57 protein-coding genes (2 of these 57 running past the window's edge) are annotated in these 55514 nt (G+C 66.5%); 35 read left to right on the top strand and 22 right to left on the bottom strand.

What is annotated here, in order from left to right; translation table 11 throughout:
- From AC3WLE_RS22385 to AC3WLE_RS22365, 5 genes are all read left to right on the top strand, one after another.
- A protein-coding gene (locus AC3WLE_RS22385) for a T6SS effector BTH_I2691 family protein (protein WP_492356430.1) crosses the window boundary here: on the top strand, positions 1-437 show its final stretch. 2170 nt of this gene lie to the left of the window's left edge; the window shows 437 of its 2607 coding nt (coding positions 2171-2607); its start codon lies off the left edge, out of view; the stop codon is at positions 435-437.
- A 9-nt stretch (positions 438-446) separates the two neighbouring features.
- On the top strand, positions 447-1562 hold the full coding sequence (locus tag AC3WLE_RS22380) for a DUF6708 domain-containing protein (RefSeq protein WP_492356429.1): 1116 nt from the start codon (positions 447-449) through the stop codon (positions 1560-1562).
- A gap of 142 nt (positions 1563-1704) precedes the next feature.
- On the top strand, positions 1705-2820 hold the full coding sequence (locus AC3WLE_RS22375) for a DUF6708 domain-containing protein (protein ID WP_492356428.1): 1116 nt from the start codon (positions 1705-1707) through the stop codon (positions 2818-2820).
- On the top strand, positions 2817-3479 hold the full coding sequence (locus AC3WLE_RS22370) for a hypothetical protein (RefSeq protein ID WP_492319146.1): 663 nt from the start codon (positions 2817-2819) through the stop codon (positions 3477-3479). The genes AC3WLE_RS22375 and AC3WLE_RS22370 overlap by 4 nt, the downstream gene beginning before the upstream one ends.
- Before the next feature lie 6 nt (positions 3480-3485).
- Positions 3486-3743 (top strand): PAAR domain-containing protein, encoded by a 258-nt coding sequence (locus AC3WLE_RS22365; protein WP_025581855.1) that lies wholly within the window; start codon positions 3486-3488, stop codon positions 3741-3743.
- 162 nt (positions 3744-3905) lie between these two features.
- Here the strand turns inward: AC3WLE_RS22365 and AC3WLE_RS22360 are convergent, their stop codons facing one another.
- From AC3WLE_RS22360 to sorA, 4 genes are all read right to left on the bottom strand, one after another.
- On the bottom strand, positions 3906-4391 hold the full coding sequence (locus AC3WLE_RS22360) for an SRPBCC family protein (protein WP_492356427.1): 486 nt from the start codon (positions 4389-4391) through the stop codon (positions 3906-3908).
- Positions 4381-4767 (bottom strand): ArsR/SmtB family transcription factor, encoded by a 387-nt coding sequence (locus AC3WLE_RS22355; protein ID WP_492319147.1) that lies wholly within the window; start codon positions 4765-4767, stop codon positions 4381-4383. Before AC3WLE_RS22355 ends, AC3WLE_RS22360 begins: the two co-directional genes overlap by 11 nt.
- Before the next feature lie 100 nt (positions 4768-4867).
- Positions 4868-5527 (bottom strand): SorB family sulfite dehydrogenase c-type cytochrome subunit, encoded by a 660-nt coding sequence (gene sorB / locus AC3WLE_RS22350; protein WP_492350945.1) that lies wholly within the window; start codon positions 5525-5527, stop codon positions 4868-4870.
- Between the two features lie 10 nt (positions 5528-5537).
- Positions 5538-6803 (bottom strand): SorA family sulfite dehydrogenase catalytic subunit, encoded by a 1266-nt coding sequence (sorA, locus tag AC3WLE_RS22345; protein ID WP_492319149.1) that lies wholly within the window; start codon positions 6801-6803, stop codon positions 5538-5540.
- A 301-nt stretch (positions 6804-7104) separates the two neighbouring features.
- Here sorA and AC3WLE_RS22340 point away from each other — a divergent pair, with 301 nt between their 5' ends.
- Genes AC3WLE_RS22340 through AC3WLE_RS22330 form a run of 3 tightly spaced genes read left to right on the top strand, consistent with a single transcriptional unit; the run spans position 7105 to position 10632 of the window.
- Positions 7105-8454, top strand: coding sequence for a uracil-xanthine permease family protein (locus AC3WLE_RS22340; protein WP_492319150.1), 1350 nt, complete (start codon positions 7105-7107; stop codon positions 8452-8454).
- 19 nt (positions 8455-8473) lie between these two features.
- On the top strand, positions 8474-9922 hold the full coding sequence (locus AC3WLE_RS22335) for an amidohydrolase family protein (protein WP_492319151.1): 1449 nt from the start codon (positions 8474-8476) through the stop codon (positions 9920-9922).
- Between the two features lie 2 nt (positions 9923-9924).
- Entirely contained in the window at positions 9925-10632 is a 708-nt protein-coding gene (locus AC3WLE_RS22330; protein WP_492319152.1) for a sulfite exporter TauE/SafE family protein, read from the top strand.
- Here AC3WLE_RS22330 and AC3WLE_RS22325 read toward each other — a convergent pair.
- On the bottom strand, positions 10629-11666 hold the full coding sequence (locus AC3WLE_RS22325) for a LacI family DNA-binding transcriptional regulator (RefSeq protein WP_492319153.1): 1038 nt from the start codon (positions 11664-11666) through the stop codon (positions 10629-10631). The genes AC3WLE_RS22330 and AC3WLE_RS22325 overlap by 4 nt on opposite strands.
- Before the next feature lie 59 nt (positions 11667-11725).
- Positions 11726-12661: a LysR family transcriptional regulator gene (locus AC3WLE_RS22320; protein ID WP_492319154.1), complete on the bottom strand. Its 936-nt coding sequence runs from the start codon at positions 12659-12661 to the stop codon at positions 11726-11728.
- 156 nt (positions 12662-12817) lie between these two features.
- Here AC3WLE_RS22320 and AC3WLE_RS22315 point away from each other — a divergent pair, with 156 nt between their 5' ends.
- From AC3WLE_RS22315 to AC3WLE_RS22300, 4 genes are read left to right on the top strand one after another with little or no spacing between them, the layout of a single operon-like run.
- On the top strand, positions 12818-13024 hold the full coding sequence (locus tag AC3WLE_RS22315) for a DUF3311 domain-containing protein (RefSeq protein ID WP_340523470.1): 207 nt from the start codon (positions 12818-12820) through the stop codon (positions 13022-13024).
- Positions 13025-13037: 13 nt separating this feature from the next.
- Complete coding sequence (locus AC3WLE_RS22310; protein WP_492356426.1) at positions 13038-14420, top strand: sodium:solute symporter family protein; 1383 nt, start codon at positions 13038-13040, stop codon at positions 14418-14420.
- A gap of 12 nt (positions 14421-14432) precedes the next feature.
- A complete protein-coding gene (locus AC3WLE_RS22305; protein ID WP_492356425.1) occupies positions 14433-16097 on the top strand; it encodes an amidohydrolase in 1665 nt (554 codons plus the stop codon).
- Positions 16094-17044 carry a CobW family GTP-binding protein gene (locus AC3WLE_RS22300; protein WP_492319157.1) on the top strand — a complete coding sequence of 317 codons (951 nt, stop codon included), beginning with the start codon at positions 16094-16096 and terminating at the stop codon, positions 17042-17044. Before AC3WLE_RS22305 ends, AC3WLE_RS22300 begins: the two co-directional genes overlap by 4 nt.
- A 33-nt stretch (positions 17045-17077) precedes the next feature.
- On the opposite strand, the gene AC3WLE_RS22295 is transcribed toward AC3WLE_RS22300, so the two are convergent.
- Positions 17078-17980: a YihY/virulence factor BrkB family protein gene (locus AC3WLE_RS22295; RefSeq protein ID WP_492356424.1), complete on the bottom strand. Its 903-nt coding sequence runs from the start codon at positions 17978-17980 to the stop codon at positions 17078-17080.
- 209 nt (positions 17981-18189) lie between these two features.
- On the opposite strand from AC3WLE_RS22295, the gene AC3WLE_RS22290 reads away from it, so the two are divergent.
- Positions 18190-19545 (top strand): serine hydrolase domain-containing protein, encoded by a 1356-nt coding sequence (locus tag AC3WLE_RS22290; RefSeq protein WP_492356423.1) that lies wholly within the window; start codon positions 18190-18192, stop codon positions 19543-19545.
- A 183-nt stretch (positions 19546-19728) separates the two neighbouring features.
- Here AC3WLE_RS22290 and AC3WLE_RS22285 read toward each other — a convergent pair whose 3' ends face one another.
- Positions 19729-20649: a LysR family transcriptional regulator gene (locus tag AC3WLE_RS22285; RefSeq protein WP_492319160.1), complete on the bottom strand. Its 921-nt coding sequence runs from the start codon at positions 20647-20649 to the stop codon at positions 19729-19731.
- Positions 20650-20801: 152 nt separating this feature from the next.
- On the opposite strand from AC3WLE_RS22285, the gene gtdA reads away from it, so the two are divergent.
- From gtdA to AC3WLE_RS22260, 5 genes are all read left to right on the top strand, one after another.
- Complete coding sequence (gene gtdA, locus AC3WLE_RS22280) at positions 20802-21848, top strand: gentisate 1,2-dioxygenase (protein WP_492319161.1); 1047 nt, start codon at positions 20802-20804, stop codon at positions 21846-21848.
- 95 nt (positions 21849-21943) lie between these two features.
- Positions 21944-22642 carry a fumarylacetoacetate hydrolase family protein gene (locus tag AC3WLE_RS22275; protein WP_492356422.1) on the top strand — a complete coding sequence of 233 codons (699 nt, stop codon included), beginning with the start codon at positions 21944-21946 and terminating at the stop codon, positions 22640-22642.
- Positions 22643-22676: 34 nt separating this feature from the next.
- A complete protein-coding gene (gene maiA / locus AC3WLE_RS22270) occupies positions 22677-23318 on the top strand; it encodes a maleylacetoacetate isomerase (protein WP_492319163.1) in 642 nt (213 codons plus the stop codon).
- A 27-nt stretch (positions 23319-23345) separates the two neighbouring features.
- Complete coding sequence (locus AC3WLE_RS22265; RefSeq protein WP_492350934.1) at positions 23346-24560, top strand: 3-hydroxybenzoate 6-monooxygenase; 1215 nt, start codon at positions 23346-23348, stop codon at positions 24558-24560.
- Positions 24561-24669: 109 nt separating this feature from the next.
- Positions 24670-26010, top strand: a complete 1341-nt coding sequence (locus tag AC3WLE_RS22260; protein WP_492356421.1) for an MFS transporter — start codon at positions 24670-24672, stop codon at positions 26008-26010.
- Between the two features lie 76 nt (positions 26011-26086).
- Here AC3WLE_RS22260 and AC3WLE_RS22255 read toward each other — a convergent pair whose 3' ends face one another.
- Entirely contained in the window at positions 26087-26695 is a 609-nt protein-coding gene (locus AC3WLE_RS22255) for a cysteine hydrolase family protein (RefSeq protein WP_492356420.1), read from the bottom strand.
- Positions 26696-26876: 181 nt separating this feature from the next.
- On the opposite strand from AC3WLE_RS22255, the gene AC3WLE_RS22250 reads away from it, so the two are divergent.
- From AC3WLE_RS22250 to AC3WLE_RS22220, 7 genes are all read left to right on the top strand, one after another.
- Positions 26877-27857: a GlxA family transcriptional regulator gene (locus AC3WLE_RS22250; RefSeq protein ID WP_492356419.1), complete on the top strand. Its 981-nt coding sequence runs from the start codon at positions 26877-26879 to the stop codon at positions 27855-27857.
- Positions 27858-28135: 278 nt separating this feature from the next.
- Entirely contained in the window at positions 28136-29083 is a 948-nt protein-coding gene (locus AC3WLE_RS22245; RefSeq protein WP_492356418.1) for an IclR family transcriptional regulator, read from the top strand.
- A gap of 102 nt (positions 29084-29185) precedes the next feature.
- Positions 29186-29845 (top strand): TRAP transporter small permease subunit, encoded by a 660-nt coding sequence (locus tag AC3WLE_RS22240; RefSeq protein ID WP_492319168.1) that lies wholly within the window; start codon positions 29186-29188, stop codon positions 29843-29845.
- On the top strand, positions 29842-31149 hold the full coding sequence (locus AC3WLE_RS22235) for a TRAP transporter large permease (RefSeq protein WP_011616863.1): 1308 nt from the start codon (positions 29842-29844) through the stop codon (positions 31147-31149). Before AC3WLE_RS22240 ends, AC3WLE_RS22235 begins: the two co-directional genes overlap by 4 nt.
- A 17-nt stretch (positions 31150-31166) precedes the next feature.
- Positions 31167-32249: a TRAP transporter substrate-binding protein gene (locus tag AC3WLE_RS22230; protein ID WP_492356417.1), complete on the top strand. Its 1083-nt coding sequence runs from the start codon at positions 31167-31169 to the stop codon at positions 32247-32249.
- Positions 32250-32273: 24 nt separating this feature from the next.
- Positions 32274-33704, top strand: a complete 1431-nt coding sequence (locus AC3WLE_RS22225) for an amidase (protein ID WP_492356416.1) — start codon at positions 32274-32276, stop codon at positions 33702-33704.
- Positions 33701-34465: a fumarylacetoacetate hydrolase family protein gene (locus tag AC3WLE_RS22220; RefSeq protein ID WP_492319171.1), complete on the top strand. Its 765-nt coding sequence runs from the start codon at positions 33701-33703 to the stop codon at positions 34463-34465. The genes AC3WLE_RS22225 and AC3WLE_RS22220 overlap by 4 nt, the downstream gene beginning before the upstream one ends.
- Before the next feature lie 10 nt (positions 34466-34475).
- On the opposite strand, the gene AC3WLE_RS22215 is transcribed toward AC3WLE_RS22220, so the two are convergent.
- A complete protein-coding gene (locus tag AC3WLE_RS22215) occupies positions 34476-34946 on the bottom strand; it encodes a DUF1801 domain-containing protein (RefSeq protein ID WP_492350927.1) in 471 nt (156 codons plus the stop codon).
- 220 nt (positions 34947-35166) lie between these two features.
- Between AC3WLE_RS22215 and AC3WLE_RS22210 the strand changes: the two genes are divergently transcribed.
- The 5 genes from AC3WLE_RS22210 (at position 35167) to AC3WLE_RS22190 (ending at position 39741) form a co-directional block, all read left to right on the top strand.
- Entirely contained in the window at positions 35167-35586 is a 420-nt protein-coding gene (locus tag AC3WLE_RS22210; protein ID WP_492319173.1) for a DUF1801 domain-containing protein, read from the top strand.
- A 156-nt stretch (positions 35587-35742) separates the two neighbouring features.
- Positions 35743-36723: an ABC transporter substrate-binding protein gene (locus AC3WLE_RS22205; RefSeq protein WP_492319174.1), complete on the top strand. Its 981-nt coding sequence runs from the start codon at positions 35743-35745 to the stop codon at positions 36721-36723.
- Positions 36724-36993: 270 nt separating this feature from the next.
- Positions 36994-37992 (top strand): taurine ABC transporter substrate-binding protein, encoded by a 999-nt coding sequence (gene tauA / locus AC3WLE_RS22200; protein ID WP_492319175.1) that lies wholly within the window; start codon positions 36994-36996, stop codon positions 37990-37992.
- Between the two features lie 86 nt (positions 37993-38078).
- Positions 38079-38855, top strand: a complete 777-nt coding sequence (locus AC3WLE_RS22195; protein WP_010813418.1) for a taurine ABC transporter ATP-binding protein — start codon at positions 38079-38081, stop codon at positions 38853-38855.
- Positions 38856-38865: 10 nt separating this feature from the next.
- Positions 38866-39741, top strand: coding sequence for an ABC transporter permease subunit (locus AC3WLE_RS22190; RefSeq protein WP_010813419.1), 876 nt, complete (start codon positions 38866-38868; stop codon positions 39739-39741).
- Positions 39742-39841: 100 nt separating this feature from the next.
- Here the strand turns inward: AC3WLE_RS22190 and AC3WLE_RS22185 are convergent, their stop codons facing one another.
- The 12 genes from AC3WLE_RS22185 to AC3WLE_RS22130 all read right to left on the bottom strand — a co-directional run bounded on the left by AC3WLE_RS22185 (position 39842) and on the right by AC3WLE_RS22130 (position 52337).
- Positions 39842-39976: an alpha/beta fold hydrolase gene (locus AC3WLE_RS22185; protein WP_492319176.1), complete on the bottom strand. Its 135-nt coding sequence runs from the start codon at positions 39974-39976 to the stop codon at positions 39842-39844.
- A 337-nt stretch (positions 39977-40313) separates the two neighbouring features.
- A complete protein-coding gene (dapA, locus tag AC3WLE_RS22180) occupies positions 40314-41282 on the bottom strand; it encodes a 4-hydroxy-tetrahydrodipicolinate synthase (RefSeq protein ID WP_492356415.1) in 969 nt (322 codons plus the stop codon).
- Complete coding sequence (locus AC3WLE_RS22175) at positions 41269-41625, bottom strand: hypothetical protein (protein WP_492319270.1); 357 nt, start codon at positions 41623-41625, stop codon at positions 41269-41271. The genes dapA and AC3WLE_RS22175 overlap by 14 nt, the downstream gene beginning before the upstream one ends.
- A gap of 142 nt (positions 41626-41767) precedes the next feature.
- A complete protein-coding gene (locus AC3WLE_RS22170) occupies positions 41768-42553 on the bottom strand; it encodes a TorF family putative porin (protein WP_492363594.1) in 786 nt (261 codons plus the stop codon).
- A 132-nt stretch (positions 42554-42685) separates the two neighbouring features.
- Complete coding sequence (gene kdpE / locus AC3WLE_RS22165) at positions 42686-43381, bottom strand: two-component system response regulator KdpE (protein ID WP_492319179.1); 696 nt, start codon at positions 43379-43381, stop codon at positions 42686-42688.
- Between the two features lie 27 nt (positions 43382-43408).
- Positions 43409-46258, bottom strand: coding sequence for a DUF4118 domain-containing protein (locus AC3WLE_RS22160; RefSeq protein WP_492356134.1), 2850 nt, complete (start codon positions 46256-46258; stop codon positions 43409-43411).
- Positions 46259-46327: 69 nt separating this feature from the next.
- Positions 46328-46951, bottom strand: coding sequence for a potassium-transporting ATPase subunit KdpC (gene kdpC / locus AC3WLE_RS22155; RefSeq protein WP_492319181.1), 624 nt, complete (start codon positions 46949-46951; stop codon positions 46328-46330).
- A 25-nt stretch (positions 46952-46976) separates the two neighbouring features.
- Complete coding sequence (kdpB, locus tag AC3WLE_RS22150) at positions 46977-49202, bottom strand: potassium-transporting ATPase subunit KdpB (RefSeq protein ID WP_492319182.1); 2226 nt, start codon at positions 49200-49202, stop codon at positions 46977-46979.
- A gap of 103 nt (positions 49203-49305) precedes the next feature.
- Positions 49306-51126, bottom strand: a complete 1821-nt coding sequence (gene kdpA / locus AC3WLE_RS22145) for a potassium-transporting ATPase subunit KdpA (RefSeq protein WP_492356135.1) — start codon at positions 51124-51126, stop codon at positions 49306-49308.
- Positions 51126-51215, bottom strand: coding sequence for a K(+)-transporting ATPase subunit F (gene kdpF, locus AC3WLE_RS22140; RefSeq protein ID WP_035878527.1), 90 nt, complete (start codon positions 51213-51215; stop codon positions 51126-51128). Before kdpF ends, kdpA begins: the two co-directional genes overlap by 1 nt.
- Positions 51215-51472: a hypothetical protein gene (locus tag AC3WLE_RS22135; RefSeq protein ID WP_492356136.1), complete on the bottom strand. Its 258-nt coding sequence runs from the start codon at positions 51470-51472 to the stop codon at positions 51215-51217. The genes kdpF and AC3WLE_RS22135 overlap by 1 nt, the downstream gene beginning before the upstream one ends.
- A 406-nt stretch (positions 51473-51878) precedes the next feature.
- Positions 51879-52337, bottom strand: a complete 459-nt coding sequence (locus AC3WLE_RS22130; protein ID WP_492319185.1) for a MerR family transcriptional regulator — start codon at positions 52335-52337, stop codon at positions 51879-51881.
- 151 nt (positions 52338-52488) lie between these two features.
- On the opposite strand from AC3WLE_RS22130, the gene AC3WLE_RS22125 reads away from it, so the two are divergent.
- The 5 genes from AC3WLE_RS22125 to AC3WLE_RS22105 form a co-directional block, all read left to right on the top strand.
- Positions 52489-52704, top strand: a complete 216-nt coding sequence (locus AC3WLE_RS22125; RefSeq protein ID WP_492319271.1) for a GDCCVxC domain-containing (seleno)protein — start codon at positions 52489-52491, stop codon at positions 52702-52704.
- A gap of 152 nt (positions 52705-52856) precedes the next feature.
- Positions 52857-53081 (top strand): DUF2188 domain-containing protein, encoded by a 225-nt coding sequence (locus tag AC3WLE_RS22120; protein ID WP_492319186.1) that lies wholly within the window; start codon positions 52857-52859, stop codon positions 53079-53081.
- 86 nt (positions 53082-53167) lie between these two features.
- A complete protein-coding gene (locus tag AC3WLE_RS22115) occupies positions 53168-54130 on the top strand; it encodes a chromate resistance protein ChrB domain-containing protein (protein WP_492356137.1) in 963 nt (320 codons plus the stop codon).
- Between the two features lie 27 nt (positions 54131-54157).
- Positions 54158-55351, top strand: a complete 1194-nt coding sequence (locus AC3WLE_RS22110) for a chromate transporter (protein ID WP_492356195.1) — start codon at positions 54158-54160, stop codon at positions 55349-55351.
- Between the two features lie 32 nt (positions 55352-55383).
- Positions 55384-55514, top strand: partial view of an MFS transporter gene (locus AC3WLE_RS22105; RefSeq protein ID WP_492319188.1) — the 5' end (the start) only. The gene runs 1132 nt beyond the window's last position; 131 of the gene's 1263 nt are visible here — the first part of the coding sequence; the start codon lies at positions 55384-55386; its stop codon lies off the right edge, out of view.

Here is a 55514-nt window from a genome sequence, read left to right as displayed (position 1 = left end):
GGCGCATCATGCGCTCACCGCCGAAGGCGGAATGGCTGGAAATGGGTAGGAAGCTGGTTGTCAGAGGGCGTTGGATTGGTTTTGCGGGGGCAGCAGTAGGAATCGGTTGGGATGGCTACCACGGGGTAGATGAATATCAGAAGGGGAACTACCTTATTTCCGGCCTTTATTTCACTTCGAGCCTCACCGGAGTGGCGATATCGGGCCTCTCGGTAGCAAGCGAAGAATTCTTGGCCGTCCTCGTTGGCGTACCGAGCTGGCCGTTCCTCGTCGTGCTGCTTGCCGTCAACGTCGGCATCCTCATGCTGGACGATCCGGCGACGGTCAAGTGGATCAAGCGCTGCCGTTTCAGCAAGGGGGCGGCCAGCGAGCACTACGGTAGCCTGGAGGCGGAATCGTTTGAATTCGTGCAACTGGGCCTCAAGGACGTCAAGTAGGAAGAATCGATGAGATTCCCGACCAAAGATGAGCGAACGCCGTTCTATTTTCGGCAACAGGGCAAAACGCTGGGAGCGTGGGAGTTGGAACACAGGCTGTCCATTGTCCGCCGCGCCAGCGAGCACGTGCTGGAGAGCGGCAACGTCTACCGCGTCAATTCGACCTGCCTGGAAATCACTGACGAGTCGCAGAGTCGGCTACAACTGGTGGGAATGGCATGCATTATCTTTTCCGTTGGAACAATTCTAGCCCTAGTAGGAGCGCTATTCTTTGCTTCGGTGCCATTCCGAGAGACAGCGGAAGTCATGGCCCGGAAGGGTAATTGGGCCGGCGTGATTCTCGGTACAACCGTCGGGATCGCCGGGACATGCTTATTCGGCCTGCTTGCCTTCGATCCGGTGCGACGCAACATGTTCACGCTGAAGCGCCGCCCCATCCGCCTGAACCGAAAGACCCGTCGCATCTATGCCATTCGCACCAAGGACCCGGATGGCATCTGGGAAGTGCCCTGGAGCCATGACGAATTCTTCTGTGTGGGCCATCGGCGCATGGGCGGCTTGTCACGCGCCTACGACATGTACGATATCCGCCACTATCAACTCGATGGCAACGGGAACGTTATCCGGGCGTTCGTGCTCGGCCAGTTCGTCTTCACTCTGGAAGAAGCCTACGCGCAGTGGGAGTACTACCGCCGCTACATGCAGGATGGGCCAGCTGAACTGCCCGAGCCTTATCGCTTCTGGGCGCCGCGGGAAACGTTTTGGGAAGGCTACAAGATCTGCAGAGGGGGTAAATTCTCTGGAGCCTTCTTCACCTTGACCGACGTCATTTTTGCACCGTTCGCATTGCTGGATGCGATCGCCCGCTGGCTCGTGCTCGTCACGTGCAGTGATCCCATGTGGCCGCAGGACATCGAGGCGGCGTGCAAGCCCTTGCCCAATGACCCGTACGCCCGCCCGTATGCCGACGACTACATCGGCGTGCCGAGCGGCCCTGATGCCAGGCCTTCCCACGAGGATCTAGCGCGAATGTTGGACCAGCAGCATGAGCGACGCAACGCTGGCGCGCTGACCCGCGAGGAAGCGAATGCCCTGCTTCGAAGCACTACAGAACAGACCACATGACCATCCACTTCGAGACATCAACATCGGCATTCTGCTCTTGGATGGTCCCGCCACTCTACCGTGGACCAAGCGCTGCCGCTTCAGAAAAGTGCCTGCCAGCGAGCGCTACAGCAGCCTGGAGGCGGAATCGTGGGGAGGATCAATGAAGTTCCCGACCAAAGATGAGCGTACGCCGTTCTATTTTCGCCAACAGGGCAAACCGCTAGGCAAGTGGGAGCAAGAACACCGGCTCTATGTCGACCAGCCTGCCAGCGAGCATGTGCTGGAGAGCGGCAATGTCTACCGCATTGATTCGACCTGCCTGGAGATCACCGATGAGTCGCAGACTCGGATGCAGAACGTTGGGCTGCTTTGGATTATCTGTTTAGCATTTGCGTCGTTTTCTCTCTTTTACGGATTATTGCTTGCAACAAGCCCATTCAGAGACCCTGAGGAAATGATGGCGAAGAACGGGTATTGGTTCGGTACGATCGTTGGGATAGTACTTGGCTTTAGTTCTGCAGGCTTCTTCGGCCTGCTTGCCTTCGATCCGATGCGACGCAACATGTTCACCCTGAAGCGCCGCCCCATCCGTCTGAACCGGAGGACACGCCGCATCTATGCCATACGCACCAAAGAGCCGGACGGCATCTGGGAAGTGCCCTGGAGCCATGACGAATTCTTCTGCGTTGGCCATCGGCGCATGGGCGGCTTGTCACGCGCCTACGACATGTACGACATCCGCCATTACCAGCTCGACGCGAGTGGCAACGTCGTCCGCGCATTCGTGCTCGGCCAGTTCGTCTTCACTCTGGAAGAAGCCTACGCGCAGTGGGAATACTACCGCCGCTACATGCAGGACGGGCCGGCTGGGCTGCCCGAGCCTTACCGCTTCTGGGCGCCGCGGGAGACGTTTTGGGAAGGCTACAAGATCTGCAGAGGGGGTAAATTCTCCGGAGCCTTCTTCACCTTGACCGACGTCATTTTTGCACCGTTCGCACTGCTGGATGCGATCGCCCGCTGGCTCGTGCTCGTCACGTGCAGTGATCCCGTGTGGCCGCCGGAGATCGAGGCGGCGTGCAGGCCCATGCCCAATGACCCGTACGCCCGCCCGTATGCCGACGACTACATCGGCGTGCCGAGCGGCCCGGATGCCAGGCCTTCCCGCGAGGATCTGGCGCGAATGCTCGACCGGCAGCAGGAGCGACGCAAGGCTGGCGCGCTGACCCGCGCGGAAGCGGAAGCCCTGCTTCGAAACACCACAGGACAGGCCACATGACAACCACTTCGCCGCTACCAGCGCCTCATGTCATCTTGATCGAGCAACCTTCCAATGTACCGGGCAAGCGCGGAATGGAAGGCTTCTGGGGCATGTGCTACGGGAACAAGACGGTCCTGACTGCCTACCTGTCGCCGATTGACCTGCTGTTGGACTCAATGCGGGGCAGTGCTCCCAATCAAGCCTTCAAGTTTCCATCCCTTGACCGGCTGCCCGCAACCCGCGTGAAGCAAACCTTCCCGACCGGCGTGGAGTTGGACATTGCCTGCGGCTTTCTCGCCCGCGACGGACAGCTCCTGCTCAGTCCAAGCGGCAAGTGGCGGCGCAACGTCTTGGTGCATGACGTGCGCGCGCCATTGCGGATGGGAAATCTTTTGCCTGAATACACCACCGATGCGCGACGCGCGATCAGCCGTCTCTTTGAGAGCGCAGGTCTCTTTGCCTGGCAGGACACACTGCTGTCGCTAGCCAGGATCTGGAAGGGCGACCGCATGAAGCACGCGATAGACAGTGCCCTGGCAACCGCAAGTACGGTAGTGCACTCAGCTGGTCAGGTCGTGAACCAGGTCGCCGTATTCGATCCGGAGGCGGAATTATGGCATTTTGTCCCTTGCCAGACGATGGACGATGTGCCGGAGAACAATCACCCACATGGATAAGCACAAATGGACAAGAGCATGATCAAGGTCGGCGATATGCATTCGCATGGCGGCCCTGTCAAATCCGGGTCGCCCGGGAGCCTGCTCGACGGCAAGCCCATTGCCCGACTCGGGGACCTCGTGGACTGCCCCCTGCACGGTGTCAACGAAATCGTAGAGGCCAGCTCGGGCATGGATGTCGATGGGCAACCCGCGGCGTTACACGGGGATCGCACGCGATGCGGGGCCACGCTGATTGGCGGCGACAGCGCCACGGTAGGGTGACGTTGATTCGGAGCGTCTCCGCCAGACGACACGTTGTTCAAATCAGCCTTTCCTTGAGGCCATTTTATTTGAGACCTTCACCTCACCACGCAGACCGGCGAAATATCAAGGAAGTCGCGCCGGCACGGTGTCCCGTGCCGGCGCCATTCACTTGCCGCAGCCTTACTTCAACTGCTGCGCAAACGCATCCAGCTGCGTAATGCAGATGTCCCAGCCCTCATAGAACCCCAGCTCCTCATGCTGCTTGCGAGTGGCTTCGTCCGGATGCATCACGCGCGCAATGTAGCGGGTGCCGTCACCCTCGTCGGCCATGGTGATGACCGCGGTCATCGACAGCCACGGCTTGTTGGGCCGGTACCCGGCCACCAGGGCCGAGGTGGAGACGATCTTCTCCATCGGCACGATCTCGAGGAAGCATCCCGGGTTGTCGCTGACGCCGCCGTCCGGGCCTTTCATGAGCGTATGGAAGGCGCCGCCGGGGCGCATGTCGAAGGCCAGGACCTCGGTGGTCCAGGGTTTGGGGCACCACCATTCCTTGAGCAGCTTGGGATCGCTCCATGCACGCCAGACCTTGGCACGCGGGGCCTTGAGCAGGCGCGAGATGACCAGGTCCTGGCTTTCAGGGCTGGCGGCGTTTTCATTCGGCATCTGACTGTTCCTCCTGATGAAGGGCTTCGACAAAGGCGGCCAGGCGGTCGGTACGGGCCTCCCACATGGCGCGCTGGTCGGCCAGCCATTGCTGCGCGTCTGACAGCGGTTGCGGTACCAGTTCGCAAGTGCGCACGCGCCCCGTCTTGCGCGAGCGGATCAGGCCGCTGCGCTCCAGCACCTGCAGGTGCTTCATGAACGAGGGCAGTGCCATCGTGAACGGTGCCGCCAGCGCCGAGACCGTTTCCGGCCCGCGGCCGAGCACGCTGACGATGGCGCGGCGGGTCGGGTCCGCCAGCGCGTAGAACACGTCGGAAAGCGGGGAAATATCGACAGCCTGGGACACGTCAGCAAACTCGGTACAATGGTTAGCCATACGGCTAAGTATAAAGAGGTAACCGGAAACTGCAAGCGCAAAATGCAAGACGCCCCGGCATCAGCCGGGGCGTCTTGTGGTCGGCGAAGCGGGGCGGAGGCTATTGCTGCCGCACGTACGCCGCCAACGCCTTGACCTCATCCGCCTTCAAGCCGGCAAACGGCGGCATCGGCACCGACCCCCATTTGCCGCTGCTGCCGCCGCGAATGCTGGCTTCCAGCTTGGCCTGTGCCTGCGCATCGCCCTTATAGCGGGTGGCGACTTCGTGATAAGCCGGGCCGACCACCTTCTGCGTCACGCTGTGGCAGCTCAGGCAGGCGTTCCTGGCCAGCAGGCCCTGCACGTCTACCGCGGCGGCAGGCGCCGAGGCGGCCGCGGGTGCGGCCGGCGCGGGCTTGCCTGCCTTCTGCGCGATCGCCACGATCTCCGGGTCCTTGATCTTGGCGGAGCCGTAGGCCACCGCGAGGTAGGCGCCGAGCTGCTCGACCTCGCCATCGTCGATCGGCGCACCATAGGCCTGCTGCATTTTCTTCATCTCGGCGGTCCACTGCGTCAGGCTCAGGCCGGGCGGCTGGTAGGAGACGTAGTCGGCCGAATGGCAGATCGCGCATTTCTGCATGGCGATGCCGTAGCCGGGCAACTTGGCGGGTTTGAGCTTGACGTTCTCCGCCGGCAGCTTGATGTCCTGGGGTGCCGCGGACGCGCTGCCCGCGCCCAGCAGGGCGAGCGCGAGCAGCACTGGGGTGATGGATCGATGCATGGTGCGCTCCTCAGGCAATGGTGACCGGCGTGGATTCAATGACGTTGCGGCGATAGCCGGCCGGGTTCCAGTTGGCCTTGGCCGGCTGCACCTCGCCCTGGACGCTGGTGGCGCGCACCATCAGCACCGCCGGGCCCTTGCGCGCGAACTTCACCGGCAGTTGCCAGGCGCGGAACGAGAAGCGCCCCAGGTCCTGGCCCAGCGTCGCGGCCTGCCAGCTCTGCCCGCCGTCCACCGAGACCTCGACGCCGCGGATGCCGGAGCCGCCATCGAAGGCAATGCCTTTCAGCTCCACCGTGCGCCCGGCGGGCAGCACGCCGCCCGTGCCCACGCTGGTGATGAAGCTGCGCACCGCCAGCGTCGAGATCGGTCGCGTCTTGCTGGCGGGGGTGCCCGGCGCCACGCATTGGCAGTCGTTATCCGGTACGCGATAGCCCTTGGTCATGAAGAACGCATCATGGCCTTCGAACGGGTGGTCCAGCACCTCGATCTCGGACAGGTGCTTGATCCAGTAGGTGCCGAAGTAACCCGGCACCACCAGCTTGACGGGATAGCCGTTGAGCAGCGGCAGGTCTTCGCCGTTCATGCCCCAGGCCAGCATCGGCTCGCCGTTCATCGCATGGGCGATATCGAGCGACTTGCGGAAATCCGGGGTGCTCGGCAGCACCGGCGTATCCATCCCGTTGAACGTGACCACCTTGGCGCCGGCCTTGACGCCCGCGTGCTCCAGCACCTTGCGCAGCGGCACGCCGGTCCAGCGCGCATTGCCCATCGCGCCGTTGGCCAGTTGCGCGCCGAACACACGTGGCTCGGAGAAGCCGCGGCTGTTGCCTGAACACTGGTTCACGGCGACGATGTCCACCGGACCGGCCAGCCGCTTCAGTTCATCGAGCGACAGCTTCAGCGGCCTGTTGACATGCCCGCCAACGGTCAGGCGGAAGGTGGCGAGATCCACCGACAGCGGAATGTTGGCCAGGTGGTAGCGCACGAAGAAGGCGTCGTTGGCGGTGATCGGCCCCTCGTTGAACGCGGAGAAGGGCGTCTCAAGGTGTGGCGGCCGGGTGCTGACGCGCACCAGCGGGCGCTTGCCCGGATAGCGCACCAGCGGGCGAGGGCCGTCGGCCAGCGTGACGCCGTCGCTGATGCGCGCGGCCTGGGCGGCCAGCGCGCCGAGCGGCGAGGCGCCGAGGGCGAGCAGGCCCGCGCCCTGGACGATGCGGCGCCGGGCCGGCACCGGCTGGGCGGCAGATTCCGCCGGACTGTTCTTGTCTCGCATGGGGCGTCTCCTTCAGGGGCTTGTTGTGTCGCGCAAGGCGCTATGGCGGGTACTTTGAGGCCGCGGCATCAACTTGTGAAACGTGTTTTGCTGCTAGCACTTATCGATTGAATCGATATAAGGGAAGACCACGGGCGCTCCGCCGAGAAACCGCTTGCATCGCGAATTCCATTTCCCTACACTTACCAAAACGTTTTTGTTAGCGGAAATCGATAATATCTGAGGCGAATTGCGCACAGACGCAGCAAGTGGCTTGCGAGCCACCGGCACAAACGCCCACACACCAAACGAGGAGCAAAGCATGTCCCACCCCGCCCCCGCGCCGGTGGATGAACGGCTGCCATGTCGGCGCCTGTTTGTCTTCGGGCTTCAACACGTACTGGTCATGGCAGCGTCGCCGATCGCGTCCGTCTTCCTGATGAGCAAGGCGCTGAACTTCCCGCCCGCGCTGGCGGTGCAGCTGCTGAGCGCCACCTTTGTGATCTGCGGCCTCGGCACGCTGTTGCAGTCGCTGGGCAAGCGCGGCATCGGTGCCCGGCTGCCGTTCGTGATGCTGCCCGGCGGCGCCCCGATCGTGCTGTTTATCCTGATCGCGCAGCAGACCGACGTGCAGACCGCTGCCGGCGCGGTGATCCTGACCGGCGTGTTCTACTTCTGCGTGCTGCCGGTGTTCCGGCGCTGTCTGCGCTATTTCCCGCCGGTGGTGGTGGGGACGATGCTGCTGCTGGTGGCGATCAACCTGGCGCAGGTATCGGGCAAGCTGGTTGCCGGCCACCCGGCCGCGGGCAGCACGGTGGACCCGCTCAACCTGCTGCTGGCGTTCGCCACCATTGCCTGCACCGTGGCGGCATCGCGCCTGCTGTCGGGCATGCTGGCGCAACTGGCGATCCTGCTCGGCCTGCTAGGCGGTGCGCTGGTGGCCGGGCTGGCCGGCGCGTTCCAGTTTGGCCATGTGTCGATGTCGCCGGTGTTCGCGTTGCCCACGCCGTTCCCGTTCGGGTGGCCGCATTTCGATGTGGTGGCGGCGATTCCGCTGATGGTGTTTGCCGTGATCTCGATGGTGGAGGCCACCGGCCAGACGCTGGCGATCAGCGATGCCGTGGGCCGGCCGGTGGACCAGCAGCGCGACGTGCCGCGCACCATCCGCGCCGATGCGCTGACTTCGCTGCTGGGCGGGATGTTCGGCACCTCGCTGATCATCACCAGTGGCGAGAACATCGGCATCGTGCGTGCCACCGGCGTGCGCTCGCGCTTCGTCACGGCGATGTCGGGCGCGATCCTGGTGGCGTTCGGGCTGCTGGTGCCGGTGTCGTCGCTGATCAGCGCCATCCCCGAGGCCGTGGTCGGCGGCACCGGGCTGGTGGTGTTCTGCATCGTCGGCACCATGGGCATCGACATGCTGCGCAAGGTGGACCTGCGCGACCACGCCAATATGTACGTGGTGGCCGTGGCGCTGGCCGTGGGCCTGCTGCCGATCCTGGTGCCCGGCATCTATGGCGGCCTGCCGGGCAACGTGCGCATCCTGGTGGGCAATGGCGTGGCGATGGGTGCCATTACCGCGGCGCTGCTCAACTTCCTGTTTTTCCATACGGGCCTGCGGGCCGCGGCAGCGGGCGCGGTTGCCCGCGACGATGCCGCCGCCACGCATTGACCCGGCTTCCTGAATTGCAATGACTGATCGTTCTGACTCGACGCCGGCCTGGCCCGGCGATACCAACCCGGCCCTGGTGCCGGACAGCTTCAGGCAGCCGCGCATCCTGCTGCCGGAATGGACCCTGCTGCGCCAGGGCGCGGTACGCGGCCACGCAGTGGTGGTTGAGGGCGGCCGCTTCACGGCAGTGGGCACGGCCGCGGAAGTCGCCGCGCGCTTCCCCGAGCTGGAGACCCTGCCGCTGCCGCGCATGCTGCTGATGCCCGGCATGATCGACACGCACCACCACCTGACGCAGTCGTTCGGCAAGTCGCTGGTGTTCGGCGAGCCGTCGGAGATCTTCCGGCGCGTGTGGGTGCCGCTGGAAGGCAGCCTGAAGGCGGAGCACCTGTACCTGTCGTCCAAGCTGGCGGCGCTGGAAGCGCTGCGCGGCGGCTTCACCACCGTGGTCGATGCCGGCACGCGCAGCGACGCCGGGCTGGATGCGGTCGCGCGCGCGGTCACCGATGCCGGCGTGCGCTGCGTGCTGGGCCTGATCTGCAACGACAAGCCCGGCGCCGAAACGCTCGACGCCGCGCCGATCCTGCGCCGCGCCGCCGCCCACCTGGACAAGTACGCCAGCGATCCGCTGGTGGCCCCGTCGCTGGCGATCTCGATTCCCGAGGTGGCCTCCGACGCGATGCTGCACCACGTCTACCAGTTGTGCGCCGAGTCCGGCCGCATCTTCCAGACCCATGCCAACGAGCACCTGGTGGCGGTGGAGCGCTCGCTCAACGCCTGCGGGCGCCGTCCGATCGAACATCTCGCGGCGGTCGGCGCACTGGGCCCGGCGGCGCTGCTGGCGCATGCCACGCTGGTGACGCCGCATGAGATCCGCTTGCTGGCCGACACCGGCACCGCGGTGGCCTACAACCCCGTGGCCAGCGCCTGGAAGGGCAACGCCGTGGCGCCGGCTGAAACCATGGCCACCTTCGGCGTGCGCCTGGGCCTGGGCACCGATGGCACCCGCAGCGACGGCTTCCGCCTGCTGGACTATGCCGAGGCCGCCCAGCGCTTCGCCTTCGGCATCGGCGTGGGCGATTCCTCCTGCGGCGCGGGCTGGCGCTGGGTCGACATGGCCACGCACGACGCGGCCGATGTGGCGGGTCTCGGTGCGCTCACCGGCGAGATCGCCGCGGGCAAGCGCGCCGACTTCCTGCTGGTCGACCTGGACGTGCCTGAGCTGACGCCGTCCTGGGACCTGACCTGGGAACTGGTGCGCCTGGCCAACCGCGACCAGATCCGCGCGGTCTTTGTCGATGGCAGCCTGCGCCTGTGGCAGGGCTGGCCCACGGACTGGGATGCACGCGCGCTGATGCGGGCGATCCACGCCATGGCCGAGGACACCGTCGCCCATGCCCCGATCCGCAAGCTGCACGATGCCGCGGACGTGCACCGCGCGCGCCAGGCTGGCACGGAGGCATCCTGACCATGGACATGACGTTGTTCAGCGTCGGCGTGGCGGTCTTTACCGGCGCGCTGGTCCAGGGTGCGACCGGCATGGGCTTCGCGCTGATCGTGGTGCCGGTGCTGGCGCTGGCCGCGCCGGCGATGCTGCCGGGCGCGCTGCTGCTGGCAATGCTGCCGCTCAATGCCTACGTGGCCTGGCGCGAACGCCATGCCATCGACCTGCGCGGCGCAGGCTGGATCAGCGCCGGGCGGCTGGCCGGCACCTTCGGCGGGCTGTGGGTGCTGGTGGCGATGCCGATGGCCTGGCTCAACGCGCTGGTCGGCGGCAGCACCATTGCCGCAGCGGTGGTGTCATTGCTGGCGCCGGCCTTTACGCCGGGGCGGCTGACCTTTGCCTCGACCGGCCTGATCACCGGCGTGACCGAGACCGCAACCGGTGTCGGCGGCCCGCCGCTGGCGCTGGCCTACCAGCACGCGCCGGTCGCGACGCTGCGCGCCACCGTGGCGCTGTGCTTCCTGGTCGGTGAAGCGATCTCGCTGGTGGTGCTGGCGTTGAGCGACCGGCTCGGCATGGAGCAGGTGCTCTATGCCATCGGGCTGCTGCCGGTGCTGATGGTCGGAATGGTGGCCAGCCACCTGGTGCACAAGCGCATCAACCAGCGCATGCTGCGCATCGGCGTGCTGGTATTTGCGCTGGTCTCCGGTGCCGTGGTGCTGCTGCGCGGCTAGCTGCCCGGCGTGGACGATGCCCGCACCACCAGTTCCGGCGCGGGCCCGGTGATCACGTCGCGGCTGCGGTCGCCGGAAAGATGTGCGAACAGCAGCTCCACTGCCAGCGATGCCACGCGCTCCAGGTGCAGGTTGACCGCGGTGATCGGCGGCTGCGCGCTGCGGGCGCGGATGCCGTCATAGCGCGTCACCACCAGCACATCGTCGGGCACGCGCTTGCCCAGCCCTTGCAGGTGGGCCATGGCGCCCACCGCGAACGCATCCACCGGCGCGCACAGCGCATCGAGCGCCGGCATCTGCGCCAGCAATTGCGCGCAGGCCTCGGCGCCCGCGGCTTCGCCGTGTTCCTCGGCTGCCTTGACGATATGGCAGGGCAAGCCCATTGACTGCGTGAACTCGCGGTAAGCGCGTTCGGTTTCCACATACGACTGGCGCGGCGCCGCGCCGATCATCAGGCCGATATGCCGGCGCCCGTGCCCGTGCAAGTGCGCCAGCAGCAGGCGGGCGGTGTCGGCCGATTGCAGGTCGACGCAAGGCACCGGCGTGTCGGTCAGCGGCTCGCGCCCGATCGACACGATGCTGACGCCGCGCTCGCGCAGCCGCGCGATATGCGGGTCGCCCGCGATCGGCTCGATCACGATCGCGCCGTCGATATCCAATGTATCGAGCAGGCCCCCGGCGCCTTCCAGCGGCGGCACCAGCACCACGCCCAGGCCGCGCCCCATTGCCGCCTCGGCGGCAATCGCCGCCACCTCCATCATGAAGCCGAGCCGCGACGTGCCGCCCGCCACCGCGAACGGCATCGACGACAACAGGGCGATGCAGTTGGCGCGGCCCGATTGCAGCCGCTGCGCGCGCACGCTGGGCCGGTAGCCCAGCTCGGCGGCAACGCGCTTGACGCGCGCACGCGTGGCCGGGTCCAGCACGCCGCGGTCGTTCAGCGCGTGCGACACCGTGGTCAGCGACACGCCGGCGGCGCGGGCGACGTCATGGATGGTGATGCGGCGAGGGCGGTCTGGCGTGGATTCGGTCATGCGGGACACGGGCGATGGTTCAGGGCGGAGCATACAACAGCGCGCGGCAAGGGGCAGGTTCAGCGGCGCGCGTTGGCAGCGCCAGCTTCGGACGACAGCGCTTTCCAGTGTTCGCGCGTGAACCGATAGAGCACCTCCAGCGCCGGCGACAGCGAGCGCGCCGCCATGCGCGCAATGCCATAGCGGCCGCAGCGGCGCGGATCGGGCGGCATCGGCACTTCGGCCATCAGCCCCGCGGCGCGCTCCTGGCGCGTGATCGACAGCACGCCGAACAGCAGCGTATCGCTGGCCAGCGTCACGCTGCGCAGCATGTCGAGGTTGTCGCAATGCAGGGTGAAGAGCTTGTCCGGCGCGGCGCCCGGCCCCCATAGCTCTGCCAGTTGCCGGCTGATGACGGTGCTGAGCGTGGTGGTTGCTACCGGGTAGGCGCGGATGGTCTCGATATCGATGCGGCGCTTGCGCAGGATCGGATGCCCGGCGCGGCATACCAGGCCTGCGGGTAGCTCACCCAATGGCTCCACGTCGATGTCGTCGGCCGCGCGCAGCACATAGGCATCGCCGACGATGGCGTCGATGGTCTCGTTGCGCAGTGCCTCCAGCAGGGCACTGGTGGCGCCGGTCTCGGTGCGCACCTTGATGCGCGGGTGGGCCTGCGCCATGTGGATCAGGAACGGCGTCAGCAGCAGCGCCGCCGGCGCGGGCGCCACGCCAATGGTCAGCGAGCCTTCCTCGCCGCCGCGCAGCAGGTCCAGGTCGCGCCGCAGCTGGCGCTCTTCCAGCCGCATGCGGCGCGCGCGGTCGGCCACCAGTTCGCCGAACACGGTCAGGCGCGCGCGCCGCGCGCCGCGGTCGAACAGTGGCGCCTTGAGTTCGTCTTCCAGCGCGCGGATGCTGCGGCTCAGCGCCGGCTGGGTCAGGTGCATGGCACGGGCCGCTTCGGAGAACGTGCCGTGCTCGACCACGGCGAGCAGGTGCAGAAGTTTCTGTGTGTCCATGCGGAAAACCATGCGCATTGGTTATGGGATCGGTTCAACATTTGCATTTGAATCATACCTCGCCCCTTCCTATGATGAGCGGAACACAAGAGCGGGCCGGTGACAGCACACACGGCGCCCCGCCATCCACCGTCCATCGGAAATCGGAGAGACATCATGCTCAAGCTGTTTATCGGCCTAGGCCTGCCGTTTATCGGCGTCATCGGAATGCTGCCCTGGGTGGCGACGGTCGAGCGCTTCGTGCTCGGCGTGCCCTTTATCTACGCCTGGATCTTTGCCTGGTTCGTGCTGACCTCCGGCTGCATGCTGGCGTGCTGGCTGCTGTTCGACCGCCACGCCGCCGACGCGGCGCATGAAGCCTGAAGGGGAGACCACCATGACCACAGCGGTATTCCTCGGCTTTATCGTGTTCTCGCTCTATCTCGCCATCCGCTCGAAGAAGGGCCACGGCGCGCAGAGCGTGCATGATTTCTTCGTGGCGTCGCGGCAGTTCGGCGCCTACCTGGTGTTCTTCCTGGCAGCGGGAGAGATCTACAGCATCGGCACGATGGTGGGCTTTCCCGGTGGCATCTATGCCAAGGGGCCGACCTACGGGGTCTGGTTCCTCGGCTACATCCTGCTGGCGTACCCGCTCGGCTATTTCCTCGGGCCCAAGATCTGGCAGGCCGGCGCGCGCTATAACGCGATCACGCTGCCGGACCTGTTCAAGGGCCACTACGGCAGCCGTGCGCTGGAGCTGATCGTGGCGGGCTCGGCGATCCTGTTCCTGCTGCCCTGGGGCCAGCTGCAGTTCACCGGGCTGGTGGCGGCGCTCAAGGGGCTGGGCTGGGAGTTCGAGCCGGTGTACCTGGTGATGATCTCGGCCGCGCTGGCCTTTACCTACATTGCCATCTCCGGCGTGCGCGCATCGGCCTATATCGCCATCCTCAAGGACATCCTGATGGTGGTGGCGATCGTCGCCACCGGCGTCGCGGTGGGCTGGAAGGCGGGCGTGGGCGACGTGTTCCATGCCGCCAGCATGCAGGTCAGCAACCAGATGAATGACACCCAGCTGCGCTTCTCGATGAGCACCATGCTGTTCCAGGCGCTGGGCTTCTATGTGATGCCGTTCGCGGTGCAGAATTTCTTCACGGCCAGGAGCGCCAACACCATCCGGCGCACGCAGGTGGCGATGCCACTGTACATGCTGATGTATCCGTTCCTGGTGCTGGCGTCCTACTACGCGATCAGCCAGAACCTGCAGCTCGCATCGCCAAATGAGGCCTTCTTCGCGGCGGCGGTGCGCTTGTTGCCGGACTGGCTGCTCGGACTGGTGACCGCCGGCGCCGCGCTGTCGGGGCTGCTGGTGCTGGCCGGCATCTGCCTGGCGATCGGTCCCATCGTCACGCGCAACCTGCTGCCGGGCATGCCCGAGGCGCGCCAGAAGCAGGGCGCCAAGGTGGTGATCGTGATCTACCTGGTGCTGTCGATCGCCATGACGCTGGCCACGCCCAACCTGATGCTGACGCTGATCAACACCACCTACTACGGCGTGACGCAGTTCTTCCCTGGCGTGCTGGTGATCCTGTTCTCGCTGAAGGTGCGGGCGCTGGCGATTGCGCTCGGCATCGTCACCGGCCAGGTACTGGCGATCGCGCTGTATGTGCAGCAGGTAGATTTCGGCGGCATCAACCTCGGGCTGGTCAGCCTGGGCGTCAACCTGCTGGTGACCGCGCTGGTGAACTACGCACCCCGCCTGGCCCGCGTGCAGGCGGCGTGAATGACTGGACTCATGCAATCCATGACACAAGACGACACCGCGCGCACCCAGGTATTCGTGGCGCGCAAGATCCTCACGATGGAAGCCGGCCAGCCCGAGGCCACCCATGTCGCGGTGCGCGACGGCAAGATCCTTGCCGTGGGCGGCGCCGCCGAGATGGCCGGCTGGCCGGATGCGGTGCAGGTCGACACCTTCCGCGACAAGGTGCTGATGCCCGGGCTGGTCGAAGGCCATTGCCACCTGATGGAAGGCGCGATGTGGGATGCGGTCTACGTCGGCTACTTCGACCGCCGCGATCCGGACGGCAAGCTCTGGCACGGCCTGCGTACGCTGGAGCAGGTGATCGATCGCCTGGCGGGCGCGGCAAGCCAGATGCATGACCCGGAAACGCCGCTGCTGGCCTGGGGCTTCGACCCGATCTATTTCGGCGCCAGCCGGCTGTCGGTGCGCGAGCTGGATCGCGTCTCGGCCACGCGGCCTATCGTGGTGATGCATGCCAGCGTGCATCTGATGAACGTCAATTCCGCGATGCTGGCGCGCGCCGGCATCGACGAGGACACCGATATCGACGGCGTGCACAAGGACGCGCGGGGCTTGCCCACCGGCGAGCTGCAGGAATTCGCGGCGATGTTCCCGGTGCAGCGCGTGCTTGGCAGCGGCCTGTCGCTGGCCGCCGCCGAGAATGCCGACGCGGTGCGCCGCTTCGGCCGCGTGGCGCAACTGGCGGGCGTGACCACGGCGACGGATCTGGTCAACGACCTGTCGCCCAAGGGGCTGGAGACGCTGCAGGCGGTCACTGCCGACCCCGGCTTCCCGCTGCGCATCGTCCCGGCGTTCTCGCCGCAGCGCAATGCGCAGGGCGGCCCCGCCCGCGTGCAGGCCGCGGCGGCGGCCGGCACCGACAAGCTGCGCTTCGGTCCGGTCAAGTTCATTGTCGACGGTTCGATCCAGGGCTTTACCGCTCGCCTGCGTGCACCGGGGTATGCCGGCGGCCAGGCCAATGGCTTGTGGCTGATCCCGCCCGAGCAACTGCTCGACGCCTTCACGCCATTCCACCTGGCCGGCCTGCCGCTGCATATCCACACCAACGGCGACGAGGCGACGCAAGTGGTGCTGGACGTATTGGAAGCTATGCTGTCGCGCCATCCGCGCGCGGACCATCGCCATACGCTGCAGCACTGCCAGCTGGCGGACGAGGCACAGCTGGCGCGCGCGGCGCGGCTGGGGCTGTGCATCAACTTCTTCTCCAACCACCTGTACTACTGGGGCGATGCGCATGCCGGCCATACCGTGGGACCGGCGCGGGCTGCGCGCATGAACCCGGCGGGCACGGCGCGGCGGCTGGGGATTCCGTTCGCGATCCATTCCGATGCGCCGATCACGCCGCTGAACCCGCTCTTTACGGCGTGGTGCGCGGTGCAACGCCAGACCGCTTCCGGCAGCGTGCTGGGCGAAGCGGAGCGCCTGCCGGTCGCCGACGCGCTGTATGCCATCACCATGGGTGCGGCCTATACACTGAAGCTCGACCATTGCATCGGCAGCATCGCGTCCGGCAAGCTGGCAGACTTTGCCGTGCTGGAAGATGACCCGACCGCGGTGGGTCCCGAGTGCCTGAAGGACGTGTGCGTCTGGGGCACGGTACTGGGCGGGCGCGTGTTCGCGGCGCCGGCCCGATGAACACGCGGCCTCCGGTCCCGCTGGCGGTGGTCGGCGGCTACCTTGGCGCCGGCAAGACCACCTTGCTCAACCGCTTGCTGGCCAACGCGCACGGGCGCCGCATCGCGGTGCTGGTCAATGACTTCGGCGAGATCAATATCGATGCCGCGCTGATCCGCACGCGCAGCGACGACGTGATCCAGTTGGAGAACGGCTGCATCTGCTGCTCGATCGGCGGCCGGCTGGCCGAGGCGCTGGTGGCCATCGCAGCGCGGGAGCAGCGGCCGGACTTGCTGGTGATCGAGGCCAGCGGCGTCTCGGACCCGCAGCGCATTGCACAGGTCGGCTTGCTGGATCGGGCCCTTGTGCTCAATGCCGTGGTGGTGGCCGTGGATGTGACCGAGGTCGGCCACAGCCTGCACGATCCGCTGGTGGGCGACATGGTGCGGCAACAGATCGCGGGAGCCTCGGTAGTGGTGCTGACCAAGGCAGACCTTGCCGATGCGGATGCGCTGGCAATGGCTGCCGCCAAGGTCGACGCCATCGCGCCGCGTGCCACGGTGCTGACCGCATGCGAGGGCGAGGTACCCTTGTCGGTCTTTGTCGACGCCGCCCCGCCGGCACCACATGCCGATGCCGTGCTGCAGGCGGGCGGGCACTGGCGGCGAGCCGTCGGCACCGTGCACGCCGGCATCCGCAGCATTTCATACCAGACCGGCCGCGACTTCGACAAGGCGCTGCTGCGGCAGGCGCTGAAGACGCTGCCGGTGCGGCTGCTGCGCGCGAAGGGCATGGTCAGGCTGGCAGCCGATCCGCGCCTGCACGAAATGCATGTGGTCGCGGGCCGCATGCGGCTGAGTCCGATGGCGCAAGGCGATGCGGCAGGGTCTGCGCTGGTCCTGATCGGTGCCTTCGGTGCGGAGGAGGAGAGGCGTATCCGCGCCTGCCTCGATCTGGCGCTCGCCTGAGCGGGCGCGCGAACGGCGTCGCTGCGGCGCCGCTCAGGTGTGGAATTCTTCCGGTTCCGCATGCGCCGGCCTTCCTTCCCAGCCGCCACGCTCGAACTCCGCAATCACCTGCGCCCCAAACAGCAGCAAGGTCGCCGCGATCTCCAGGCTCAGCAGCACCACGATCGCCGTGGTCAGCGAGCCATAGACCCGGCTCACTTGCGACAAGGTGGTGAAGTACCACGCCAGCACATGGCGGGAGATTTCCCACAGCACGGCCGCAATCAACGCGCCGCTCAGCGCATGCCGCAGCGACAGCCTGCCAACCGGCATCACCATGTAGATCGAGGTCAGCATCAGCACCTCGCCGATGAAGCCGAGCAGGTAGAGCAGGCCGGTCGAGAGCCGGTCCAGCGACCAGTCTCGGCCCAGCACTTCCACATGCCGTTCGCCGATGGCCAGCAGGCCGCCCGATACCAACGTGACCAGCAGCAGGCCCACGCTCAGTACCGCGATATAGCAGTAGGGCAGCAGCGCCGAGACCAGGAAATGCCGGCGCCGGATCGCCACGCGGTGCTCGAAGATCACCGACATGGCATTCTCCAGCACGGTAAAGGCGAGCGAACTGAAGAACAGCATGGTGACCAGCAGCACCCAGCCGATCGTGCCACGGTTGCGCAGGAAGGCGGCAAGCTCGGTGACCAGGGCCCTGGACTGCCCCGGCACCACCCACTCCAGGTAGCGCGCGAGCGTGGACAACAGCAGGTCTGGTTCGATCACGTGCGACAGGGCGATGATCATCAGGATCAGCAGCGGCACGATCGACAGCAGCGCGTAGTAGGCCACCGCGCCGGCCAGCAGCAGCCCCTGGTTGGCGCGGAACTGCCTGAGCGTGTGCCAGGCAAAGCGCCCCGGATGGCGGAGCAGGTCGCGGACGCGGGCGTCGGGAAGCTGCATGGCAGACACCGGAGAGGAAGGGTTTCGCCATTATGCGGCTTCGGTGCCTGACATTCCACCGGGTTATGGCTCTATTCCGAATGCATCATTGTGGTCGGGAACCGCGTCCGCCAAGATGGCGGCCGCGGCCTGCGCCATGCGGGCTTGCACCTCATGCATACAAGGCGGCGCACCGTGCGTGCAGCCGCCTGGACAGGAATGGAGACAGCATGCAAGCGCAAACAGTGTCGCGCAGGACGGGATTCGGACGCAGTCGGGTGTGGTTGGCCGTGGCGCTGCTGGTGGCGCCGATGAGCGTTGCGCTGGCGCAGGGCACCGGCCAGCCCGTGGCCGTTGCCGAGGACGAGGTCATGCAGGGCTTTCCGCCGCCGCCCGACAAGCAAGTCAGCCGCGGCAGCGGGCTGCGTCCGCCGTATATGCGCTGGGCGTTCCGGCATGCGCGCGAGATGTCGCCGACGGCGGGGATCCGGCATGCCAGCCAGCCGCTGGCCCTGGCCGGTCAGCCCGGCACGGAACTGGACGGCACCACGTTTGCCGTGGCGGGCAAGACGGTCCGACTGGCCGACTACCTGCGCGACACCCATACCGACGGCCTTATCGTGCTGCACCAGGGCAAGGTCGTCTATGAGCGCTACCTCGCGGGCTTTGGTCCTTACCAGCCGCATATCTGGGCCTCGATGACCAAGTCCGTCACCGGGCTGCTGGCCGCCATGCTGGTCGAAGAGGGCAAGCTCGATCCGCAGGCCCGGCTGGCGCAGTATGTGCCGGAACTGGCCGGCAACCCGTTCGGCGAGGCCACGGTACAGCAGAACCTGGACATGGAGGTGCCGGTGGGCTACCCGGAGGGGCTGCCGCCGGACCTGGGGCTGTTCGGGGCGGTGGGGATCGTGCCGCGCAAGGCGGAGGCGCCGGATACCATCTATGACTTCCTCAAGGTCGTCCACGCCACCGGCGGGCGCGACGATGGCGGCGTCTGGTACTACCAGAACGGCTCGCCGGAAGCGGTGGCATGGGCGCTGCGGCGCATCACCGGCAAGAGCTGGGCGCAACTGGTGAGCGAGCGGCTGTGGTCCCGCTTTGCCGACGATGATGCCTACACCCAGGTGGACCGCCAGGGCACGGAAATGGCCAGCGGCGGCATGAATTCCACGCTGCGCGATGCCGCCCGCTTTGCCGAGGCCGTGCGCCGGGCGGCCGCCGGCGACGCCTCGGGCGGGATCTCGCCGGCGGCGGCGCGCATTGCGCTGCAGCCCGCCGGCAACCAGGCCCGCTTTGCGCGCGGCAACACCATGCCGGGCCGCGACGGCTATGGCTACCGCAACTACTGGTTCCAGCGCAACGACGGCGACGGCAGCATCGAGGCCAGCGGGCGCTTCGGACAGAAGATCTATATCAACCCGGCCAGGGGGCTGACGGTGGTGAAGTTCTCCGCCAGCCCGGACGGCGCCGCGCGTGCGACCAGCGCAGCCGCGGTGCGCAAGCGCGACGATCCGGCCCGGGCGCTGGAATCCGCCGAGGCCATGGTGGCCGCGGCGCTCGCGATCCAGCGCGCGGTCAGCCGCTGACCCACGCCGGCAGGGGCCGGCGGACTCTCCCGATCTGCCTCTCACGCACGCCGCCAGGGCGTGCGCAGGACTGCTGCGCGCCTGCGGGCCGCGCAGTCCGCAATCCAGCCATCGGCATCTTCGCCGTGGCGATGACCAACCACAACGAAAGAGAATGGATGCGGCATCGCTTTTGAGCAGCACCTAGTCCTGCGGCGCCCCCGCCGCCCGCCGCAGGCAATCCAGCATGGCCATGACCGCCGCGCGCGACTGCGCGTCGTCACGCCAGTACATCGACACCGAGCCGAACCCCGCCAGCCGCAGCGGCACGATGCGCAGCGCGCCCAGCGCTTCCAGCCGGCGCGCGGTGCGGTGCGAGGCCAGGCCGATCATGTCGCTGTTGTTGAGTAGCGTGAGATTCAGCACGGTGGAATTGCTCTCCACGCAATCTGCCGGCAGCGCACGCTCGGCGCTGGCCAGCGCGCCTTCCAGCGCGTTGCGGATGGGCGTGCCGCGCGGCCACACCACCCAGCGGTAGCGATACAGGTCGTCCCAGCCGATGCGCGCGCCTTGCAGCAGCGGGTGGCGCGGCCGGGCGACGAAGTGGATCGGCTCCATGTAGAGCGATTCGGTGCGCATGTGCGCATCCTGCAGCTCGGGCGCCGAGCGGCCCACCACGATATCCAGCTCGCTGTGCGCCAGCTGGCTCATGAGCCGGTCCATGGTCGTTTCCACCAGCCGCACGCTGGCGCGGGGCATCTGCTGCAGCAATTGCAGCGCTGCCAGCGGCACGGTATCCGCCGACGACGCGCCCGAGGTACCCACCACCACGATCCCGCTGCCGCCGTCGCGCATGGCCTGCAGGTCGTCGCGCGCGGTATCCAGCTGGGCCTCGATCCGGCGGGCGTGCTCGATCAGCGACTCGCCGTAGGGCGTGGGCCGCAGCCCGCGCGCCTGGCGCTCGAACAGGGGCAGCCCGATATCGTCCTCCAGGTCCTTCAGCCATTTGGAAAGGCCCGGCTGGGTCGTGTTCAGCATGGCCGCCGACTGGCTCATATTGCCGGTCTCGGCCAGGCTCAGCAGCATCTGCAGGTTGCGCAGCCGCAATCTCTGGGTCCAGTCCATGAGGCTACCTATATGAAAAATGGTATCGATAAGATGAAAAGTTCATTTCAAATCTTATAGGCCGCCGCGTATAACGACAACAAGACGGTGCGAGCGATGACACGCACCCACAAAAGCGCTCCCAAAGCCCTGCATAAAGTTACGGAGACAGCATGTCCGAACACACCCCAGACCCGGCCCGCGTGGCCTATTACGAAGAAATCGGCCGCAGCCACATGACCCCGCTGTGGGAGTCGCTGCACGCGCTGGTGCCGCCGCAACCGCGGCCGCAGATCGTTCCCGCCATCTGGAAGTACGCCCAGATCCGCCCGCTGGTGATGCAGGCCGGCGGCGTCATCAGCGCCGAGGAAGCGGTGCGCCGCGTGCTGGTGCTGGAGAACCCGGGCATTCCGGGCAAGTCGAGCATCACCTCCACGCTGTACGCTGGCCTGCAGCTGATCCTGCCGGGCGAGATCGCGCCCAGCCACCGCCATACCCAGTCCGCGCTGCGCTTTATCGTCGAAGGCAAGGGCGCCTGGACCGCGGTCAACGGCGAGCGCACCACCATGCATCCCGGCGACTTCATCATCACGCCGTCGTGGACCTGGCACGACCATGGCAACCCTGCCGTCGAGGACGGCGGCGAGCCGGTGGTGTGGCTGGACGGGCTGGATATTCCGCTGGTGCAGCAGTTCGATGCCGGGTTTGCCGAGAACTACCCGGAAGCCCAGCAGCCCGTGACCCGCGTCGAGGGCGACAGCTTTGCCCGCTTCGGGCACAACATGGTGCCGGTGCGACACCGTGTGACCGATCCCACTTCACCGATTTTCAGCTACCCGTACGAGCGCTCGCGCGAGGCGCTGGACCAGCTCTACCGCAACGGCGAGCTCGATGCCTGGGACGGCGTCAAGCTGCGCTATATCAACCCGGCCACCGGCGGCTGGCCGATGCCGACCATCGCCACCTTCATGCAGTACCTGCCGGCGGGCTTCCAGGGCAAGACCTACCGCAGCACCGACGCCACCGTCTACAGCGTGGTGGAAGGGCGCGGCACGGTGCGCATCGGTGACGACCAGTTCCAGTTCGAGCCGCGCGACATCTTCGTGGCCCCGTCGTGGGCGCCAGTGCAGCTGGGCGCGCTGGAAGACGCGGTGCTGTTCAGCTATTCCGACCGGCCCGTGCTGTCCGCGATGAACCTGCTGCGCGAAGCGCGCACCTGAGCGTCCCGCGACCCTGATCCGACCTGCCCCGGGCGGTGCCTGCGCGCACCGCCTGAGGCTCCCGCTTACCTGACGACTTCCGGAAACCTCGAACCATGTCCTACGTCTTCACGCCCCCCGCCACCGTTTCCATCCCCGTTGCCGGCAGCGACGACCAGTTCGCCGTGCGCCGCGTCTACTGCGTGGGCCGCAACTACGCCGCCCATGCGCGCGAGATGGGCTTCGATCCCGACCGCGAGCCGCCGTTCTTCTTCTGCAAGCCGGCGGATGCGATCCTCCCGGTGCAGGCCGGCACCACGCTGGACTTGCCGTATCCGGCGCAGACGCAGAACTACCACTACGAGGCCGAGCTGGTGGCAGTGATCGGCAAGGCTGGTTCGGATATCCCGGTCGAACAGGCACTCGAACACGTGTGGGGCTATGCCGTCGGCCTCGACATGACCCGCCGCGACCTGCAGATGAAGATGCGCGAAATGGGCCGCCCCTGGGAGATCGGCAAGGCCTTCGATGCCTCGGCGCCGGTCGCGCCGATCCACCGCGCCAGCGAGATCGGCCACCCGCAACAGGCCGGCATCTGGCTGACGGTCAACGGTGAAACGAAGCAGCGCAGCGATGTGTCGCACCTGATCTGGTCGGTGGCCGAGACGGTGGCCTACCTGTCGCAGTTCTTCCGCCTGGAACCGGGTGATGTGATCTTCACCGGTACGCCGGAAGGCGTGGGCGCGGTCAAGGCCGGCGAGACCATGGTCACGGGCGTGGACGGCCTCGGCGAGCTGGCCGTGCGCGTGGTCTGAACCTCTGAATCGCAGCACACGGGCATTACCGATCATGCAGCTCTATAGTTTCTTCAACAGCTCCACGTCCTACCGGGTGCGCATCGCGCTGGCCCTCAAGGGCCTGCCGTACGACTACCTGCCGGTCAATATCCGCACCGGCCAGCACCGCGAGCCGGAGTACGTCGGGAAAATCAACCCGTCCGCGACCGTGCCCGCGCTGGTGGATGGCGGTTTTACGCTCGGGCAGTCGTTCGCGATCCTCGACTACCTGGACGCGCTCCATCCGGAGCCGCGCCTTGTGCCGCAAGACCCGGTGCAGCGTGCGCGGGTGCTGGAACTGGCCACGCTGATCGGCTGCGACATCCATCCGGTCAACAACCTGCGCGTGCTGCGCTACCTGCAGGACGTGCTGAAGGTCACGCCCGAGCAGAAGGATGCCTGGTACCGCCACTGGATCGATGAAGGCATGGCCGGCGTGGAGCGCCTGCTGGCGCAGCACGGGCATGGCAGGTGGTGCTTCGGCGATGCGCCGACACTCGCTGACGTCACGCTGGTGCCGCAAGTCGCCAACGCCCTGCGCATGGGCTGCGACCTGAGCCGGTACCAGCGCGCGATGGCGGTCTACGCACACGCCAGCGCCCATCCCGCCTTTGCCCAGGCGGCGCCCGGGCGCCAGCCCGATTACACCGCCTGACGCATCGCGCAGGCGAGGAGACAAGACATGAGCAGTACCAACAACGCGACCGGCAAGGTCCTCATCATCGGCGGCGGCATCGGCGGCCTGGCCGCGGCGCTGGCGCTCGCACGCCAGGGCATCCGCATCGAACTGCTGGAGCAGGCCGAGCAGATCGGCGAGATCGGCGCGGGCATCCAGCTCGCCGCCAACGCCTTTGCCGCACTGGATGCGCTGGGCGTAGGCGAAGCTGCGCGCAGCCGGGCGGTCTTTACCGACTACCTCAGCCTGCGCGATGCGATCGATACCAGCGTGATCGCCGAGGTTGACGTCGGGCAGGCGTACCGCGAGCGCTTCGGCAACCCGTATGCGGTGATCCATCGCGCCGATATCCACCTGTCGATCCTGGAGGCGGTGCAGGACCACCCGCTGATTACGTTCCGCACCAGCACGCGCGTGGAACAGCTGCTGCAGGATGACCAGGGCGTGACCGTGATCGACCAGCACGGCGAACACCATCGTGGCGATGCCGTGATCGGCTGCGACGGCGTCAAGTCCGCGATCCGCCAGGCGCTGATCGGCGATGAGCCGCGCGTCACCGGGCACGTGGTCTATCGCGCCGTGGTCGGCGTCGCCGACATGCCGCAGGACCTGCAGGTCAATGCACCGGTGGTGTGGGCCGGCCCGCATTGCCACCTGGTCCACTACCCGCTGCGCGGCGGCCAGCAGTACAACCTGGTGGTGACCTTCCACAGCCGCGAGCAGGAAACCTGGGGCGTGCGCGACGGCAGCAAGGCGGAAGTGCTGTCGTACTTCGAGGGCATCCATCCGCTGCCGCACCAGATGCTGGACCGGCCCACTTCCTGGAAGCGCTGGGCCACCGCCGACCGCGACCCGGTCGAGCGCTGGAGCTTCGGCCGCGCCACCATCCTGGGCGATGCCGCGCACCCGATGACCCAATACGTGGCCCAGGGCGCCTGCCAGGCGCTGGAAGACGCGGTCACGCTGGGCGCCGCGGTGCAGGCCGCCGGCGGCAATTGCGAGGCAGCGTTCAAGCTGTACGAGCAGGCCCGCATCCCGCGTACCGCCCGCGTGCTCTACGCTGCGCGCGACATGGGCCGGGTCTACCACGCCAAGGGCGTGGACCGGCTGGTGCGCAACAGCCTGTGGACCGGCCGCACGCAGGCGCAGTTCTACGACGCGCTGCAGTGGCTGCATGGCTGGCGTGCCGACCAGTGCCTGAGCCCCACGCCGTGGCTGTAAGCCGCTGGCGCAACTTTTCTTCGCAGTCAATCCGAAACGATCTGGCGGCCGCGCATAAGGCTGCCGGACGTGACTCGCCCCTAATCCTGGCATCAAGGAGGAGACCACCATGCCTGCCAGCCAACCCCTGAACGTCACCGCGTTCATCGACCGCCAGCCGCTGTCGGCGTTCCAGGTGAGCATCGTCGTGCTGTGCTTCCTGATCGTTGCGGTCGATGGCTTCGATACGGCGGCGATCGGCTTCATCGCACCAGCCATCCGCGCGGAATGGCAGCTGACGCCGGCCCAGCTGGCGCCGCTGTTCGGCGCCGGGCTCGGCGGCCTGATGGTCGGCGCCTTCGTCTTCGGCCCGCTGGCCGACCGCTTCGGGCGCAAGGGCGTGCTGGTGCTGTCGGTGCTGTTCTTCGGTGCCGCCAGCCTGGCCTCGGCCTGGTCGCAGGACCTGTGGACGCTGGTGCTGCTGCGCTTCCTGACCGGCCTGGGCCTGGGCGGGGCCATGCCCAACGCCATCACGCTGACCTCGGAGTTCTGTCCGGAAAAGCGGCGCTCGTTCCTGGTCACGACCATGTTCTGCGGCTTCACGCTGGGCTCGGCTTTCGGCGGCCTGGCTTCCGCCGGGCTGATCGACGCCTTTGGCTGGCGCTCGGTGCTGGTCGCCGGCGGGGTCATGCCGCTGGTGCTGGCGGCGCTGCTGCTGTGGCTGCTGCCGGAATCGGTGCGCTACCTCGTGCTGGCCGGCAAGCAGCGCGAACGCATCGTCGCCACGCTGCAGAAGATCGCGCCGCAAGCCGACCTGCGTGACGCCACCTTCGTGGTCGGCGAACAGCGCAGCACCAGCTCGCCCGTGCGGCACCTGTTCCGGCCCGAGCTGCTGCGGGGCACGCTGCTGTTCTGGCTGACGTTCTTCATGAGCCTGCTGGTGATCTACCTGCTGTCCAGCTGGCTGCCGACGCTGCTGCGCACCGCCGGCCATTCGCTGCGCACGGCAGCGCTGGTGACAACCATGTTCCAGGTCGGCGGGACGGTGGGGGCGATTGCGCTGGGTTGGCTGATGGACCGGATCAATCCGCACTATGTGCTGGCGTCCAGCTATGGGCTGGCGGCGCTTGGCATCGCGGCGGTGGGCAGCGTTGCTTCCGAGCCGGTGGCTGCGGGCATGGCGGTGTTTCTTGCGGGCTTCTGCGTCTCAGGGTCGCAGGTGGGTGCGAATGCGCTGTCCGCCAGCTTCTATCCGACGGACTGCCGTGCCACAGGCGTGAGCTGGGCCAACGGCGTTGGCCGGATGGGCTCGGTGGTGGGGTCGGTCGGCGGGGCCACCATGCTGTCGATGGGCCTGGGCATGCCGGCGTTGTTTGCGTTGATCGGCGTGCCGGCGCTGATCGCAGGGTTGTCGATGTTCTCGCTGGGGATGGTCAGGCGCGAGAGTGCGGTGGAGCGCCTGGCAGTCTGAAGGCGGGCGGCGGGAGTGACTGAGAGGGAGGCGGCCTGACGGTCTCCCCCTCGGCATCATGGCTGTCCGCGATCGATCAGGCGATCGGCAGTTTCAGCACCTGCTCGGTGGTCAGGATATCGCCGAAGGTGTCGTCGATGGTGGCAAGCGCGGCCCGGTGCAGGTCCCGGTGCGGCACCACGCCGCCGGCCGTATCCAGGTCGCGCGTGGCGCAGGCATCCTCCGCCACGATTACGCTGTATCCGAGCGGCGCCGCATCGCGCGCCGCGCCTGACACGCAGGCATGGGTCATCAGGCCCGTGATGATCAGGGTCTTGATGCCGGCGGCCTTCAGGCGCTGGTCCAGGTCGGTCGTCGGGAACACGCTGACCGAGGTCTTCTGCAACACCGTGTGATGCGCGGCCGGCTGCAGGTCGCTGTGGAATTCCACGCTGGCGCTCTGTTCCGCAAAGACGGGGCTGCCCGCGGGCGTCACGTGCTGGATGTGGAAAACAGGAATCCTGGCCGCATCCGCGTGAGCGATCAGGCGTTGCGCATTGCCCAGGGCGCGCGCGCCGTCCGGGATCGGCATCTTGCCGCTGAAGTACTCATTCTGGAAATCGATCACCAGCAAGGCGCTGCTGGCGGCTTCGATGGCGGTGGGGGCCGGTGCGCCGGCCATGGTGCGAATCGTCGGGTGGTTCATTGTGGTCCTCGTCATGGAAAAGAAGAGGGCGGCGCCGCTGGCGAGGAGGCCGCCCCAATCACCGCAACCGCGGCATGGGAGGTAGTTTCCAACGCCGGCTGCAACCCCGAAAGTGGCCCGATGGACAACATCCGATAGAATTGGGCCATCCTCAATTCGTGTCCGTGCCAGCGAGAACGCAATGCACACCGTCGCGGTGATCGCCTTCGAAGGCATCAGCCCCTTCCACCTGTCCGTACCCTGTATCGTGTTTGGCGACGATCTTGCCCGGCTGGGCGTGCCGCGCTACCGGCTGGTCATCTGCGGCGAGAAGACCGGGCTGATTCCCACCATGTCCGGGTTCAGGATCGACGTCGGGCACGACCTTTCGGTGCTGGCAGAGGCCGATACGGTCATCATGCCGGCCTGGCGCGACCCGGCGGAGCGCCCGCCCCACGCCCTGGTGGAAGCGCTGCAAAGCGCCAGCGCGCGGGGCGCGCGGATTGCCGGCCTCTGCCTGGGTACGTTCGTGGTCGCCGAGGCGGGTTTGCTGGACGGGCGCACGGCGGCCACGCACTGGGCCTGGGCCGATGACTTTGCGAACCGGTATCCGCAGGTCCGGCTCGATCGCAACTCCCTGTATATCGACGATGGCGACATCCTGACCTCGGCCGGGACGGCGGCCGCCCTGGATTGCTGCCTGCACCTGCTGCGCCGCGACCATGGCGCGGACGTCGCCAACCGGGTGGCCCGCCGCATGGTCGTTGCCCCGCACCGGCATGGCGGCCAGGCCCAGTACATCGAACAGCCGCTGCCCCGGGTGGACGGCGCGGACAAGCTCAGCACGACCCTGGACTGGGCCATCGAAAACCTGGACCAGGCGCTGACACTGGACACGCTGGCGCAGCAGGCCGGGATGAGCCGGCGCAACTTCACCAGGCGCTTCAAGGCGAAGACTGGCGCAACGGTGACGCAGTGGGTGCTGAACCACAGGCTGACGGCGGCGCAGCGCCTGCTGGAGACGACGGACAAGGGGGTTGACCTGATTGCCGAGCTGGTGGGGTTTGGATCCGCCGTTTCGTTCCGGCAGCACTTCACCCAGGCCTTAGCCGTTTCTCCGTCGGCTTACCGCAAGCAGTTTGGCGGTGCGGTGCTGAGCGGGCAAGGCTCCCCATCGGCTTGATCTGGGTGCAGCCAGCCCACAACAGCCAGCGCAAGAAAACAAGGGATTTCCCTCTTCGTGTTTCGGCCATCGGTCGAGATATTCTTAATGGCTTCCATCATGGTGGTAGACAATGTTGTGCATTAAAGCCGGGCGGGGGGCGGTGCGGAGCGAGTGCATGTGGCACGGCGGCGGTGCGGGCTGACCGCATGCCCCATGTCCAGCGTGGGCCAGGCCTGTGACCGGGCAGTGGCCCGGAACTTGCGTCCGCGTGCGGCAACGCAAGCAAGGGGATTCACATGGCAGGCACCACGACCAGGACAAGGGAGGCCAGGAAAGAAGCCGCAACACGGGCGGTGGCGCCTGCCGCCAGCACCGACCCGCCGTCACGGGAAGGGCGGGAGTGCCGGGACGGCGACAGCACCGTGCAGTCCCTGACGCGGGCGCTCCAGCTGATCGAGCTGTTGTCCGATGACGACGAGGGCTACCGGCTGGTGGATCTGGCGGCACGCAGCGGCCTGTCTACATCGACCGTCCATCGCCTGCTGACCACGCTCGAGCAACGCCAGTTTGTCCAGTTCGATCGCGAGCGCAGCCTGTGGTACGTGGGCGTGCGTTGCTTCTCGGTGGGTGCCGCTTTCGCCCGCCGGCGCCGCATCAGCGAACTCGCCCTGCCGGTGATGCAACGGTTGAGCGCGCTGTCCGGGGAGACCGTCAACCTGGGCGTGGCCAGCGACGGGCAGATTGTTTTCGCCTGCCAGGCAGAAGGCCCCCACGGCAGCCGCGCGCTGGCCAGGCCGGGCCAGCGCGCGCCGCTGCATGGCACGGCCATGGGCCAGGCGGTGCTGGCCGCCAAGAGCGAGCCCGACGTGCTGCAATACCTGCGCACCTTTGGCCTCCCGCGCCTGACCAACAACACCATTGCGCGCCCCTCGCGCCTGCATGAGACCCTGGCCGAAGTGCGCCGGCGCGGATATGCGGTGGACGACGAGCAGAATGCGGTCGGCCTGTGCTGCATTGCCGCCGCGATTTGTGACGAGCACGGCCGGCCCTTCGCCGCGGTCTCGCTGGCCGGTTCCAGCCAGCGCATCGTGCGTGCCCGTTTCGATGAGCTTGGCGCCTGGGTGCGTTGGGCTGCCACAGAGATCAGCGCTGCCTACGGCGGGCGCTGCACCCGCGTGCCCTGCCCGATGCCAGTGCCCGCAGCGTCCTTGCCTTTCCACGCGGGCGCGCCGGAAAGCTGTTGATTCCTAAGGGTTTATTCAAGAAGTTCCGGCGTGCGGGAAAGCCGCCGCGCGGGTCTGGCCATGCGCTTCAATGGAAGCAATGTCACGACCGGCCCCCGCACCATGAAGACCCTGCTTGCCGATACCCCCTGGAGCCGACGGCTTGCCGCCGGCATTGACCGTATAGCCATCCTGTGCGGATGGTGGCTGATCGTGCTGTCGGTGGCGACCTGCGTCGAAATGCTCGGGCGCAAGCTGGGCGGCTTCAGCTTGCAGGGCATCGATGAAATCGGCGGCTATACCTACGCCATCCTTGGCACGTGCGGCTTTGCCTACACCCTGGTCGGGCGCGGCCATACCCGGGTGGACTTCCTGCTGACGCGCTTTCCGGTCAAGGTGCGGGCCGTGCTCAACCTGCTGGCGATGCTGAGCCTGGCTGCCGTGGCCGGACTCTGCGTCTGGCGCGCCGGCCATGTGCTGGTGGACACCATCGACCTGCACAGCACCGCGTCCACGCCGCTTGCCACGCCCCTGTGGATGCCCCAGACCCTGTGGCTGGCCGGCTATTCCCTGTTCGCACTGGTGGCGGCCTGCGCCGCCTGGCACGCCCTGCAGCTGCTGGTGCGGCGCGACTGGGCCCGCCTGAACAGCCAGTTCGGGCCGCAGACCCTGGCCGAGGAGATCGAGGCGGAGGCGGACATCCGCGTTGCCGCCGCGCCCGCTGAGGGCAATGGCGCGGGCCAGGGCAGCGCTGAAGGCAAGAGCGAAGGAGCGGCAGCATGATCGGTCCCATTGAAATCCTGCTCGGGCTGTGCCTGATGCTGGGGCTGATGTTCCTTGGCTTCCATGTGGCCACCAGCATGCTGGTGGTGGGCGTGGCCGGGGCGCTGGCCTATTTCGGCATGCCCGCGATCGACGCATTGGGCGAACAGTTGTGGGCGGCCGGCGAGGACTACCTGCTGCTGTCGATCCCGCTCTACATCCTGCTGGGCGAGATCCTGATGCGCGGCGGCGCGACGGACAAGATGTACCAGTCGCTCGGCGACTGGCTGAACCGCCTGCCGGGCGGCCTGCTGCATACCAATATCGGTGCCTCGGCATTGTTCTCGGCGGTGTCCGGGTCATCGGTGGCCACCGCGGCGACGATTTCCACGGTCGCGCTGCCTTCCTTCCGCAATCGCGGCTATGACCAGCGCATGGTGCTGGGCTCGATCGCGGCCGGCGCCAGCCTGGGCAACCTGATCCCGCCCGGCGTGGCCTTCATCATCTACGGCTCGATGACCAATACTTCGGCGGCGCGGCTGTATGTGGCGGGCGTGCTGCCCGGGGCCATCATGACCGTGCTGTTCCTGGCCACGATCCTGCTGATCTGCCTGTGGAAGCCCGCGGCGGGCGGCCCGCGCGAGGCCCGTGTGCCGCTGCTCGCCAGGCTGAGCAACTCGCGCCACCTGGCGGGTCCGCTGCTGGTGTTCACGGTGGTGATGGGCAGCATCTACACCGGCTGGGCCACGGTCACCGAGAGCGCCGCGCTCGGCGTGCTGGTGTGCCTGCCGGTGGCGGCCGCCTACGGCAAGCTCAGCGTCGCCATGCTGCACGACTGCTTCCGCTCCACGCTGCGCCTGACGGCGATGACCGCGCTGATCCTGGTGGCCGCGCTCTACCTGAACTTCGTGCTCTCCATGCTGGGGGTGCCGCAGGCGCTGGCCGGCCTGATGAAGCAGGTGGACGTGTCGCCGGCGGTGTTGCTGTGGCTGCTGGCAGCCCTCTACCTGGTGCTGGGCATCGCGCTGGAGACCATGCCGATGCTGGTCGGCACGGTCCCGGTGGTCTTCCCGATCGTGCAGGCGGCCGGCATCGATCCCGTGTTCTTCGGCGTGTTCATGGTGCTGATGTGCGAGATCTCGCTGATCAGCCCGCCGATCGGCATGACGCTCTACGTGATCCAGGGCGTGCGCGGCGAAGGATCGATCAATGAAGTCTTCCAGGGCACGCTGCCGTTCTTTGCCGCCATGGTGGTGATGACCGCCGTGCTGATCCATTTCCCGGCGATTGCCACCTACCTGCCCAACCTGATGTTCGGGCATTGACCTCCAAGGAAGCTCCCATGAACGCCAAACGAATCGCCGGCGCGCTGATCGCGGCCGCCCATGTCGCCTGCGCTGCCGCCGTGCTGCCGCCGGGCACTGCCCAGGCACAGCCGGCCCAGCCTGCCCAGCAAACGAAGCTGCGGGTAGCCGGCAACCTCGTCGCGACCGGCCTGATCCAGCAGAACAAGGAGCAGCCCTTTTTCGAGAACTTCGCCAGGAACACCGGCCTGCCGATCGATGCCGACTACAAGCCGATGGATGTGCTCGGCATCAAGGATTCAGACGGCCTGCGCGTGCTCCGCTCCGGGCTGTTCGACATCGTCAGCCTGCGCCTGGCCCAGGTCTCGCGCGACGAGCCATTCTTCCTCGGGCCGGACATCGTTGGCCTGAGCACCGACTACGGCTCGGCCAGCAAGGCCGTGGATGCCTACCGCAATGCCTTCGACAAGCGCCTGCAGGAACGCTACGGCGCCAAGCTGCTCGGGATCTGGCCGTTCGGGCCGCAGGTGGTGTTCTGCAAGTCGCCGATCGGCGGCCTGGCCGACCTGAAGGGCAAGAAGGTGCGCGTCTACGACCAGTCCCTGGCCAAGTTCATCGAGAAGCTCGGCGGCATTCCGGTGACGATCCCCTTCGGCGAGACCCAGCAGGCGCTCGAGCGCGGCGTCACCGATTGCGCGATCACCGGCCCGAGCTCGGCGAACACGGCGGGATGGCCCGAGGTCACCTCATACTTCATGCCAGTCGGCTTCCAGATCGCGCTCAATGCCTACGCCATCAAGCTCAGCCGCTGGAACGCGCTGCCGCCCGAGCAGCAAACGCGCCTGGCCGAGGCCTTCCAGCGTTTCGAGCGCGATACCTGGTCCTATTCGCGCGAATTGTTCGAGGATGCCTCGCGCTGCAACGTCGGCAAAGAGCCGTGCAAGACCGGCAAGAAGTTCGCCATGAAGGAGGTGCCCGTGCGTCCGGCCGACCTGCAGCTGGTGCGCGACGCGCTGACCACGGTCTCGCTGCCGACCTGGACCGAGGTCTGCGACAAGTCCTACCCGCAATGCTCGGCCATCTGGAAGCAGACCATCGGGCCGCTGGTCGGGCTCAAGTGAACACTGAGGACGGCGGAGACGACGATGGATGATCTTTGGAAACTGCCGGCACATGCGCTCACCGACGGCTACGCCACCGGCCGCTTCACGCCGCAACAGGCGCTGGCGTCCTGCCTGGCGCGCACGGCGCACTGCAATCCGGCGCTGAACGCCGTGATCGCATTCGATACTGAAGGCGCCATCGCGGCGGCACAGGAGAGCACCTCGCGCTGGCGCCGTGGCGAGCCGCTGGGTGCGCTCGATGGCGTGCCGGTCACCGTCAAGGACAACCTGCACGTGCGCGGCCTGCCCACGCATTGGGGCAGCCGCGCGCTGGCGGGCTTTGTCCCGGACCGCGACGAACTGCCGGTGGCGCGCCTGCGCGCGGCCGGGGCGCTGATCTTCGGCAAGACCAATGTGCCGGAGTTCGCCATGCAGGGCTATACCGACAACCTCGTCTTCGGCACAACCGGCAATCCCTGGCAGCCGGCCCTGACGCCGGGCGGGTCTTCCGGCGGCGCGGTGGCGGCGGTGGCATCGGGCTGCTGCCCGCTGGCGCTGGGCACCGACGGCGGCGGCTCGATCCGGCGCCCGGCCTCGCATACCGGGCTGGTGGGCTTCAAGCCGTCGCCCGGACGGCTGCCGCGCGGCAGCGGGTTGCCCGAGATCTTCATGCGCTATGAAGTGGTCGGCCCGCTGGCCCGCTGCATGGCCGATGCGATGGCCATGGCCGAGGCGCTGGGCCAGCCCGACCCGCGCGATCCCGATTCCCGGCGCTTTGCCGGCGTGCCGCTGCAGATGCCGCCGCGGCCATGCCGGGTCTTGCACGTGCCCCGCTTCGGCGATCATCCGGTGGATGCGCGCATCGCTGCCTTGACCGGGCAGGCAGCGCAAGGACTGCGTGAACTTGGCCACACGGTGGATACCGCGCAGGCGTTCGAGCTGGCGGAAGCGACCAATGCCAAGTGGTCGCTGTTGTCGCAGGCAGGACTGGCCTGGCTGGTGGAGCAGGGCGGCGCGCAACTGCCGTTCTGCCCGCCGCTCGATGCGGGCACGTTCGGTGCGGCCACGCAGGCCAATGCATCGGCAGGCGCGGGCCTGCGTGCCGTGCAGCTGTTTGATCTGCTGATGGCCGTGGAGCGTCTGCGCAGCGAGCTTTCCTTGCTGTTCGCACGCTACGACCTGCTGCTGACGCCCGCCGCAGCGGCATTGCCATGGCCGGCCGCACAGTCGCACCCGCCTGTGATCGAAGGCCGCGAGGTCGGGCCGCGTGGCCATGCGATATTCACCGCGTTTGCCAATGCTGCCGGGCTGCCCGCGATCTCGCTGCCGTGCGGTGAGGCAGAGGGCTTGCCGGTTGGCATCCAGCTGGTGGCGGCGCCGGCCGAGGATGCGCTGCTGCTGGCAATCGCGCGCCAGTTCGAGCAGGCTTTCCCGAGGCCGCCTGGGTTCCCGCTCGACGGGCAGGGCCAATGAAGACCCTGGTCGCGCCAGGTACGCCGGCGGCGCTCGCGCAGATGCTGTGCGTCGCGCGTGCGCGCGGCGAGCGCGTCGATCCGGCACTGTTGCACCCGCTTGCGCACGGCGGCAGCTACGCCGTGCAGGATGCCACGCTTGCCATGATCGGTCCCATTGGCGGCTGGAAGGTTGGTGCGAGGGGGCCGGGCCAGGAACCCGCCTGTGCGCCGTTGCCGGCGGCCGGCCTGCTGCCGGATGGCGTGGCCCTGCGGGGGCCGGCCTGGCGCCTGCGCGGCATCGAGGTAGAGGTTGCCTTTGTGCTCGGCGCCAGCCTGCCGCCGCGCGGCCGGCCTTATGCGCGCCGGGACATCGAGGCCGCGCTCGCGCTGGTGGTGCCTGTCATTGAAGTCGTGGAAAGCCGCCTGGAGGACTGGCTCGGGGCCGGCAGCGATGCGCAGCTGGCCGACCTGCTCAGCCATGGCGCACTGGTGATGGGGCGCCCCACGCCGTTCGCGCGCGAGTGGCTGCACCTGGGCGCGCTGGAGGCCACGCTGCGCTTTGGCCGGCGCACCGTGGCGCATACCGTCGGCGGGCACCAGAGCCCTGATGTCGGCGCGCTGCTGGTCTGGCTGGCCAACCACTGCGCCGCGCGCGGGGCGGGGCTGAAAGCCGGGCAAGTGGTGACCACCGGCACCTGCACCGGTCTGCTCTTTGCCTCTGCCGGAACCCGCGTCAGCGCCGGGATCGAAGGGCTGGGGACGCTTGCGGCGTGGTTCTGAGGGCGGGGGCTTACGGAACCCAGCCAGGCAGCTCCGATGCCTGCCGGACCCAGCTTGCCACCAGCGCCTCGTCAAGCTCGTCGTCTTCGTGGATGTGGAAGTAGCGCGTGTTCTTGTCCTTGGATTCGACGGGGGGAACAGGGCGCAGCGACATGCCACGGAAGAAGGCCACCTTGATGTACTTCGTCATGCAATGGAAGCTGAGGAACCAGCCCTGGCCCTCGATGCCATAGAACGGCGAGTTCCACCTCACTGCCTTGCGGACGTTGGGAACGTTGCGCTCGATGAGCGCGTCGAGACGGCGCCCGGCGTCGTGTTTCCAGCCCGGCATGGCGGCGATATAGGCCTGCACGGGGGCATCTCCGTCGGCCTTCGCGATCTGGGGGTTGCCGCCTGCGAGCAGGGGCGGGCTGGCAGCGGCCCGCGTGGCCGGAGTCTTCGTTGCGGCGTGCGCCGGCTTCCTGGATGGTTGGTTCGCCATTGCCTTCACTCCATCGAATACACGCTAACCACCTGACAGACAGGCCAAGTCGCCCAGGGCAGACATAGCCGCTGACGACAGTGCTTGAAGCACGACAATCGGGCTATGCTAACCTGCTGAAACGGATCGGGCAACGAACGAGGGATCGACCGGAATGCTCTCTGTCATGGCCGGACGCGAGCTGCCTCATGCGCGGGACAAATTCGAGGAATAGGCATCCATGAATCCATCGGAACATATCGACGAGCTGATCGCAGGACTCACTGACTGGCGTGGCAAGACGCTGGCCAAGCTCCGCAAGACCATCCTCGAGGCCGACGGCGAGATCATCGAGGAATGGAAATGGATGGGAAGCCCGGTGTGGTCACGCGACGGCATGATCGCGGTCGCCAACGCGCACAAGGAGAAGGTGAAGATCACCTTCACCAACGGGGCGAGCCTGCCGGATCCCGACAAGCTCTTCAACGCCGGCCTCGGCGGCAACAAGTGGCGTGCGATCGATCTCTTCGAGGGCGACAAGATTGATGCGCGTGCCATGAAGAATCTCATCCGTGCCGCGATTGCGTTCAATCAGGGCAAGTCGAAGAAGAAGGCACCGTCCGCGGCTACCCGGGCGAAAGCACAAGAGAGCAAAGAGTAAAGGGACACGAAGCGTCCGGGCGTGCGGGCGCGCGCCTGAGCATCGCAAAGAACGTCCCGGGCGGCATGCTCCACGCATATGGAATGCCGGTTTTCTTCGTTGGTTTTCGCGTGCTGCGCGCGTACGTTCGTGGGTTTCCATCTCCCCGCGAATGCCATGACCGCTTCCCGACGACAGTTCCTGCGCCAGGGCGCCGCCGCCACGGCCGCGCTCGCCTCCGGCCCCATCCTTTCCTTCACCACGTTCGCCACCGGCAATGCGCAAGCGCAGGGGCGCCCGGTCCTGAAAGCCGGCGACCAGAAGGGCGGCCTGCGCGCGCTGCTCGAGTCCGCCAACGCGCTCGACGGCCTGAACTACGACATTCAATGGACCGAGTTCCCTGCCGCGGCACCGCTTGCCGAGGCGCTGAACGCGGGCGCGGTCGACAGCGGCCCGATCGGCGATGCCCCGGCGATCTTCGCGCTCGCGGCCGGCACGCGGATCAAGCTGATCGGCGCCAACCGCTCTGATCCCTACGGCACGGCAATCCTGGTGCGGCCCGACTCGCCGCTGCGGCAGGCGGCCGACCTGAAAGGCAAGAGCATCGGCACCAACCGCGGCTCGATCGGCCACCTGGTGACGCTCAAGGCGCTGGAATCCGCGGGGCTGAAGCCGGAGGACGCCAACCTGCGCTTCCTGCCGCCGGCGGATGCCAAGCTCGCGTTGAGCAGCGGCTCGGTGGATGCGTGGGCGACGTGGGAACCCTATACCGCGATGGCGGAAACCAGCGGCCACGCGCGCGTGCTGGTCAGCGGACGCGGGCTGTGGTCCGGCCTTAGCTACCTGGCAGCCACCGATGCCGCGCTGGCGTCCAAGCGCGCGGTGCTGCAAGACTTCCTGCGCCGGGTGGTGCGTGCGCAGCAATGGTCCTACCAGCATGTGCCGGAGTTCTCGGCGGCCCTCGCCCGCATCATCGGGATCCCGCCGCAGGCGGCACGGCTGCAGTTCGAGCGGCGGCACACGCAATGGCGGCAGATCGATGCCGAGCTGATCGCCGAGCAGCAGCGCACGGCGGACTTCTACCAGAAAGCTGGGTTGCTCAAGCAGCGGCTCGATGTGCGGCAGACCTTCGACTCCGGGTTCTCCCTTACCGGCTGACCGCCGCGGGCGGCGCCAGGCCGTGCACTGAGTCCATCGACGGCCTCGGCAAGCGCCTCCGGCACAACCATGGCCTCGCCGGAGGCCGCTAAGGATTTCCATGATTGACGCCGCCTCGCGCCAGCCCATTTCACGGCCTGGCGCGGCCTGCGCTGGCGTGGACCGTTCTGGTCCCAGCGAATCCGGGCAACTGGTCCTATAGGCCCGGAATGGCCCTCACCTATAAAGCCGTGACCCCCAAACATATTTCCCCTTCCGAGGAGCAAAACCATGCGGTGGATCAAGCAGATAGCGACGTATTTCGCCCTGGTGGCCGCGCTGGCGCCAGCCGCACACGCCCAGAACAAGAATGTAGTAATTGCTTACCAGGACATGGTGGTGCCCTGGCGCTACGCACAGGACATGAAGGAGCTGGAAAAGCAGACTGGCTACACGGTCTCGTTCCGGCAGTTCGGCGGCGGCGGGGACGTGATCCGCGCCATGGCTTCGGGCCAGATCGCCATTGGCGAGGCCGGCACCTCGCCGATTGCGTCGGCGCTGTCGCAAGGGCTGGATGTCGAACTGTTCTGGATCCTGGACGACATCAACGCAGCCGAGGCGATGGTGGCGCGCAATGGCAGCAAGATCGCCAGCGTCGCCGACCTGAAGGGCAAGCGCGTCGGCGTGCCCTTCGTGTCGACCACGCACTACCACACGCTGGTCGCGCTGGAGCGCGCCAAGATCAATCCGAAGGACGTCCGCATCGTCAACATGCGCCCGCCCGAGGTAGCCGCCGCCTGGGAGCGTGGCGACATCGACGCCACCTTTATCTGGGACCCGGTGCTGGCCAAGCTCAAGCAGTCAGGCACCGTGCTGATGACCTCCGGCCAGATTGCCGCCGACACCGGCAAGGCCACCTTCGACGGCATGATCGCCAACAAGAAGTTTGCCCGCGAGAACCCGGAGTTCATGGTCAAGCTGGTGCGCGTGCTGGCCGCCGCCGATGAAAACTACCGCAAGAACAAGGCGTCCTGGACCCCCGATTCGCCCATGGTGAAGGCGGTGGCCAAGGTGTCTGGCGCCAAGCCCGAGACGGTACCCGCGAGCATGGCGCTGTACGCCTTCCCCACGCTGCAGGAGCAGGTGTCGGAGCGCTGGCTGGGCGGCGGCGCGGCGCGCGCGCTGCAGTCCGCGGCGCAGTTCCTCAAGGAGCAGGGCACCATCCAGACCGTCCTGCCGGACTATGGCCCGGGCGTCAACGCGGAATGGGCAAAGCGGGCGTTGCGCTGACGCCGCGCCCATCGCGCTGAAGATGGCCGCCGCGCGCAAGCCAGTCCGGCGCGGCCGCCCCGAAAGTCCTGTTGCGGAAGCCCATCATGTACAAGCTTGAAATCGATAATCTCAGTGTCAACTACGGCGTCGCGGGCGGCGCCAAAACGCTGGCCCTGTCGCAAGTCAACCTCACCATGGAGCGCGGCGATTTCGTCGTGGCGCTCGGTGCCTCGGGCTGCGGCAAGACCACCTTGCTGTCGTGCATCGCAGGTTTCATGGAGCCTTCGGAAGGCGAGATCCGGCTGTCCGGCAAGGTGGTGCGCGGGCCGGGTGCCGAACGCGGCGTGGTGTTCCAGAAGCACGCCCTGATGCCGTGGCTCAGCGTGGCGGACAACGTCGCGCTGGGGTTGCGCCTGCGTGGGGTGTCGCGTGCCGAACGGATGCGGGTCGCGCATGAGAAGCTGGCCGCGGTCGGTCTGGAAGACGTCGCCGGCAAGCCGGTCTATCAGCTCTCGGGCGGCATGCAGCAGCGCGTCGGGATTGCCCGCGCGCTCGCCTGTGATCCGGCGGTGATGCTGATGGACGAGCCGCTGGGCGCGCTCGACGCGCTGACGCGCGAATCGATCCAGGCGCTGATTCTCAAGCTCTGGGCCAAGGAACAGAAGATCGTCTTCTTTATCACGCACAGCGTGGAAGAGGCGCTGTTCCTGGCCACGCGGCTGATTGTCATGACGCCGTCGCCTGGCCGCATCGCGCACACCTATGAACTGCCGTTCGCGCGGCGCTTCATCGAATGCGGTGACGCCCGTGCAGTCAAGGCCGACCCGGAGTTCATCCGCTATCGCGAAGAGATCATTGATCTGATCCATGCAACCGCCTGAGGAACACGAGATGCCCGCTTCCGTCCAACGCATCGAACCCACGCCGCGCGTCACCAAAGCCGCCGCGGCCGGGGCCAGCCAGCAAATGAAGACCGTCTCGGGCTACCGCCTGCCCGGCGAGGGGTCAAGCTCACGCATCTCCACCATCACCGTGGTGCTGCTGCTCGCGCTGTGGTGGCTCGCCAGCCACCTGCGCTGGCTGCCGCCGCTGTTCCTGCCCACGCCTGAGTCCATCGTCACCGCCTTTATCGATGCCTGGCAGGGCAACCTGCAAGGCGGCCAGCCGCTGACCGAGCATTTCGCGGCCAGCATGATGCGCGTGTTCGGCGCCTTCGGGCTGGCGGTGGTCACGGCGGTGCCGGTCGGCGTGATGATGGGGGTGTCGCGCATCGCACGCGGCGTGTTCGATCCGCCGATCGAGTTCTACCGCCCCTTGCCGCCGCTGGCATACCTGCCGCTGATCGTGATCTGGTTCGGCATCGACGAGACCTCGAAAGTGCTGCTGATCTTCCTGGCCTGCTTCGCGCCGCTGGCCATGTCGGCCCAGGCCGGCGTGCGCTCGGTCACCATCGAGCAGATCAACGCGGCTTACTCGATGGGCGCCACGCCGTGGCAGGTGGTCCGCCATGTGGTGATCCCCGCCGCGCTGCCCGATATCCTGACCGGGATGCGCATCGCCATAGGCTTCGGCTGGACCACCCTGGTCGCCGCTGAAATGGTGGCCGCCACCGCCGGCCTTGGCCAGATGGTGCTCAATGCCTCCAACTTCCTGCGCACCGACGTGGTGATCATGGGCATCGTGCTGATCGGGCTGATCGCCTACGTGTTCGACCTGCTGATGCGCAAGCTGGCGAAGGTCCTGGTGCCCTGGAAGGGACGGATGTGAGGTGAGGATGTAGTCAAGCTGCGACCTGGGTGTTGGGCAAGGACTGGCTGACGGCCAGTCCTTGCCGTTTTCCGGCGTTACGCCCGCAGCGCGGCCTTCATCATCGCGCCTGCGCTTCCAGGAACGGCAGCAGTTCCGCCATGAAGGCCTCCGGTGCCTCTTCCATGATGAAGTGGCCGCAGTCCGGCACCACCACGCCGCCGCACTTGGCGACCTGTATGGCGCGCTGCCGCACGGCATCTCCGTGCAGGCCCGAGACGGCGTAAGCCGCGCCCGCTTGCAGGCGATGATCGCGCCCGCGATGCTGCCGCGGTGTCAGTCTGAGAGACGGCGTAGAGCATTGCCCGAGGCCAGCGATGCGGGCTTGCTGAGTCCCAGCTGCTCGGCCTGGTCAGTGATCCAGTTCCAGTCGATGCTCAGTCCCCGGTGGCAAGCGGGGCAAGTCAGTGGCTGAGGCAGCTTTCCCGAGACCATATCCTGCAGGATTTCGGAGTGGATGTGCCCGCACGCCGTGCAGGTGAAGAAGAGTGGGACAGGAGGTTTCATCGTCGCCTCGCAGGGAGGGCCAGCCTCTAGGCCGCCAGATGCTCATCCCGTGCCACGGAAGGCGGAGGAAGCAGGGCCATGGCCTCTTCCAGCCTCTGGACCAGCGCGGGACTTGCCGGCTGCAACGGCAGGCGGGTTTCCGGGGAGATCACGCCGGAGAGCGCCAGGGCAGCTTTCACCGGTGCCGGATTCGGCTCCGCGAACATCAGCGAGATCAACGGCGCGAGCTTCGCGAACAAGGCGCGGGCCGCGCGGAAGCGTCCTGTCTGTGCCAGATGCAGCAGGCGCACGAACAAATCCGGACGAATATGCGAGGACGCGGCGATCACGCCGGCGCCTCCCGCAAGCAGGTGATCCAGCAGGGCCGCATCCTCGCCGCACAGCACGGTGACATGCGGATCGTTGACAAGGGCCCCGAGATTGCCGGCGTCGCACTCCTTGACCGCCGAGATCTGCGGCTGCGCGAGCAGAGATCGGATCAGCGCAGGCGACATCGCACAGCCAGTTCGCTTCGGCACGTTGTACAGCATCAGGGGGCGTTCGGTTGCGCACGCCACTTCATTGAAATGCCACACGATTCCCGCATCGGAGGGCCGCAGGTAGCAGGGCGGCGGCACCAGGTAGCCGGCAAGGTCAAAGCCGTCCAGTTCGGCAACTTGCGCGCACACCGCGCGGGTATCGACCGCGCCGACGCCAGCCATCACCGGCAGCTCGCCGTGGACGGCCTCGAGCACTGCCGCCGTGAAGACTTGCCGCTCGTGCGTGGAAAGCAGGCTTCCCTCGCCGGTCGTGCCCAAGATGATCAGGCCGTTCACGCCTGCCTCGAGGTAACTCTCGGCCAGCCTGGCGGCGCCCGGCAGGTCCAGCGAGCCGGCACGCATTGGCGTGACCATGGGCACCCAGATGCCCCATGGCGACTGGCGGGAAACCGCTGCGATACCGGTGCAGGCGTGCACGGCGGCACCGGAAACGCTCTCTTCCTCAGTGCGCCACATGGTTGTCTCCCAGGGCTGTCGTGACGCCGAACTCCGCCGCCGGAAAGGCCGTCATGATGGCGTGCATGGCCGCGTCGCGGTCCGCGCGTGCGATCTCCACGTGCAGCGTGGTTTCGCCGTGCCGGTAGTCCACGTTCACCACATAGACGCGGGCCAGTTCACCGAGCACCCGGTGCATGGTCTGCCGCAGGCCGAACACTTCGGTGGATGCCACCGCAAGACGCATGCGGATCCAGGCCGGTGCGGGCTGGGAGACCGCGCGCAGCGCGGGCATGGTGGCCTTGCTGCTGCGCAGGGCGGTACGTCGGGGAACAGTATCAACGGCCAGGCTTGACTGTCGCATGATTGGATGGACCGGCGCGGTAGCGGGTCGCGTGTTGGACATGGCTTTATGCTAGCCAGCGCCGTCTAAATTTGATGCAAGGATGTTGGGCCTTGGCGTTAAATCCGCATCAAGATCAGCGCCGCTGGCAAGGCGCTCGCGCTCAGAACGTCTTCGTCAGCGACGCCCAGGCCGTGGCCTTGCCCAGGTAGCGGCCGCGGTTGGCGCTGGTGTAGGCCACTTCCTTGGCGTTGGTATCGACATAGGCAACCGCCAGCGCGAAGCCCTTGCCCAGGTCCTTGGTCAGGCCGATCTTCCAGTCGGTGTACGAGGCGTCGCTGTTATGCTTGACGCCCTGGTAGCCGACGTGCGCGTTCAGCGTCAGGTCCCAGAAATTCAGCGGGACATTGGCGCTCAGATCGACGTAGTAGCTGTTCTTGCTGTCGGCCCAGCCAAACAGGTTGGTGACCGAGTGCGAGTACTTGAGCATGACCGGGCCCCAGCCGATGCCGGCGTACAGTTCCGTGGTGTAGGGGCGCGGGTTGTTGTAGCCGCCCGGGTAGTAGTACTCGAGCACGCCCAGGTCATAGTTGAACTCGGTGCCGGCGACCTTGAAGGTGTTCTTGAAGCCGCCGTAGAAATCCATTTCGACCGGGGCCGAGACCGCCGGGTTGGCATCCTCGAGCCAGCTGATGCTGGAGTTCCAGTTGCCCACATAGAAGCCGCTTTCGTGGGCGTAGTCAAAGCCACCCTGGATGGCCGGGCGCAGGTTGGTCTGGCTGATGCCGCGATAGCGGTAGTCCGAGACCAGCGACACGTTGGCCGTGAACGTATGCGGGGACGGCGCGGCGTCAGGCTGGGATTGCGCCATGGCCGGCATGGCAGCGAAAAGGATGGAAGATGCGGAACATGCGAGCAGCGTGGCCGCGGTTTGGCGCAGGTCAGTCATTGTTGTTGTGGCGAGAGTTGAAAAAATCCCCGTTGCAGGGAGCCTCGCCACGATATGGCCTGACGCGTAAAAACGGTATCAAAAGCCGCGGTGCCCGCGTACAAATCCAATCAATGCGCCTGGATTTCAGCGCTACCCGGCAAACCGGTAGCCCAGCCCGATTTCGGTCAGCAAGTGGGCGGGCCGCGCCGGATCCGCTTCGAGCTTGTGCCGCAGATGCCCCATATAGACGCGCAGGTACTGGCTGCTTTCGGCCTGGGAGGGTCCCCACACCTCCCGCAGCAATTCCCGGTGCGTCATCACCTTGCCGCGGTGGGCGATCAGAACCGCAAGCAGCCGATACTCGATCGGCGTCAGGTGCACGGCCTGTCCCGAACGGGTGACGACGCGGCTGGCCAGGTCAACCTGCACGTCGCCGAACAGGATCTGGCGGGAACCGTGAGCGTTGGCCCTGGCATGCCGGCGCAGCAGCACGCGCAGGCGCGCGACCAGTTCACCGACGCCAAAGGGCTTGGTCAGGTAGTCATCCGCGCCGGCATCCAGCGCACCGATCTTGTCGGCTTCTCCGCTACGTGCCGACAGGACCAGCACCGGTACGTCAGTCCACGTACGGATCTCGCTGATCAATCTCACCCCGTCTCCGTCCGGCAAGCCCAGGTCGAGAATGACGAGGTCAGGTTGCCGGGTGCCTGCCTCGATCAGTCCGCGCTTGAGCGATTCCGCCTCGTGCACCGTGCAACCTTCGGACTCCAGGGTCGAGCGGACAAAGCGCCGGATATGCGGCTCATCCTCAACCAGCAGGACTGTCGGGGAAAAATCAAATGGCATCAACTCCCTCTCTTTTTGCGCGAGACCCTAGGCAGCATCAGTCTGCTCCGGCTCCACCGCCGGCGGATTTCCACGCGGCAACGCTACCACGAAGCGCGCGCCCGCCTGGCCGCCGGGCCGGTCCGGGCGTTGCGCGGGTTCCACCCAGATGCGCCCGCCATGGGCTTGCACGATTGCCTCGCATACGGCGAGACCCAGGCCGACACCCGCGGTCGCGGATTCGCGCTCACCGCGCGTGAATTTCTCGAAGATCTGCCGTTCCTTGCCCTTGGGCACGCCGGGGCCATCATCCTCTACCGCAATCCTGATCTCGTCGTCGACCGGCGCGGCCGAGAGCCGGATCTCCGTGCCGGCGGGCGTGTATTTGGCGGCATTCTCCAGCAGGTTGCACAGCACGCGCTCGATCAGCACGGCGTCGCATTCGACCAGGGGTACCCGGGACAAGTCGGCGACAACCACGCGGTGGTGCTCGAGCGCATCGCGCATGGCCGCCAGGCTGGCGCCAACGAGCTCCTCCACCGATTGCCACTCCTTGCTGGTCCGGACTTCCCGGCCCTGCAGCCTGGCCATGTCCAGCAGGTTCACCACCATCGTGCGCATGCGCCTGGCCTGCTCCAGCATGGCGGCGGCGGTCTCGGCCAGCGACGGAGTCAGCCCGGGATCGCTGCGCTGCATGGTTTCCGCCATGCCGATCAGGCTGGTCAGCGGGGTGCGCAGGTCATGGGAGACAGCGGCCAGCAATGAGCTGCGCAGGCGCTCTGATTCCATCGACAGCAGGGCCTGCTGCGCCACTTCGACGTAATGCAGGCGCTCGATGGCGATCGCGATCAGCGTGCAGAACACATCGACCTGGCGCCGCAGCGCGGGCTGCGCCAAGGCGTGTGATACCGCGGGCTCGACCGCCAGCACGCCACGGGTCTGCATCGGCGCCTTCAATGGCAGATACAGCACGGTGCTGCCTGGCAATGTGTGCGTGCCGGTGCCTGCGGGCTGGCCGTGATCGAATACCCACTCCGCCAGGACACGGTCGATCGAGTCGGTTCTCGTCCCGGTGTCATGCTGCTCGACATCAGACACGGGCGGCAGCAGGCGGCCTTCCGGGGAAACCAGGAAGAAGGCTGAATTGGCATCGAAGGCAGCGCGCAGGAAACGGCTGGCGATCGAAACAATCTGGTCCGGCATCAGCGCCGCGGAGAGTTCGCGGGCCAGTTCATACAGCGTGCGGGCATCGTTCTCGCGCTGCACCGCCACCTGCGCCTGTTCGCGCAAACCGGCCGTCAGTTGCCCGATGACCAGCCCGACGGATAGCAGCACCAGGAACGTCAGCAGATACTGCACGTCGCTGACGGCGAACGACAGCCGCGGCGGTACGAAGAAGAAATCGAAAGCGGCAACGGCCAATACCGAAGCCAGCGCCGCAGGTCCGCGGCCATGGCGAAGCGCGACGCCGACCACTGCCGCCAGAAACAGCATGGCAATGTTGACGACGTCGAACCATGGAAACGCGAGGGCCGACAGCGCCGTGGCACCGGTGCACCATACCACTGCCCACAGATAGTCTCGGCGCGTGGCGCCGTCGCCTGGCGCAGGGGCGTCTGGCTCTTCAGTGCCATGGCGCGGGCGAAGATCCACCCGCGTCGTGTCCGCCGCAACGCGGATGATGTCGATCTCCGGACACCCGATCGCCAGCGCATCGGCAAAGCTGCGGCGGCCGAACAGCCACGCCGGCGCGTTCACGAATGGCGTCAAGGCCAGGCCGAGAAGGGCGCGGGCCCGCTCCGCGAGGGAGGCGCCGCCCCGGCGCCAGTCCGCCGGCGCACGGCCGATGACCACTTTGGTCAGGTTGTGGCGGCGCACGTACCCCACGACGGCCTGGACCATGTCGTTGCCCGCCAGGGTCTCGGTGCGTGCGCCCAACTCCTCAGCGAGACGCATGGCAGTCTGCAGGCGCGTCTTGGCGAAATCGGACGGGGGTGCCAGCCTGGGTGTGGCGATGGTCACCACATGCCAGTCGCAATCGAGCTGGCCGGCTAGCCGGCGCGCGCTCCTGACGACCTGTTCGGCATCGTCGCCACTGCCGATGCAAGCCAGCACGGCCTCCCGGGTCCGCCACACGCCTTGCACGGCTTCGGACTGACGCCATGCCCGCACATCGGAGTCCACCCGGTCGGCGGTCCGGCGCAGCGCCAGTTCGCGCAGGGCGATCAGATTGCCCTTTCGGAAAAAATTGCGCGCCGCGTGCCGCGCCTGCTCCGGCAGATAGACCTTGCCTTCCTTGAGCCGGCGCAGCAGTTCGTCGGCCGGCAGGTCCACCAGCACGACCTCGTCGGCGCTGTCGAAGACAACGTCCGGCACGGTTTCCCAGACGCGGATGCCGGTGATGCCGCCCACGGCCTCGTTCAGGCTGTCCAGATGCTGCACATTGACCGTGGTCCAGACGTCGATCCCGGCGGACTGCAGTTCCTGGATGTCCTGCCACCGCTTGGGATGGCGACTGCCCGGTGCGTTGGAATGGGCCAGTTCGTCAACCAGGACCAGGGCCGGTTGCCGGGCCAGCGCCGCGTCCAGGTCGAACTCCTGCAGGACCCGCTCGCGGTATGGCACGTCCTTCATCGGCAAGCGCTCGATACCGGCGATCAGCGCTTCGGTCTCGGCGCGGCCGTGGGTCTCCACGATGCCGATGACGACATCGGTGCCCTGCGCGGACGCCGCCCGCGCGGCGGTGAGCATGGCGAAGGTCTTGCCGACCCCGGCGGATGCGCCAAAGTAGACCCTGAGCTTGCCGCGCGAAGCGCGAGCGCCTTCTTCCTGCACCATCTGGAGCAGGGCATCGGGGTCGGGGCGCGCGCCGGCTTCGCGCAATTCGACATCAGGCATCGGTCGGCTCACCCTCTATGCTGGCATTGGCAAACCGGTTCTGCTTCGCATCCGCGTCCCGGCACTGGGCTATTTCCGTGCAATGGCATCCAGGCCAAGGTTCAGCTTCAGGACATTGACTCCCGGACCGCCCAGGACCGACAGTCGCGGCGTTTCGGTATTTGCCGCAATCAGTTGCTTCACCTGTTCGATCGGAATCCCCCTGGCGCGGGCGATGCGCGCCGCCTGGTACTCAGCGGCCGCAGGGCTGATGTGCGGGTCGAGCCCGCTGCCGGAGGCGGTGACCAGGTCCACCGGCACGGGGGCCTGGTTGTCGGGATCCGCGGCGTGCAGGGCGTCGACGCGCGCGCGCGCGGCATCGGTCAGCGCCGGATTGGTGGGGCCCAGGTTGGATCCCGCCGAAGCCGCAGCGTTATACGGCATCGGCGCCGTGGCCGACAGCCGGCCCCAGAAGTACTTCGGGTCGGAGAACGGCTGGCCGATCAGTTCCGAGCCAACTGTCCTGCCATCCTTCTCGATCAGCGAGCCGGCTGCCTGATGCGGGAACACGGCCTTGGAGATTGCCGTGATCGCGCCGGGATAGAGCAGGCCGGTCACCAGCGAAAGGCCAACGAACACCACCAACATCGGCCGCAGCAAGCCACCTTGCACGGGTGCCGGCGACGGCTGCGGGGACTGCACTTGCGTATTCATGGAAACTCCGAATCGTGGCAGAAAATCAGGCCCAGCCAAACAGGGCCAGGATCATGTCGATCAGCTTGATGCCGGCAAACGGCACCAGGATGCCGCCCAGGCCGTAGACCAGCAGGTTGCGGCGCAGCAGCACCGCGGCGCCCAGCGGCCGGTAGACCACGCCCTTGAGCGCAAGCGGGATCAGCACGACGATGATGAGCGCGTTGAAGATCACCGCCGACATGATGGCCGACGCCGGCGTGGCGAGCCCCATCACATTGAGCAGGTTGAGCTGCGGATAGGTGGTGGCAAACGCCGCCGGGATGATCGCGAAGTACTTGGCGATGTCGTTGGCCACGCTGAAGGTCGTCAGCGAGCCGCGCGTCATCAGCATCTGCTTGCCGATCTCGACGATCTCGATCAGCTTGGTCGGGTTGCTGTCCAGGTCCACCATGTTGCCGGCTTCCTTGGCCGCCTGCGTGCCGCTGTTCATCGCCACGGCCACGTCGGCCTGGGCCAGTGCCGGGGCGTCGTTGGTGCCGTCTCCGGTCATCGCGACCAGCCGCCCGTCGGCCTGGTACTGGCGGATCAGCTTGAGCTTGGCTTCCGGCGTGGCTTCGGCCAGGAAGTCGTCAACGCCGGCTTCCGCCGCAATCGACGCCGCCGTCAGCCGGTTGTCGCCGGTGATCATCACGGTCTTGATGCCCATCTTGCGCAGTTCGCCGAAGCGCTCGCGAATGCCGGTCTTGACGATGTCTTTCAGCTCGATCACGCCAAGCACGCGCACCGAATCACCGTTGGCGTCGGCTACCACCAGCGGCGTGCTGCCGGCGCGGGCGACCTCATCGACGGCTTGCAGGACCGCATCGGGGAACTTGCCGGCGCGTTCCGTGACGTAGCGGCGCACGGCATCGGCCGCACCCTTGCGCACGTGACGCTCGCCGCCGCCATCGCTCAGGTCAACCCCGCTCATGCGGGTCTGGGCGCTGAACGGCACGAATTCCGGCTTCAGGCTTGCCATCACCGGTGCCGCCAGCCCCGGCAGCTGGCGTGCCAGCGTGATGATGCTGCGGCCTTCCGGGGTCTCGTCGGCCAGCGACGACAGCCACGCCGCTTCCGCGAGCTGCAGCGGCGACACGCCCGGGGCCGGGATGAAGCGCGATGCCTGGCGGTTGCCATGGGTAATGGTGCCGGTCTTGTCGAGCAGCAGCACGTCCACGTCACCAGCGGCTTCGACCGCACGGCCCGAGGTGGCAATCACGTTGGCTTCCATCATCCGGCTCATGCCCGCCACGCCAATGGCTGACAGCAGCCCGCCGATGGTGGTGGGAATCAGGCAGACCAGCAGGGCCACCAGTACCGTGATCGTCACCGGCACGCCTGCCTTTGCCACCAGCACGCTGTAGAGCGAGAACGGCTGCAGCGTGGCAGTGGCCAGCAGCAGCACGATGGTCAGCCCGACCAGCAGGATCGTCAGGGCCAGTTCGTTCGGTGTCTTTTGCCGGTTGGCGCCTTCAACCATCGTGATCATGCGGTCGATGAAGCTCTCGCCCGGGTTGGTCGTGATACGCGCCACGATCCAGTCGGACAGCACGCGCGTACCGCCGGTCACCGACGAGAAGTCACCGCCCGACTCGCGGATCACGGGCGCCGATTCGCCGGTGATGGCGCTTTCGTCGACCGAGGCCACGCCGTCGATCACTTCGCCGTCGCCGGGGATCATCTCGCCGGCCTGCACCAGCACCACGTCACCGCGGCGCAGTGCCGTCGCGGGGCGCGCTTCGGTGGCACCGCCACGCTTGCCGTCTTTCAGCACACGTGCGGTGACCGTGGTCTTCAGGCCGCGCAGCGCCTCCGCCTGCTGCTTGCTCCGGCCTTCGGCAAGTGCCTCGGCAAAGTTCGCGAACAGCACCGTGAACCACAGCCACACCGACACCGCCAGGATGAAGCCCGCGGATTCCCCACCGGGGGCTGCCGCCGGCGCGGCCATGGCCTTCAGGAAAAGGATCGTCGTCAGGATGCTGCCCACGTAGACCACGAACATCACCGGGTTGCGCAGCTGGTCGCGCGGCGACAACTTCCTGAAGGCCGCGACCAGCGCGGGCTTCACCAGCTCCGGCGCGAACATGCTGCGCGCCGGCGGGCGATGATGGTGGGAGCCGTGTTGCCGGTCGGACACCGGCGCGCTCTTTGCCTGAATCGTGTTGGAGGAAGACGCTTCAGCCGTGTTGGCGCCGCGCTTGGCCACCGGGGCCATCGAATCTTGTTGCATGGTTTCTCCGCAATCCGCTAGAGCCATCCGGCACCTGCATCGGTGAGGCAGTGCAGGGTCCGGACGTGTAGGAATGCTCGATATTTCGTCGTCAGTCGTCGCTTTACTTCGCCGCGCTTGCCGTCACCGTGCCCTGGAGCTGCTCGGCGACCGGCCCCAGCGCCAGCGCCGGGACATAGGTCAGCGCACCGACCAGCAGCACGGTGCCCACCAGCAGGACGACGAACAGCGGGCCGTGCGTTGGCATCGTGCCGCCGCTTACCGGCACGCGCTTCTTGGCTGCCAGCGAGCCCGCCAGCGCAAGCACCGGGATGATGATCCAGAACCGGCCGAACCACATGGCCGCCGCCAGCAGCGTGTTGTAGAACGGCGTGTTGGCGGACAAGCCCGCAAAGGCGCTGCCATTGTTGTTGGCCGCCGACGAGAGCGCGTACAGGATCTCCGAGAAGCCGTGCGTGCCGGGATTGAACACACCGGCGCGTCCGGCCTCGGTCATCACCGCCACCGACGTGCCGAGCAGCACCAGCAGGGGCGTGACCAGGATCGCCACGGCCGTCATCTTCATCTCGTAGACTTCGATCTTCTTGCCGAGGTACTCCGGCGTGCGCCCGATCATCAGTCCGGCGATGAATACCGCGAGCACGGCGTAGACCAGCATGCCGTACAGCCCCGAGCCGACGCCGCCGAACACGACTTCGCCCAGCTGCATCAGCAGCATCGGCACCAGGCCACCGATGGCGGTGAAGGAGTCATGCATGGCATTGACCGCGCCGCACGACGCCGCGGTCGTGATGGTGGCGAACAGCGCCGAAGCGGCGATGCCGAAGCGCGTTTCCTTGCCTTCCATATTGCCGCCGGCCTGCAGCAGCGATGCGGCGTGATCCACCGGCAATCCGGCCAGCGCCGGGTTGGCCATCTGCTCGGACATCGCCGCCACGCAGGCCATCGCGACAAAGATGACCGTCATGGAAGCCAGCACCGCCACACCCTGTCGCCTGTCTCCCACCATTTCGCCAAAGGTGAAGCACAGCGCCGCCGGGATCAGGAAGATCGCCAGCATCTCGAGAAGGTTGGCCAGGCCATTCGGGTTCTCGAACGGATGCGCCGAGTTGGCATTGAAGAAGCCGCCGCCGTTGGTGCCCAGCATCTTGATGGCCTCTTGCGAGGCAACCGGGCCCATCGCCAGCGTCTGCCTGTCGGTCTTCAGGTCTTCCGTCACCGGCTTGCCTTGTGCATCGAGCACCGGTTGCCCGGCCGCATCGAGCTTTGGCTGGCTGTACTCCACCGGCGTGACCAGGCTGGCTTCCTTGTAGGCATCGAAGTTCTGGATCACGCCCTGGCTGACCAGCGCAAGTGCAATCACGGTCGCGATCGGCGCCAGCACGTACAACGTGACCCGCGTCATGTCGACCCAGAAATTGCCGATGGTGGCGGCGCTCTGGCGCGCGAATCCGCGCATCAGCGCGAACACCACGGCGATGCCGGTCGCCGCGGACAGGAAGTTCTGCACGGTGAGCGCGAGCATCTGCGTCAGATAGCCCATGGTCGACTCGCCGCCATAGCCTTGCCAGTTGGTGTTGGCGACAAAGCTGATCGCCGTGTTGAAGGCCGAGTCCGGCGAAACCGCGCCAAAGCCCTGCGGATTGAGCGGCAGCATGCCCTGCAGGCGCTGCAGCGCATAGACTGCCACCACGCCAAGCAGGTTGAACGCCAGCACCGCGACGGCGTATTGCTTCCACCCCATCCCGGCATCGGCACGCACGCCACCCAGGCGATACAGCAGCCGTTCCAGCGGCCGGCCCCAGACGGTCAGCGAATAGTTGCCATCTTCCACGGCACGCCGGATATAGCGTCCGAGGAAAGGGGCGCACGCCAGCAGGATGGCGAGATAGAGGACCAGCAGGCCCACGAATTGGGAGGACATCAGAATTTCTCCGGCCGGAACAACGCAATGAGGAGGTAAACAAAAATGGCAACGGCCAGCACGCCGCTCAACAGATCCGTCCAGCTCATCACAGCCTCCTGTCCGACGCGCTGTTCTTTGCCGGCATCTGGTCATGCGCGCCGCCGTGCCCGCTGCCTGCCGGAGATTTCGGCGCAAGCACGGCGCAAAGCCCCAGCAGGGCCGCGCTCAGCACGGCGAAGCCAATCAATACGATCAAATAGATCCCGTCCATAACAAAGCACCCTTGAATGGTTTCGGCTTGCAGATTAGCGACGGGGTCGTAAAAACAGGGTAGAAAGGTGGCCGGTGTGTATAAAGAACGCATAAAGATCCGGGGCGATCAGCATGCGCGCGCGAGCCAAGGTGCATTTTTTGGGCCGCTGGCGATCGCGATGCGTGGTGCGATGCGTGGTGGCAAGGCCGCTGCTGTTGGCGCAGGTGCGGCGCCGCGCGGCGCTTCTTTATCTGATCGTTACGCGACGGCGCCATATGGGCAGGGAAGGGGCAGTGCCTACCACTCCGTCGCCAGGCTGCGGGAGCAGGAACGCAAGTTGGGCGAAGCCGCACTGGCACGTGCCACCCAAGTCCTTGATGAGTTGCCCCGGTCCCGAGCCAATGGAGAAGAAGTAGCTAATTCAACTGCGGCGGAGGCATCGCGTCAGGAGTGTTCACAAGTGTGTCCCCTTGCTCGTCGCCGCGGTGCGAATCCTGGCCCGTTGCTACGCTCGGGTTCACTCTGCCCTGGCCATCCTGCCCCCATTCTTGCTTGAGGGTGTCGGCACCGGATCCACGGCCGCGACAAGTAATGTGTCAATCAAGGGGCAAGAAGCCTCATTCCCATTGGCGTGGCATTGCCCGATGAGATTCTTCAGTTCCGCTCGCAATCGGCGCAAGTCCTTCAATCTTTCCTCCACAAGACTGAGCTTTTGCTCGGCCAGAGTGCGGGCGGTGCTGCACGTGCTGCCATCGTTCTGTCGCAGCAGTACCCGGACTTCATCCAGGGTGAACCCGAGCGACTGGGCCCGGCGAATGAAATGAAGCCGTTGCAAGCTCTGCTGCGAATACTGTCGAATGGCGCCATAGGCACGCTCTGGCACCGGCAGCAGGCCGCACCGATGGTAGTAGCGTACCGTTTCCACGCCAACACCAGCCGCCTTGGCCAGCTTCCCGATTGTCAGTGTGTGGTCCATCGCTTGACTCCGTACCTTGGTACGGGCCTAGGCTAAGCCTAGACCGCACATAGGGGAAGGGCGGATTGCATTTCGATGGGCAACGCCAGGAACCAGGCCGCCAGGCATGGGGACCGTCTACTGCCCATCGGCCGTGAGGCAAAGCGAAATGATGAGCGCCGTCAAGCTGCAGTCAATCATCACCTGCCCCAGGTGCGCGCATGCAAAAGAAGAAACCATGCCCATTGATGCCTGCCAGTGGTGCTATGAGTGCGAGCACTGCCGCGCGGTGCTAAGGCCCAAGGCCGGTGATTGCTGCGTTTTCTGCTCGTATGGGACCGAAAGGTGCCCGCCCATGCAGCAGCAGTCTTGCTCGTGTGTTCGTTGACGCAGGTACAGCGATGCACGACGCACCCTCGATGCGGTTCCTCCCGGATGATCCCGGCTCTTACCCAGCCATGCTTGTCCGCGGGAACGTGTTCTTGCTCGACAGTACGCGACGCCCGCTGTATGTCGCGGGAAATCTAGAGAGGGGTCATTATGCAATCGCGGATCATTCGCGTTCTGCCTGCAGAAAATGGTTGGGCATTGGAGTTCGGCGGCCTCAATATAAGGGCCCAGAGATTTCCGACCATGGAAGCGGCAATCGCTGCGGGTTGGGAGGTGGCCAGGCGAGAGAACGCCGAATTGCACATACATCGTCACGACGGGGATGTGCACTTGCGCAACGCGTGTGGCGACAAGCAGCAGGAGCCCCAACGGTGATGCCCTCAGAAATGTGATTCAAAGGGCATTATTGTAGGGATATCTACAGCATTGAAAGACGCGTTATGGGCCCCTAACATGCGCTCATGACCGCGTTAATCGACCCCTGGGCTTTGCTGATCGTCACGCTACCAACCTCCGGCGCCACCGCCCGGATGCGGATCTGGCGCGCGATCAAGACTATTGGTTGCGCCGCACTGCGTGACGGCGCCTATCTCTTGCCTGCAGGCGATGAGCAAATCGCCCAGTTGCGCGAGTTGGCCGACGACGCCCGGCATGAAGGCGGCCAGGCCTGGCTCTTGAGTGTCCGCGCCGACAATCCAGGGGAAGAGACCGCATTCCAGACGTTGTTCGACCGCAGCGCTGACTATGCGGAACTGCAGGCTGCCCTGTCAGATGCACGCAAGTCGCTGACCGATCAAAGCAGCGCCGAACTCAATCGTCTGCTGCGTCGTCACGGGCGTGCCTACGAAGCGATCCGCACGATCGACTTCTTCCCCAATGAGGCGTCGACCCGCGCCGAAGCCCAATGGAATGACTTCAGCCGCGCCATCGAGACCATCCAGTCTCCGGGCGAACCACAGGCGCTCTCGCGAGCAATCGCTCGTCGGGATCCTGCCCAGTATCAAGGGCGGATTTGGGCCACCCGCCGCCACCTGTGGGTGGACCGCGTGGCAAGCGCCTGGCTGATCCAGCGCTTCATCGATCCCCATGCCCGGTTCCTGTGGCTGGAAAGCGCCTCCGCTTGCCCGGACGATGCGCTGGGCTTCGACTTCGACGGCGCGACCTTCACGCATGTGGGCGAGCGCGTTTCATTTGAAGTGCTGCTGTCGAGCTTCGGCCTCGAATCCGACCGCGGACTCAGCCGGCTCGGCGCCATGGTCCATGCGCTGGACATTGGCGGCATTTCGGTGCCGGAAGCCAGCGGCTTTGAAGCCATGCTGGCCGGCGCACGAGCACGCCTGAAGGATGATGACGCCCTGCTGGCGGAAATCGGCCGGGTGCTGGATTCGCTTTACGCACACTTCTCCACCAACAAGAAACCCTGACTCTGCCAGGATCCCATTATGAGTCGCATGCAACAAGCCGGCATCGCGCCGCCAGGAATCTCTGAACGGCCTGTCTACACCCTCTGGCAGCTCGTGCGCTATTTCCTCCGCCTTGGCACCTTTGGCTTTGGCGGGCCGGTCGCGTTGGCCGGCTACATGCACCGCGACCTCGTGGAGCGGCGGAACTGGATCAGCGACGGGGACTACAAGGAAGGCATCGCGCTGGCACAACTGGCGCCCGGGCCGTTGGCAGCGCAACTGGCGATCTACCTCGGCTACGTCCACTATCGGGTCCTCGGTGCCACGCTGATCGGACTGGCCTTCGTGCTGCCGTCGTTCCTGATGGTGCTGGCGCTAGGCTGGGCCTATGTCCGCTTTGGCGGGCTGACGTGGATGCAATCGGTGTTCTATGGCGTGGGCGCCGCCGTCATCGGCATCATCGCCATCAGCGCCTATAAGCTGACCATAAAGAGTGTGGGCAAGGACAGACTGCTCTGGGCAATCTACCTGGTGCTGGCTACGGTGACCATCGTCACGGAGTCCGAAATCGCCTGGCTGTTCCTGGCAGCCGGCGTGCTTGCCTGGTTCTGGCGCGCTCCGCCCAGGTGGCTGCGCCAGAGCGGCGCCAATGCGCTCGTGGCCACGCAGGTGCCGGCCGCAAGCGGCCTGCTGAGCATGCTGGACTGGCCCCTGCTGACCCAGATCGGTGTGTTCTTTGCCAAGGCAGGCGCCTTCGTCTTCGGCTCGGGTCTCGCCATCGTGCCCTTCCTCTACGGCGGTGTGGTGACGGAACACCACTGGCTCAACGAAAAGCAGTTCGTCGATGCGGTAGCCGTGGCCATGATCACGCCGGGCCCGGTGGTCATCACGGTCGGCTTCATCGGTTACCTGGTGGCCGGGCTGCCCGGCGCCTGCGTGGCGGCACTGGCAACGTTCCTGCCTTGCTATTTGTTTACCGTGCTGCCTGCCCCTTACTTCAAGAAGTACGGAAAGCTGCCGGGCATCCTCGCCTTTGTCGATGGCGTCACGGCGGCAGCGATTGGCGCCATCACCGGTGCAGTGTTCGTGCTCGCCAAGCGCTCGATTGTCGACGTGCCGACCATACTGCTGGCGCTGGGCACGATCGCGTTGCTGCTGAAATTCAAGAAGCTGCCTGAGCCGGTCATCATCACCGGCGCCGCGCTGATCGGCCTTGCCGTTTATCCGGTGCTGCACCACTGAGCCAAACGAACCGGGGGCATGTCAGGCTCGCCATGGCTGTGCATAACGACCACCCCTCGGCCGCCAGCAGTAGCTGGCTCGAACGCATCGCGCTGCCATCCGGTGTTCACCCCGACGCCTTGCCGCTGCTTGCCGGCCGCGCGCTGCGTGGCATCTGTGATGG

The organism is Cupriavidus sp. FW306-1B-F12B (genome assembly GCF_058781795.1).
This window is presented reverse-complemented; position numbering and strand designations above follow the sequence as displayed.

Bases quoted from the DNA above. Each gene is read 5' to 3' on its own strand.
- AC3WLE_RS22260 (WP_492356421.1), top strand. From the start codon at position 24,670: ATGCCTGCCAGCCAACCCCTGAACGTCACCGCGTTCATCGACCGCCAG.
- AC3WLE_RS22135 (WP_492356136.1), bottom strand. From the start codon at position 51,472: ATGCGTTCTTTATACACACCGGCCACCTTTCTACCCTGTTTTTACGAC.
- AC3WLE_RS22240 (WP_492319168.1), top strand. From the start codon at position 29,186: ATGAAGACCCTGCTTGCCGATACCCCCTGGAGCCGACGGCTTGCCGCC.
- AC3WLE_RS22320 (WP_492319154.1), bottom strand. From the start codon at position 12,661: ATGGACACACAGAAACTTCTGCACCTGCTCGCCGTGGTCGAGCACGGC.
- AC3WLE_RS22170 (WP_492363594.1), bottom strand. From the start codon at position 42,553: ATGACTGACCTGCGCCAAACCGCGGCCACGCTGCTCGCATGTTCCGCA.
- sorB (WP_492350945.1), bottom strand. From the start codon at position 5,527: ATGCATCGATCCATCACCCCAGTGCTGCTCGCGCTCGCCCTGCTGGGC.
- kdpA (WP_492356135.1), bottom strand. From the start codon at position 51,126: ATGTCCTCCCAATTCGTGGGCCTGCTGGTCCTCTATCTCGCCATCCTG.
- AC3WLE_RS22245 (WP_492356418.1), top strand. From the start codon at position 28,136: ATGGCAGGCACCACGACCAGGACAAGGGAGGCCAGGAAAGAAGCCGCA.
- dapA (WP_492356415.1), bottom strand. From the start codon at position 41,282: ATGTGGCGCACTGAGGAAGAGAGCGTTTCCGGTGCCGCCGTGCACGCC.
- AC3WLE_RS22290 (WP_492356423.1), top strand. From the start codon at position 18,190: ATGCAAGCGCAAACAGTGTCGCGCAGGACGGGATTCGGACGCAGTCGG.
- AC3WLE_RS22205 (WP_492319174.1), top strand. From the start codon at position 35,743: ATGACCGCTTCCCGACGACAGTTCCTGCGCCAGGGCGCCGCCGCCACG.
- AC3WLE_RS22255 (WP_492356420.1), bottom strand. From the start codon at position 26,695: ATGAACCACCCGACGATTCGCACCATGGCCGGCGCACCGGCCCCCACC.
- kdpE (WP_492319179.1), bottom strand. From the start codon at position 43,381: ATGCCATTTGATTTTTCCCCGACAGTCCTGCTGGTTGAGGATGAGCCG.
- AC3WLE_RS22220 (WP_492319171.1), top strand. From the start codon at position 33,701: ATGAAGACCCTGGTCGCGCCAGGTACGCCGGCGGCGCTCGCGCAGATG.
- AC3WLE_RS22365 (WP_025581855.1), top strand. From the start codon at position 3,486: ATGGACAAGAGCATGATCAAGGTCGGCGATATGCATTCGCATGGCGGC.
- AC3WLE_RS22360 (WP_492356427.1), bottom strand. From the start codon at position 4,391: ATGCCGAATGAAAACGCCGCCAGCCCTGAAAGCCAGGACCTGGTCATC.
- AC3WLE_RS22380 (WP_492356429.1), top strand. From the start codon at position 447: ATGAGATTCCCGACCAAAGATGAGCGAACGCCGTTCTATTTTCGGCAA.
- AC3WLE_RS22250 (WP_492356419.1), top strand. From the start codon at position 26,877: ATGCACACCGTCGCGGTGATCGCCTTCGAAGGCATCAGCCCCTTCCAC.
- AC3WLE_RS22375 (WP_492356428.1), top strand. From the start codon at position 1,705: ATGAAGTTCCCGACCAAAGATGAGCGTACGCCGTTCTATTTTCGCCAA.
- AC3WLE_RS22335 (WP_492319151.1), top strand. From the start codon at position 8,474: ATGACTGATCGTTCTGACTCGACGCCGGCCTGGCCCGGCGATACCAAC.
- AC3WLE_RS22230 (WP_492356417.1), top strand. From the start codon at position 31,167: ATGAACGCCAAACGAATCGCCGGCGCGCTGATCGCGGCCGCCCATGTC.
- AC3WLE_RS22340 (WP_492319150.1), top strand. From the start codon at position 7,105: ATGTCCCACCCCGCCCCCGCGCCGGTGGATGAACGGCTGCCATGTCGG.
- AC3WLE_RS22160 (WP_492356134.1), bottom strand. From the start codon at position 46,258: ATGCCTGATGTCGAATTGCGCGAAGCCGGCGCGCGCCCCGACCCCGAT.
- AC3WLE_RS22115 (WP_492356137.1), top strand. From the start codon at position 53,168: ATGACCGCGTTAATCGACCCCTGGGCTTTGCTGATCGTCACGCTACCA.
- kdpF (WP_035878527.1), bottom strand. From the start codon at position 51,215: ATGAGCTGGACGGATCTGTTGAGCGGCGTGCTGGCCGTTGCCATTTTT.
- kdpC (WP_492319181.1), bottom strand. From the start codon at position 46,951: ATGAATACGCAAGTGCAGTCCCCGCAGCCGTCGCCGGCACCCGTGCAA.
- AC3WLE_RS22315 (WP_340523470.1), top strand. From the start codon at position 12,818: ATGCTCAAGCTGTTTATCGGCCTAGGCCTGCCGTTTATCGGCGTCATC.
- AC3WLE_RS22325 (WP_492319153.1), bottom strand. From the start codon at position 11,666: ATGACCGAATCCACGCCAGACCGCCCTCGCCGCATCACCATCCATGAC.
- AC3WLE_RS22330 (WP_492319152.1), top strand. From the start codon at position 9,925: ATGGACATGACGTTGTTCAGCGTCGGCGTGGCGGTCTTTACCGGCGCG.
- maiA (WP_492319163.1), top strand. From the start codon at position 22,677: ATGCAGCTCTATAGTTTCTTCAACAGCTCCACGTCCTACCGGGTGCGC.
- AC3WLE_RS22235 (WP_011616863.1), top strand. From the start codon at position 29,842: ATGATCGGTCCCATTGAAATCCTGCTCGGGCTGTGCCTGATGCTGGGG.
- AC3WLE_RS22125 (WP_492319271.1), top strand. From the start codon at position 52,489: ATGAGCGCCGTCAAGCTGCAGTCAATCATCACCTGCCCCAGGTGCGCG.
- AC3WLE_RS22275 (WP_492356422.1), top strand. From the start codon at position 21,944: ATGTCCTACGTCTTCACGCCCCCCGCCACCGTTTCCATCCCCGTTGCC.
- AC3WLE_RS22265 (WP_492350934.1), top strand. From the start codon at position 23,346: ATGAGCAGTACCAACAACGCGACCGGCAAGGTCCTCATCATCGGCGGC.
- AC3WLE_RS22225 (WP_492356416.1), top strand. From the start codon at position 32,274: ATGGATGATCTTTGGAAACTGCCGGCACATGCGCTCACCGACGGCTAC.
- AC3WLE_RS22215 (WP_492350927.1), bottom strand. From the start codon at position 34,946: ATGGCGAACCAACCATCCAGGAAGCCGGCGCACGCCGCAACGAAGACT.
- AC3WLE_RS22305 (WP_492356425.1), top strand. From the start codon at position 14,433: ATGCAATCCATGACACAAGACGACACCGCGCGCACCCAGGTATTCGTG.
- AC3WLE_RS22285 (WP_492319160.1), bottom strand. From the start codon at position 20,649: ATGGACTGGACCCAGAGATTGCGGCTGCGCAACCTGCAGATGCTGCTG.
- sorA (WP_492319149.1), bottom strand. From the start codon at position 6,803: ATGCGAGACAAGAACAGTCCGGCGGAATCTGCCGCCCAGCCGGTGCCG.
- AC3WLE_RS22370 (WP_492319146.1), top strand. From the start codon at position 2,817: ATGACAACCACTTCGCCGCTACCAGCGCCTCATGTCATCTTGATCGAG.
- gtdA (WP_492319161.1), top strand. From the start codon at position 20,802: ATGTCCGAACACACCCCAGACCCGGCCCGCGTGGCCTATTACGAAGAA.
- AC3WLE_RS22195 (WP_010813418.1), top strand. From the start codon at position 38,079: ATGTACAAGCTTGAAATCGATAATCTCAGTGTCAACTACGGCGTCGCG.
- AC3WLE_RS22310 (WP_492356426.1), top strand. From the start codon at position 13,038: ATGACCACAGCGGTATTCCTCGGCTTTATCGTGTTCTCGCTCTATCTC.
- AC3WLE_RS22210 (WP_492319173.1), top strand. From the start codon at position 35,167: ATGAATCCATCGGAACATATCGACGAGCTGATCGCAGGACTCACTGAC.
- AC3WLE_RS22175 (WP_492319270.1), bottom strand. From the start codon at position 41,625: ATGCGACAGTCAAGCCTGGCCGTTGATACTGTTCCCCGACGTACCGCC.
- AC3WLE_RS22190 (WP_010813419.1), top strand. From the start codon at position 38,866: ATGCCCGCTTCCGTCCAACGCATCGAACCCACGCCGCGCGTCACCAAA.
- AC3WLE_RS22120 (WP_492319186.1), top strand. From the start codon at position 52,857: ATGCAATCGCGGATCATTCGCGTTCTGCCTGCAGAAAATGGTTGGGCA.
- tauA (WP_492319175.1), top strand. From the start codon at position 36,994: ATGCGGTGGATCAAGCAGATAGCGACGTATTTCGCCCTGGTGGCCGCG.
- AC3WLE_RS22355 (WP_492319147.1), bottom strand. From the start codon at position 4,767: ATGGCTAACCATTGTACCGAGTTTGCTGACGTGTCCCAGGCTGTCGAT.
- AC3WLE_RS22110 (WP_492356195.1), top strand. From the start codon at position 54,158: ATGCAACAAGCCGGCATCGCGCCGCCAGGAATCTCTGAACGGCCTGTC.
- AC3WLE_RS22295 (WP_492356424.1), bottom strand. From the start codon at position 17,980: ATGCAGCTTCCCGACGCCCGCGTCCGCGACCTGCTCCGCCATCCGGGG.
- AC3WLE_RS22130 (WP_492319185.1), bottom strand. From the start codon at position 52,337: ATGGACCACACACTGACAATCGGGAAGCTGGCCAAGGCGGCTGGTGTT.
- AC3WLE_RS22300 (WP_492319157.1), top strand. From the start codon at position 16,094: ATGAACACGCGGCCTCCGGTCCCGCTGGCGGTGGTCGGCGGCTACCTT.
- kdpB (WP_492319182.1), bottom strand. From the start codon at position 49,202: ATGCAACAAGATTCGATGGCCCCGGTGGCCAAGCGCGGCGCCAACACG.